Below are 57,671 nucleotides of genomic sequence, written 5' to 3'. Positions count from 1 at the left end.
TCCTAATTTTAGCTTATCGCATCAGATTACAGAGAATTTTAGCCTTTACGGCAATTATAAACGTAGCATTACAAGACCTAATTTTACCAATTTAAACCCGTTTACCTTTTTCTTAAATGAAAACACTGTCGTAACAGGAAACCCTAATTTACAACCCACATTTAAAGATCATTTTGTGGTAGGTACAAATTTCTTAGAACATTTTACCATTGAAGCGTATTACATTAATTATGACGGAGCGATTAATGAATTACCAAGACAGGATAATGCCACAAACATAATTGCATTTAGCCCAGTTAATTTAGATAAAACTGTGGATTTTGGTTTTGATTTTTCTTTTGATATTTATCCTACTGAAAAATGGAACCTCTATTTTGTAACCTCGTTTTATAACATCACTGAAGAGGCAAATTTTGGAGAAGGTTTTGTGGAACTAGATCAATGGGCAAATTATAGTCAGTTGGTCAATAATATTTCGTTCTTAGAAGATAATAGTTTAAACCTTTCTTTATTATTAGTTTTCGGGAGTAGAAATTTACAAGGTTTAACCATTGTAGAAGATCGTCTAGTGTCTGATCTCAGTATATCTAAACGAATATTAAAAGATAAAGGCACGCTATTTTTAACGGTAAGCGATTTATTTAACGAACAAGATTTTACGACAAGCGTTAATTACCTGAATCAAGACAGTCGTCAGTTTACAGATTTAGATAACCGATTTATTACGCTAGGTTTTAGTTATAAGTTTGGTAACACCAAACTAAATGAGAACAAGAGAGATATAGATGCCGAAGAGCGCGAGCGTATTAAAGATCCAGATTGATATTTAATCGACCCATTCTGCAATAAATAGATTAGTATCTCTTCCGCCACCATTATTTCTGTTAGAAGAAAATGCTAAATATTTTCCGTCGTTAGAAAACACAGGAAATGCATCAAAGGTTTCTCCATGAGTTACTCGTGTTAGGTTTTTTCCATCGATATCTATTAAATATAGATTGAAAGGAAAACCACGCTCAGCTTCAAAATTAGAAGAGAATAATATTTTTTCTCCCGAAGGATGAAAAAACGGACTCCAATTGGCATTTCCTAAATCTGTAAGCCGTCTTAGATCACTTCCATCGGCATTACATATATATAATTCCATCTCAGTAGGCTCTACTAACCCTTGATCTAATAAATCTTTATAATCTTTAATTTCTTGTTCTGTCTTTGGGCGAGACGATCTAAAAATAAGCTTTGTACCATCAGGAGAAAAGAACGCTCCGCCATCGTAACCCAATTCGTTGGTGATTTGTTTTACGTCGCTTCCATCAATATTCATAGTATATAATTCTAAATCTCCACTTCTTGTTGAGGTAAACACAATTTTATCTCCTTTTGGTGAAACTGTGGGTTCAGCATCATATCCAATTTCATCAGTAAGTTGTTTAACAATATTACCTTCTAAATCGGCTACAAATATGTCGTAACTATCATAAATCGGCCAAATGTATTTTCCGTTTTTACGTAAAGGAGTATCAGGGCATTCGTCTTGTTTTAAATGCGTAGAAGCGTATATAATATGTTTGTTATCTGGCAAGAAATAAGCGCATGTAGTACGGCCTTTTCCTGTACTAATCATAGGTGGAGTTTTGTCTCTAAAAGTTTGGTCAACATTCATCAAAAACATTTGATCACAACCTACATTCCAAGCTGTATTGTTAGACTGAAATACTAATTGTTTGTCATCAAAACTCCAGTAAGCTTCTGCATTATCTCCACCAAAGGTTACTTGTTTTATAGATTTAAAATGAGTTTCTTCAGGATAGATTAAAGAATCTTTAACAGTGGAAATATTAGAATCGTTTGATTCCGTTTTTGACGCTTCGTTTTTACAAGATAAAAATGAGATACAAAATGTAAAAATTAAAAGTATAGATTGGTGGTTCATAATAAGCAGTTCTTAAAAATGGTATTTAATGCCTAATTTTGTTCAAAAGTAATATATAGCGATGAAAAAATTTGTGTTTTTATTCCTTTTAGTGGGAATCTTATCCTGCAAAAATGACAATAAGCATATAGAAGGAAGGCTTGTATATAAAAATGAGATTAAAAAAGACGTCTCTTTTTTAGCGGATGATAAATTGCAAGGTCGACAAACGGGAACAGAAGGAGAGATTAAAGCATCGAGTTATATTGCAGAACGCTTTAAGGAAATTGAATTAAAACCTAAAGGAACAAATGATTTTATTCAAACATTTTCTTTTAAGCCCAAAACAGATCCACATAAAGAAGTGGAATTTACGACTAATGCAGATAGTACTATTACAGGACATAATGTTATTGGGTATTTAGATAACAGAGCAGAACAGACTATTGTTATTGGTGCTCACTACGATCATTTAGGATTTGGAGGCGAAGGTTCTTTATATAGAGAAAAAGACAAGGCTATTCATAATGGAGCTGATGATAATGCTAGTGGAGTTGCGGTACTTTTAGATATAGCAACTCGGTTATCAATAAAAAAACAGGGAGCAGAAATATGGGACAACAACAACTATCTATTTATAGCTTTTTCTGGTGAAGAGATGGGACTTTTAGGGTCTAATTATTTTTCAAAAAACCCAACAATTGATAGCGAAACAATTAATTATATGATTAACATGGATATGGTTGGTCGTATGAAGTTAGATAGCACCTTAGCTGTATACGGAACAGGAACATCACCTATATTTAAACAAACATTAAAGTCAAATAACGATAAATTTAAATTGATTGAAAATGAAAGTGGAGTAGGCCCAAGCGACCACACCTCATTTTATTTAATTGACATTCCGGTATTGCATTTTTTTACGGGACAGCACGAAGATTACCATAAACCGGGAGATGATTCTGAAAAGCTGAATTATGATGGAATGAATCTTATTTCAGATTATATTATTGATATTATTAATGATTTAAACGATAACGGAAAACTACCATTTAGAAAAACAAAAAACGAAAGTGAAGAAACCCCTAGATTTAAAGTTGGTTTAGGCGTAGTACCCGATTATTTATTTGATGGAAAAGGGATGCGTATCGATGGCACACGCGAAGACACGCCAGCCACAAACGCAGGCCTTCAAAAAGGCGATATTGTTATAAAATTGGGCGATAGCACTGTGACAAATATGATGAGTTATATGCGAGCACTTTCAGTTTTTGATAATGGAGATGAAGCAGCAATTACAATTAAACGCGGAGAAAAAATTATTGAGACAAAAGTTAAGTTCTAATTTTAAAAGTTAGAACCTGTCTTCAATAGAATCTATAATAAACATAGCTTCTTCATAAAATTCATCAAATAAATCGACCTTCATTAAGTAAGAATAATATCTGAGTTTTTTGCCTTTTTTGTAGAAAAAAGCAACTGATTTATGCATCTCGTCTCCATAGTCTAAGAGTAAGTCATAATCTATTTTAAAGATAAATTTTGGATGATCACTTATTCTAGTTATTTTATATTTCTTCTTAGCTTCATGTGGATATAAAGTTTTTGCATGACTCTCCAGAACAGTTTCAATATTTTCTGAATCTAAAGGAATAAAATTTGGCTTTATAGTTTTTGCTTTTATGGATTTTAAATTTAGTAATAGATTGATTTTGTGAATAAGAATTATTGATATTTGTAACAAATATCAAACATATAAATAGCACAGCACCTTTCATATAAAATATATTTGAAAGCAAATTACTCAAAAAATAGTAATAATTTCGCATCAAAAATTAAGACTTGGTTAAAATAGGTAATATAGAACTACCAGACTTTCCGTTGCTTTTAGCGCCAATGGAAGATGTCAGTGATCCTCCGTTTAGAGCATTGTGCAAAGAACAAGGCGCTGATGTCGTATATACTGAGTTTGTATCTAGCGAAGGCTTAATTCGTAATGCTGCAAAAAGTGTTATGAAACTTGACATCTATGAGAAAGAACGACCTGTTGGTATTCAAATTTTTGGCGCCAATATGGAAAGTATGCTACAAACCATAGATATTGTAGAAAAATCAAATCCAGATATTATAGATATTAATTTTGGTTGTCCTGTTAAGAAAGTTGTTTCTAAAGGTGCTGGTGCAGGCATTTTAAAAGACATCTGTCTTATGGAAAAGTTGACTGCCGAGATGGTAAAGCGTACTAATCTTCCAGTAACTGTAAAAACCCGTTTAGGTTGGGATCATAATTCAATTAAAATTGTTGAGGTTGCAGAGCGTTTACAAGATGTAGGCTGCAAATCAATAGCTATACATGGTAGAACAAGAGCGCAAATGTATAAAGGAGATGCTGATTGGAAGCCTATTGCTGAAGTAAAGAACAATCCTAGAATGCATATTCCTGTATTTGGTAATGGAGATGTTAATACACCTGAACGTGCAGTGGAAATGAGAGATCGTTACGGTTTAGACGGAGCAATGATTGGTAGAGCAACGATTGGTAATCCATGGTTTTTTAAGCAAGTAAAGCACTTTTTTGAAACCGGAGAGTATCACCGACCTATTTCTTTAGCAGAACGTGTAGATGCTGCTAGGCGCCATTTACAGATGTCAATTGATTGGAAAGGAGAAAAACTTGGAGTTTTTGAAACTCGAAGACATTACACCAATTATTTTAAGGGCATTCCAAATTTTAAAGAATATAGAATGAAAATGGTCACTAACGACGATTCTAAAGATGTATTTGCTGCTTTTGATGAGGTCTTAGAAAAATTTTCAGACTATCAGTTTACACACTAACTGTTTATTATCAAATTTTTTGTGATACGCTGCGATGCAATTCGAGAAGCAACAATGCCTAAAAAGAATATAGTAGCCAAAACGACAATAATATTGATAAATTGAAATTTCACAGGGTAAGGAAGACTTGGAGTTAACATTACTAAATCAAACCGTGATTGAAGTAGAACAATAACTAAGCCTAAAGTGACACCAATGACTCCGCTTAAAATAGTCATTAAGCTGCCTTGTAAAAAAAATACGCGTTTAATTGTTTTAGCTTCCGCCCCTAAACTAAACAATGTATTTAGTGATTGCTTTTTGTCTAGAATCATCATAATAATTGCTCCAATGACATTAAATAAAGCAATTATTATTACTAAAGTAAAGATAAGATAAACCGCAAGGTTTTCGGTATTTAACATTTTATAAAGTTCGTCATTCAACTGCGCTCTATTTTTAATCGTAAATCTATTTTTAAAAATTGAATTTATCTGTTCTCTAACGCTAATTTCATTAGCATTAGAATTTAATTTAAGCTCAAGAGCACTTATTTGATTTTCAGAATAATTCAACAAATCTTTAGCTAAATAAATATCCGAAAAAATATATTCTTTATTAAGCGCTTCATTAATATTAAATATACCAACATTGGTAACACTAACAGAATTATAGGCTCCACTAGCAGAACTTAATTGACCTTTTCCGGGCTTTGCAACATAAAGTGTTAAGGGTTTTAAAACATCAAAAACTCCGAAAGACAGGTTGTTAGAAATACCATCTCCAGCAACAACTTGATGGCTTTCTGGCATAATCCAAGAACCAGATGTAACCATAGAATCGAGGTGTGTTACTTTTAAAAAATTAAGATCAACACCCTTAAGTGTTGCTAAAAGGTTCTTATTTTCAGATCTAATCGCAACGCGTTCTTCAATGATTTGCGAATAAACTTCTATACCATCAATAGCCTTAAGCGAAAGCATATCGTCTTCAGAAAACATAAAAGACTTTCCTTCTAACGGCAATAGTTTTAAATCAGGATCAGCAAACGAAGAAAACTGAAGACTAAAATCCTTTAAACCAGCAAAACCAGATAATACAATAAAAAGTGCAGAAGCTGCAACAATTACTCCACCCGAAGCAATTATAGACATAATATTTATAGCATTATTGCTGCTTTTTGCAAATAGGTAACGTTTAGCGATGTATAAAGAAACATTCATAAGTACCGTTAAGCGATAAAAATAAGGATTATGTTATTACTAAATTAAACCCTTAAGTAAGAATTAAGATTTTTTACGTTTCCCTAGTAGATCTTCATCTTTAATAGGATTATCTTCTCCTTTTAAAGAACGTTCAATATTATCTATATATTCTAGAGAATCATCGATGTAAAAATCCAAATGAGGCATTCGCCTTAGTTGATGACGCGTACGTTGTGCTAATTCATGTCTAATTAACGGTGTGTTAGACCGAATACCTTCTAATAAAGATTTTGCTTCTTTATTCGGAAAAATACTGAGGTACACTTTAGCGATAGATAGATCTACCGTAACACTAACCTTAGATACAGAAATAATAACACCTTTTAAACCGCCAGATGAGGCAGCGCGTTGTAAAACATCAACCAAATCTTGTTGAAGAATACCCGCTATTTTTTTCTGTCTATTACTTTCCATTTTGCAAAAGTAGAAGTTATTTAAGTATTATAGTATTTTTGCACTATAAAATTGATAATATATAATCAATAGATACTGTTTTAAGGTTAAAAGATGAAAAAGATTGAACATATAGGCATTGCTGTAAAAGATATAGATGATTCAAACCAGTTATTTGCCTCATTATTTGGAGAACAACATTATAAAATTGAAGACGTAGAAAGCGAAGGAGTTAAAACATCTTTTTTTAAATGCGGACCTAATAAAATTGAGTTATTACAGGCCACAAATGAAAATAGTCCTATAGCTAAATTTATAGCGAAAAAAGGAGAAGGCATCCACCATATTGCTTTTGCTGTAGATGATATAGAAAAAGAGATAAAACGATTAACAAAGGAAGGCTTTAAAATGATCCATGAATCTCCTAAAAAAGGAGCCGACAATAAATTAATTGCTTTTTTACACCCTAAATCTACAAACGGCGTTCTTATTGAATTGTGCCAAGACATTGCAGAGTAAATTGCTGTAAATTTCTTGTAGAGTATTAAAATATGTGTTAATATTGCACCCTTATTGGTCCCATAGCTCAGTTGGTTAGAGCACCTGACTCATAATCAGGTGGTCCTTGGTTCGAGCCCAAGTGGGACCACAATACAAAAACTGTTTCATTAATTTGAAGCAGTTTTTGTTTTTATAAAGAAATATATTGGGCGAAGAGTTTATCCTGAGTGTAGTCGAAGGAAGCTCAAGTGGGACTAAAATCTTTGGTATCGGGTTGCTTGTAAAATGGGAAAGCTTTTCTCAAATTTATCTTAATGCTTTTATTTAATGCTATCAATTATTTTTTTAAATGCAACATTATCTGAAGGGTGCGGTGCGTTATTTAATACTATTTGATTTTGTTTATTTAGAATTATATATCTTGGAATCCAATGGATTTTTAGATCTCTTCCTAGTGGCGATTTACTACCATTCATAACAAGATATTGATTACGGACATTAAGATAGCTTTCAAGTTCTTTTGATTTTTCTAACCATTTCTTTTCATCTTCATCTATTGATAGGTAAATCCACTCTACGTTATTTTCAACGGATAGCTTATCTCTAAAATCCTTTGTCTTTTGTATTTCGCTAATACAAGGAGGGCACCAACTCGCCCAAAAATTTACAACTCTTATCCTTTTATTGGAGCGGTTAAAAATTTCGCCTAATGTTAAAGTATCCCCATATTTACTGAGTAATTTGGTATTTAATGCTGATTCAGGAAGTTTTAATTCGAAGGAATTTAAATCTAATAGAATATCTTCCATTTCCTTTGTATACTCTGAATCTGGATATTGTTTACCATATTGGTGAATTTCATTTTTTAAAAAAGAAACGCTTTGTTTACTGTGCCCAAGGCCTCTATCATGATAAACAGTAATAAGAGAAGCGATTGCGTACTCCTGGATTTTTTCATCAAAATTATATTCTATAATAGCTTTTTCTGCCAAAAATTTTTCTTTGGAATAACTTGGATGGTCTGAAGTCTCAAAGTAATTTCTTATGAGTACTGTTAAAGCAGATTTGAAAGAAAGTCTATTTAAGTGGCTCTCATCTTTAAAATCATCTATTGTAACATCTCCTATGTAGTCTTTAAGATCAAACAACCGTTCTTTACTGCCATACTCTTTTTGAATAATTGTAAAAAATTCGTCTGGGCCACTCAAGTAAACTGAGTCCCCTCTTTTTTCTGTATTTGGGGTTAGTAATTGATACATGTGCGAATATTTCAAACTAGACTCTACAAAATCAATAAATGATTTAGATGTGATATTATGCCTCTTTACGTATTTATTAAAAAAGTCTACTTGTTTTCTGTAAATAGAGTCCACTCTAGATTTATATTCCATGATACTACCCTTATAAGGATTATGTATGTATCTTGGAGTAGAATCTCGTAAACTTGAATAAAAATTATGCTCATCTGCTTTTTCTCCCTTAATACGTAATCGCTTATTTTTAATCTCAAAAATTATTGTATCATTTGGTTTTCCAATAAATTCAGCACGATAATTGGAATCTTTGGACCAAGAAGTTAAGAGTAATTGTTGGGGTTCTATAATAGAATCGATCTCCATGACAATAGAGTCACCTATCACTTTTTTATCTGTTATGCTGTTTGTATGATTAAGTGAAGCCGAAGACCAATTCATTACATTGATATGATTAAAAGCTTCTAAATCATCTGCTTTACCAATAAATAATACTTTTCCTTTTTTTACATTATCTATGTCTTTAATCTTTTGGTAATTGCTATTGCTTTTACTATTACAGCTAAAGACTACTATAACTATTACGATATTAAATATTATTTTTCTCATTTAAATCATTAGAATTCCCCGATGCTTGCATCGAGTGTGAGATAAAGATATGTAATTTTATGATTATGAGTGCTTATATTCATAAGAGTCATAATAAGAGTTTTTCGTAGTCAATTTTTCACGGACAAAACCTCGATTAGGTGTTTTTATAAAGAAATATATTGGGCGAGGAGTTTATCCTGAGCGTAGTCGAGAGAAGCTAAGAAAGATCGATTTTAAACTAATAATAATAGCAATAGATTGTGGTGTTTTTTGTTTAATAAAATTGTTGAAAAGATTATATCTAAAACCTTACATAACAGATTTTTATTTTACTTTTAATGTTTAAAATAACTCAAATAAATTAACAATAACTTATAAATGTAAGAATACGGCCTCAAAAAGTCTTTAAAAAGCTCAAAAAAGAACTTTTATCGAACTTTTTAGTATTTTAAAGATGTTTTTGAACAAATATATTTTGTCAACACACTTTTTTTTATAATTTTGCGTTAACCCTGTATATTTATAATGAACATAGCCTCAATATTATTATTTACTACAAGCTTAATGCAAGGAGGTCCTTGCGGAGTTGGGAGACCTAATCCACCTTGCTGCGATAATACACCTCCGTGTGGTGGTGGTCCTCCACCACCTCCAGGCTTACCGATAGATACTTTTGTTTATGTGCTTTTCTTTATAGCACTAGTGTATGGCGCATATATGATTAATAAAATGAGTAAGAGAAGTTTAGCGATGTAAATCGTTTAAGCGTTTAATATATTTACCAATCACATCAAACTCTAAATTTACCACAGACCCTTTTTGAAAGGATTTAAATGTAGTGTGTTCATAGGTATAAGGAATAATAGCAACTGAGAATGCATTTGGCTTTGAATCTACAACAGTTAAACTTACACCATTTATAGTTATAGAGCCTTTTTCAATGGTTATATTGTTTAAAGATGAGTCATATTCAAAAGAAAATGTCCAACTTCCATTTTGTTCGTTTACAGACGTACAAATAGCAGTTTGATCTACATGTCCCTGAACAATATGACCATCTAAACGGCCACCAAGTTTCATAGCACGCTCAAGGTTAACAGTATCTCCTTGAATTAAGTTTGCTAAGTTGGTTTTATCTAGAGTTTCTTTAATTGCAGTAACTACATATTCATTTCCAGAAATTGAAACAACAGTTAAACACACTCCATTATGAGCCACACTTTGGTCAATTTTTAACTCTGATGTAATATTACTTTTTATAGTCAGATGAAGATTTTCTTTATCACTTTCTAATTGAGTTATTTGGCCTAAATCTTCAATTATTCCTGTAAACATAGTTCTGTTTTAATTGGTTAAATTTGCAATACAAATTTACACACAAAAAAGTGTTTTAATGAAAAAAGACGAAAATATAAGAGTAGGTATATCAATAGGAGATCTTAATGGTATTGGTCCGGAAATAATACTTAAAACATTTGAAGATCCAAGAACTTTAGAACTTTGTACTCCTGTTATTTTTGCATCTTCTCGTGTTGTTAATTTTTTTAAAAAGCATTTTAAAAGTAAAATAAACGCTTACGAAGTAAATAACACTAAAGATATTGTTTCTGGAAAATTGAATGTAGTTAATGTTTGGAAAGAAAATGTTACGATAGAATTTGGCAAAGAGGATCCAAAAATTGGTGAGTTTGCTATACGGTCATTAGAAGCTTCAGTAAAAGCTCTAAAAAATAATTTTGTAGATATTTTAGTGACTGCACCAATTAATAAACACAATATTCAGTCAGAGCAGTTTAATTTTCCGGGGCATACCAACTATTTAGCAGAACAATTAAATGGAGATAGCCTTATGTTTATGGTTACTGATAATTTAAAAGTAGGTCTATTAACAGACCATGTTCCGGTTAAAGATGTGCCTAATCATATAACCGAAGAATTAATTCGCCAAAAAATAGATACAGTATCAAAATCTTTAAAACAAGATTTTGCTGTTAGCAGACCAAAAATAGCAGTATTAGCAATTAATCCACATGCAGGAGATAATGGTGTTATAGGTAATGAAGATGACATTTTATTAAAGCCCACGCTCAAAGCTATTAAAGACAAAGGCACTTTAGTTTATGGACCTTATTCAGCAGATAGTTTTTTTGGGTCGCATAACTACAAAAATTTTGACGCTGTTATCGCTTCTTATCACGATCAAGGATTAATTCCTTTTAAAACCATAACTTTTGGCGAAGGAGTAAATTACACTGCAGGATTAAGCAAAGTAAGAACATCACCAGATCATGGAACAGCCTATGAAATAGCAGGAAAAGGTGAAGCTAATGAGAGTTCATTTAAAAAAGCAGTATATACAGGTATTGAAATATTTAGAAGGCGAGAAGAGTATCAAACATACTCCAAAAACCCGTTAAAAAAAGCGACTAAATAGATATCAACATTTTTTGTTTATATCTTCCTTTAGATAAAGAAAAAGTATTATATTTGCACGCTCAAAATGTGTGTGATAATGAAAACAATGAAAGCGTATACAATTCCATTTGTAGGGCTAAAAGTAGGAAAACATCATTTTGATTATCAAATTGATAATGCGTTCTTTTTAGATTTTGAATATGACGAATTTAATGCTGTAGATGTAAAGACTCAGCTTCTTTTCGAAAAGAAAACAACATTATTGGAGTTGTCTTTTGAAGCAGAAGGTACAGTTAATGTCAATTGCGACGTGACAAATGAGCCTTTTAATTTGTACATTAAAGATACCTTTAAATTGGTGGTTAAGTTTGGCGATGACTATAACAATGACAATGAAGAGATATTAATTGTACCACATGGTGAATACCAAATCAATGTAGCGCAATATATATATGAACTCATTATACTTGCCTTGCCTGCTAAAAAAACACATCCAGGTATAGAAGATGGCACATTAAAATCAGAAATACTAGATAAACTAAAAGAACTAAGTCCAGAAATGGATGAAAATATAGAAAAGACATCAGAGGATATTGATCCTCGTTGGAATACATTAAAAAAACTATTAACGGATAAATAACATTTAAAATGGCACATCCAAAACGTAAAATATCAAAAACAAGAAGAGACAAGAGAAGAACGCACTACAAAGCAACAGTTCCTCAAATAGCAACTTGCCCTACAACTGGTGAGCCACATTTATACCATAGAGCACACTGGCACGAAGGTAAGCTGTATTACAGAGGCCAAGTGTTAATTGATAATTCTACAGAAGAAGAAAATTTAGCATAAGTATTATGCAAGCATATAATAAAACGCTCAGAAATGAGCGTTTTTTTTGTTTTAATGCTTTAAATCGGACAAAAACTACTTAATTTGTATAATTATTTGCCAAAAAACATCGAAAACTAACAAGAATTGTATGTTTTCACGGTTTTTTCAATATTTTTGACTAATCTAAAAGCTAATAATGAGTAAAATCACAGCGGCTATTACAGCTGTAGGCGGGTATGTTCCCGACTTCGTTTTATCAAATAAGGTGCTAGAGACTATGGTCGACACCAATGATGAATGGATAACTACAAGAACAGGAATTAAAGAACGTAGAATTCTTAAAGAAGAAGGTAAAGGAACATCTTTTTTAGCTATTAAAGCAGCTGAAAACCTTATTTCAAAACGCAAAATAGACCCTAAAGATATAGAACTTGTTATTGTAGCAACAGCTTCTCCAGATATGAAAGCAGCCTCTACTGCAGCCTATACAGCAACTCAAATCGGAGCAACTAACGCATTTTCATACGATCTAGAAGCGGCATGTTCTAGTTTCTTATTTGGTATGTCTACTGCAGCAGCTTATATAGAATCTGGACGTTATAAGAACGTTTTACTAATAGGAGCAGATAAAAATTCTTCATTTATAAATTATAAAGACAGAGCGACTTGTATCATTTTTGGTGATGGAGCTGGCGCAGTTTTATTTGAACCTAACGAAGAAGGTTTGGGACTTCAAGATGAATTATTGAGAAGCAATGGCGAAGGAAGAGCTTTTTTACAAGCAACTTATGGCGGATCATCTTACCCAATAACTCAAGAAGCTTTTGATGAAAATAAGCATTGTGTTTTTCAAGATGGAAAAACCGTATTTAAAAACGCAGTATTTAATATGGCAGATGTCGCTGAGCGTATTTTAAAGCGTAATAATTTGACCAATGATGATGTCAATTGGTTAGCAGCTCATCAGGCAAATAAAAGAATTATTGATGCTACGGCGAATAGAATAAATTTACCAGAAGAAAAAGTACTGATGAACATAGAGAAGTATGGAAATACAACATCAGCAACTTTGCCTTTATTATTATATGATTATGAATCACAACTTAAAAAAGGCGACACCATTATATTTGCTGCCTTTGGAGGTGGATTCACATGGGGCTCTATTTATTTTAAATGGGCTTATAATTCCTAAGATTAAAACTAACTAAATTTAATAAACTGAATAACTATGGATTTAAAGGAAATTCAAAACTTAATAAAATTTGTGGCCAAGTCTGGTGCAAGTGAGGTTAAGTTAGAAATGGATGATGTTAAAATTACCATTAAAACAGGTTCTGAAAATGAAACAACTATTGTGCAACAAATGCCAGTAGCTTCTGCACCTATGATTCAACAACAAGCTCCTGCTCTTGCAGCTCCTGCACCAGCGGCAGAAACAGCAGCTCCTGCGTCAGCAGCATCTGAGGATTCAAAATACGTAACTATAAAATCACCAATTATTGGAACATTCTATCGCAAACCATCTCCAGATAAACCAATGTTTGTAGAAGTAGGTACAGATATTAAAGAAGGTGATGTGCTTTGTGTAATCGAAGCAATGAAATTATTCAATGAAATTGAATCTGAAATTTCTGGTAAAATCGTTAAGATTTTGGTAGATGATTCTTCTCCAGTTGAATTTGATCAACCTTTATTTTTGGTTGACCCATCATAATATAAATCCCAATTTTCAATTCCCAAATCCTAAATATAAAATTTTAGAATTTGTTTTTTGAATATTGAAAATTTGAAGAATTTATGTTTAAAAAAATATTAATTGCCAATAGAGGTGAAATAGCACTTCGTGTTATTAGAACCTGTAAAGAAATGGGGATTAAAACCGTTGCTGTATATTCTACAGCCGATGCGGATAGTCTTCATGTTAAATTTGCTGATGAAGCGGTTTGTATTGGGCCAGCTCCTAGTTCAGAATCGTATTTAAAAATATCTAATATCATTGCAGCAGCAGAAATTACTAATGCCGATGCAATACATCCAGGGTATGGTTTCTTATCTGAAAACGCCAAATTTTCTAAAATTTGCGAAGAGCACGATATTAAATTTATCGGAGCTTCTCCTGAGATGATTGATAAAATGGGAGATAAAGCCAATGCTAAAGCAACGATGAAAGCGGCAGGCGTACCTTGTGTCCCAGGAAGTGATGGTATTATAGAAAGTTATGAGGAGTGCGAAAAACTTGCAGAAGAAGCAGGTTATCCTGTAATGCTTAAGGCTTCTGCTGGTGGTGGCGGAAAAGGGATGCGAGGAGTTTTTAAGAAAGAAGATCTTAAAGACGCATGGGATTCTGCACGTCAAGAATCTAAAGCTGCATTTGGAAATGACGATATGTACATGGAAAAACTGATCGAAGAACCAAGACATATTGAAATTCAAGTTGTAGGAGACTCAAAGGGTAAAGCTTGTCACCTTTCAGAAAGAGATTGCTCGGTTCAACGTCGTCACCAAAAATTAACGGAAGAAGTACCTTCTCCGTTTATGACAGATGAACTTAGAGAAAAAATGGGTGAAGCTGCCGTTAAAGCTGCTGAATATATTAAGTATGAAGGTGCGGGTACGGTAGAGTTTTTGGTAGACAAACACAGAAACTTCTACTTTATGGAAATGAATACACGTATTCAAGTAGAGCACCCAATTACAGAACAAGTTATAGATTTCGATTTAATAAGAGAACAAATCATGGTGGCTGCGGGAGTGCCAATTTCTGGAAAAAATTATACTCCAAACTTACACTCTATAGAATGTAGAATCAATGCTGAAGATCCATTTAATGATTTTAGACCTTCGCCAGGAAAAATCACAACATTACATGCACCTGGAGGTCATGGTGTACGTTTAGATACGCATGTTTATGCGGGCTATAGTATTCCTCCTAATTACGATTCTATGATTGCTAAGCTGATCACTACGGCGCAAACAAGAGAAGAAGCGATACATAAAATGAAACGTGCTTTAGATGAGTTTGTTATTGAAGGTATTAAAACTACAATTCCGTTCCACAGACAATTAATGGAGCATCCAGATTATATTGCTGGTAACTACACAACAAAGTTTATGGAAGACTTTCAAATAGCACCAGAAACAGAAGATTAAATAAAAAGCTCCTAAATTTAGGAGCTTTTTTTATACAATGAATTTATCATACTGGGAAATAAAATCGTGGCTAACCGATATAGATTATACTATTGTTGGTAGTGGTATTGTAGGCCTTAATTGCGCGTTGCAATTAAAAACGCGTTTCCCTAAAGCAAAAATTATAATATTAGAAAAAGGGATTTTACCGCAAGGCGCAAGTACTAAAAATGCAGGTTTTGCATGTTTTGGAAGTTTAAGTGAAATTTTAGACGATTTAAAAGCACATTCTGAATTAGAAGTCTTAAGCCTAATAAAACAGCGGATACAAGGATTAAATACGCTGAGACAAATTTTAGGAGACGATAAAATTGCTTACAAACCTTTTGGAGGTTACGAGTTATTTACTAAATCAGATTCCGAATTATATAGTAATTGTTTAAGTGAAAGAAGTCGTATAAATACCTTGTTAAAACCATTGTTTCAAGAAGAGGTTTTTAGAGTAAAGAATAATAGTTTTAATTTTAAAAACATACAGCAGCACTACATTTTTAATCCTTTTGAAGGGCAAATCGACACAGGTAAAATGATGGAAATGTTACTAAGAAAAGTACAAGAAAATGGCATAAAAATTTTAAATTCTACAGCACTTGACACATTTTCTGAAGCCAATAATGCAGTAAAATTAAAAACCAATCATTTCCAATTTTCAACTTCAAAACTATTAATTGCTAATAATGGTTTTGCTTCTACGTTATTAAAAGAGAATGTAAAACCAGCAAGAGCACAAGTGTTGATTACTAAACCAATAGATAATTTACACGTAAAAGGCACATTTCATTTAGAGGAAGGCTATTATTATTTTAGGAATATTGATGATAGAATATTATTAGGAGGAGGAAGAAATTTAGATTTTGATGGTGAAGAAACTTCTGAATTTGGAGCAATAAAACAGATTCAAGATAAATTAATAGAGTTATTAAAAGAAACTATTCTCCCTGAAACACCTTTTAAAATTGAGCATCAATGGTCTGGTATTATGGGAGTAGGTCAACAAAAAACCCCCATTATAAAACAGTTGAGTAACAATGTATTTTGTGGAGTGCGTTTAGGAGGAATGGGAGTAGCTATTGGTAGTTTAGTTGGTAAGGCATTAGCAGATTTGGTAGAATGAAAACGAAACAAATTCTGTATAAAAAATGCGAGGCGTTTTTGAATCGTAGATTTAGTGTGATTCAAAAAACCATTGATGACATTCAAGGAGCATTACAATCGGAAACTAAAAGTAGTGCGGGAGATAAACATGAAACAGGTAGAGCGATGCTACAGTTAGAACGCGAAAAAGCAAGACAGCAATTAGCAGAACTTCAAAAACTGCAGGAAACCCTTCATAAAATAGATGTAGAAATGGAACATCAAAACGTTGCGTTAGGAAGTATAGTTTTTACCACTAAATTAAATTATTTCATTGCAATTAGCGCAGGCGAAATAGAAGTAGAAAACCGTAAGTTTTATGCCATATCAGCGTCTACGCCAATAGCAAAGTTACTAATGTCTAGACAAATAGGAGATGCTATTAAATTTAGAGATATCGAGTTTTTAATTAAAGCAATTAAATAAATATTTAGCATATGAAACGTATTTACCTAGTGCTACTTTTCTTTAGTATAGCACTATCTTCTTTTTCGCAAAATACCTCAAGTATAGATTTTACAATTCGTAATTTAGGACTTAATGTAGAAGGCCATTTTAGTAAATTTTCAATCATTTCAAACTTTAATACTCAAAATGAATTAATTCATCTATCTGGTGAGATTATGGTGAGTTCTATTGATACGGGTATTGAGAGTAGAGACGAACATTTGTTAAAACCCGATTACTTTAACACTAAAAAACACGCAATAATTTCTTTAAAAAGTACTGAAATTATAAAACAAGATTCCGGTAATTATCTTGTAAAAGCCAGTTTAACTATAAAAGGAAAGACCGCGAAAATTAGCATTCCTGTTAAAGCGCAAAAGATAGACAACACCTATAAAGTGACTTCTAACTTTGAGATTAATCGTTTAGACTTTAATGTTGGCGGCAGTAGTTTTGTGATGAGTAAAACGGTAAAGATTAATGTCATTCATTATCAAAACCTTTAGATGGCAAGAGGAGATTTAGATGTTGTTATAATTGGAGGAGGCTTAGCAGGATTAACAAGTGCCATTCATTTATCTAAATCTAATTTTAAAGTTGTATTAGTTGAAAAAAACACTTACCCAAAACACAAAGTTTGCGGCGAGTATGTGTCTAACGAAGTATTACCGTATTTAAATTTCCTAGATTTTAATCCATTTAATTATGGAGCAAAGCGCATTTCAAAATTTGAACTCACAACACATAACAATAAAAGTATTAAAGCCAGTTTACCATTAGGAGGTTTTGGAATGAGCCGTTATGAGATGGATTTTCAGCTTTATCAACTAGCCGTTAAAAATGGAGTTACGGTTGTTAAAGATACTGTTGTAGATGTTGATTTTAAAGCAAACCACTTTAACGTCACCACAAAATCTAACCAAAGCTTTACTTCAAAAATTGTATTAGGAGCTTTTGGTAAACGATCTAACTTAGACGTTAAATTAAACCGTTCTTTCATTGCAAAAAAATCACCATATTTAGGCGTAAAAATTCATGTGTCTGGAGATTTCCCAGAAGATAAAGTGGCGCTTCATAATTTTAAAGGAGGCTATTGTGGAGTTTCAAAAGTAGAAAACAACCATATCAACTTATGTTATATTGCCGATTTTAAAGCATTTAAAACCTATAAGAATATTGATGCTTTTCAAGAAGAAGTTATGTTTAAAAATTTAGCTTTAAAACAACTGTTTCATAATTCAAAACTAGAGTTTGAACAACCATTAACCATAAGTCAAATTTCGTTTGAGACTAAAACGCCAGTAGAAAACCATATTATTATGTGTGGTGATACTGCAGGTATGATTCATCCTTTATGTGGTAACGGAATGGGTATGGCAATACGCAGTGCGCAATTAGCCTCATTAGCTATTATTGATTACCTTGAAGGAAAAATAACAACGAGAACAGATCTAGAAAATCAATATACTAAAGTTTGGAAAACCACATTTACTAAACGACTTAAAGCAGGTCATATTATAGCATATCTATTTCGACAAAATTGGTTGGCTCCAATACTTTTAAATCTATTGCAGATGTTTCCGTTTTTATTGTCGAGAATTATAAAAATGACACATGGTAAACCTATGAAAGTTTAATGAGTTTGTTTATAGATACAACATACAGAAGCAATGACACCGAAATTATGGACGATTTTTCCATGAAAGGCGATTTGTTGCGAGACACATTAGATAAGCTAGGGAAAATTAATAAGTGGTTAGGAGGCAATCAAATTACTATAAACGGAATTAAAGACTTGCTAAAAACACAATCTAAAAATATAACGTATACCATTATAGATTTAGGTTGTGGACATGGAGACATGCTAAGAATAGCAGCTGATTTTGGAAGGAAAAACGGATACAAACTAAAGCTCATTGGTATTGATGCCAATCAAGATACTATAGATTATGCTAATGAATTATCTGTAGATTACTCAGAAATATCCTATGTAAATGAAGATATTTTTTCAGAAACTTTTCTAAACCGAAAGTATGATATTGTGCTGTCTACATTGTTTTTACATCATTTTACGAATGATGAAATAATAACATTATTGACAAACTTATGTAGATCAGCGAAATTAGGTGTCGTTATTAACGACTTACAACGAAGTGAATTGGCTTATGGCTTGTTTAAATTTTTAGGCTTGTTCATTTCAAATCATATGATCCGACAAGATGGACTAACATCAATTCTTCGTGCATTTAAGCGTAAAGATTTAGAACTTCTATCAAAAAAATTAAAAGTAAAATCACAAATCCGTTGGAAATGGGCATTCCGTTATCAGTGGATAATTAGTACAGATAATATTAATTAAAAAATTCTCGTTTTACGAGAAACGATATGGCAGTAAAAATAACATCAGTTGCAAAACAACTTCCTAAATATACAAGACACACAAAAGACATTTTACCATATGTAGAGCTATGGTTAGAAGGTCAAGAAGATCGTTTTAAACGAAAAGTTTTAAAGATTTTTGAAAATGCTGCAGTAGACAAACGTTATTCCATAATGGATGCAGAAGATGTATTTTTAAAAACATCTTTTGAAGAAAAAAATGATATATATATTACTGAATCTATAAAATTAGCAGAAGCTAGTTTAACAAAAGCCTTAAATAAAGCAAATCTTAAATCAACAGACATCGATTACATTATTACGGTAAGTTGTACAGGGATTATGATTCCATCTTTAGACGCCTATTTAATAAATAGTTTGAAGATGAAACAAGATATAGTACGTCTACCTGTTACTGAAATGGGCTGTGCGGCAGGAGTGTCAGGAATTATTTATGCTAAAAATTTTTTAAAAGCAAACCCTAATAAACGTGCTGCGGTTATTGCAGTAGAGTCTCCAACAGCAACATTTCAGCTAGATGATTATTCTATGGTAAATATTGTAAGTGCCGCAATTTTTGGAGATGGTTGTGCTAGTGTTATTTTGTCGTCTTATGAAGATGAAGTTGGTCCAGAAATTAAAGACGAAGCTATGTATCATTTTTATGATGCCGATCATATGATGGGCTTTAAATTAAGAAATACTGGGTTGCAAATGGTGTTAGACCAAACCGTACCACAAACCATTGCTGATCATTTTCCAAAGATTATTCATCCGTTTTTAGAACAAAATAATTTAACGATTGAAGAGATTGATCATTTAGTATTTCACCCAGGAGGTAAAAAAATAGTACAAACTGTTGAAGATTTATTTGGCGCTTTAGGTAAAAATATTGACGATACAAAAGAAGTTTTAAAACTTTATGGCAACATGAGTAGTGCTACAGTACTTTATGTTTTAGAACGTTTTATGGATAAAAATTTACCGAGAGGAGATAAAGGGATAATGCTTAGTTTTGGACCAGGATTTTCAGCACAACGCATTTTATTAGAATGGTGACAAAATTTTAATTTATGTCTTGCTGTCCCGATAGCTATCGGGATTATTTCAGCATCTCATAATATAAAAACTCAATAACTACAAAATAAAGAAAAAAGAATAGAGAAATTAGATAACTACGTATTAGTGAAAATTTGTGAAATTAGTGTGTGGAAAAACATAAAATGGTAAAAGAATTTCAAAATAAAAACTACTGGGCTTTAATATTAGGCGGTAGTAGTGGATTAGGTTTAGCAACTGCAAAAAAACTAGCCAAACATGGCATGAATATTTGTATTGTTCATCGAAATTCTAGAACGCAAGAAACTGCTATAAATGCTGAATTTGAAACCATAAAACGAGAAGGAGTTCAGTTTAAATCCTTTAATGTTGATGCTTTTAATTCTGAAAAACAAAATACTATTGTTGAAGAACTCAAAACTATTTTTGGCACATCAGGAAAATTAAGAACACTTGTGCATAGTGTTGCCAAAGGAAATTTAAAACCAATGGTTTCAAAAGATGATATACCAACATTAAAGCACGATGATTTTGCTTTAACCTTAAATGCAATGGCCATAAGTTTATACGATTGGACCAAAGCTTTATTTGAAGCTGACGTATTTGCTGAAGATTCAAGAATTATAAGTTTTACAAGTGAAGGCAATACTAAAGCATGGCAAAATTATGCGGCTGTATCTGCGGCAAAAGTAACCTTAGAAGCCATTACAAGAAACATTGCTTTAGAGTTTGCACTTTATGGCATAAAAGCCAATTGTATTCAAGCAGGTGTAACGGATACATCTTCTTTACGGATGATTCCTGGAAGTGACAAAATAATAGAACATACATTAAAACGCAACCCTAATAAGCGTTTAACACAGCCTGAAGATGTAGCAAATGCTGTATATTTATTAAGTAAAGATGAAGCTGCTTGGATTACAGGAACAATTATTCCTGTTGATGGTGGTGAACACTTGTCTTAGACAAATTCCTGCGAAGGCAGGAACCTCTGAATCGTAAATCAATGAGCATAATCGTTTTGAGAAGAAAATAAAATTATAAAAACAGAATATTTTAAGAATTAATAATAAGATTCCTGCCTTCACAGGAATGACAGATGAAAACAGATCAAATCATATTGCTTTTACCTTATCAAAAACCATTTTTATTTGTAGATGGTATTGATGCGATATCTGAAAAAGGTATATCAGGACATTATACATTTAAAGAAGATGAATCGTTTTATCAAGGACATTTTAAAGGAAACCCAATTACACCAGGAGTCATTCTAACAGAATGTATGGCTCAAATTGGCTTGGTGTGTTTGGGCATTTATCTATTAAAGAATGAATTAAAAGAAGAATCAAAACCTCAAATAGCGCTAACTTCATACCAAATGGATTTTTATTTACCTGTTTTGCCTAATGAAAAAGTGACGGTGATTTCTGAGAAGGAGGTTTTTCGTTTTAATAAGTTAAAATGCAAAGTTAAAATGCACAATGAAAAAGGAGAATTAGTTGCTAGAGGATTGATCTCAGGAATGATGAAAAGTACGAATACCTAATGAAATGGATAAAACTTTCGACAATCATAGATTACATTGTTAATTTAAGTGTCTTTAAAAACAGTAGATATTTTATTAATAAACACAATTAAAACCTATTTGTCACGCTGAGCTTGTCGAAGCGGAATCTAATTAAAATGAAAAATTATTACGTTTATATATTACTATGTTCTGATAATACATTTTATACAGGAATGACAAATGACTTAGAGCGGAGATTAACACAACATAAGTCAGGACACAAAAAAGATAGTTATACTGCCTCAAGACTTCCGGTAGAATTAAAATGGCATCTACTGTGTACTAATCCATCTGAAGCAATAAAGATTGAAAAACAAATAAAAGGATGGTCACATAGGAAAAAAGAAGCACTGATAAATGAAAATTGGCAAGATTTGATAACATTCTCTAAGAATTATAAGGAATATGATAATAGAATTAAGCCAAATTAGTCTTCGACAGGTTCAGACTGACAAAAGAACTATCAATTGTGTTTAGAGTAAACTTTAAAATTCTATTTTAAGTAATGACGTCAATTAAAAATTTATATGTCACACTGAACTTATCGAAGTGTTTAATTAATAAAATAAGATTCCCATTTTCATGGGGAATACTATGAAAAAAAGAGTAGTCATAACAGGTTTAGGAGTTGTAGCACCGAACGGAGTTGGAGTTGTTGATTTTACTAAAGCTTTAAAAACAGGAAAATCAGGAATTCGGTTTCATCAAGAGCTTAAGGATCTTAATTTTTCATGTCAAATAGGAGGAATTCCACCAGTTTCTGAAGAATTAAAATCGAAATATTTTACAGATTTACAATTAAGAGGTTTTAATAGTTCTGGTATTTTATATGGTTGTATTGCTGGTATTGATGCTTGGAAAGATGCTGGTTTTGATATGATACCTGATAGCGAACTCGATTATAATACAGGTCTCATTTTTGGAACAGGAACATCTGGAGTAGAAAAATTTCGCGAAGCCATTTATAAACTCGATGACAATAAAGTTAAACGATTGGGAAGCACAGTTGTGGTTCAGACTATGGCGAGTGGTGTTTCTGCGTATTTAGGTGGCATGTTAGGTTTAGGAAATCAAGTCACAACAAATTCTTCAGCATGTACTACAGGAACCGAAGCACTTCTTATGGGTTTTGACCGAATCCAAGCAGGAAAAGCCAAGCGTATGCTTATTGGCAGTTGTAGTGATCATGGTCCATATCTTTGGGGAGGTTTTGACGCTATGCGCGTAATGACGTATAAACATAATGATACGCCAGAAGACGGCTCACGACCAATGAGTAAAACGGCATCTGGTTTTGTGCCAGGTAGTGGAGCAGGAGCTTTGATATTAGAATCGTTAGAAAGTGCGAAAGAACGAGGAGCCACTATTTATGCTGAGGTCTTAGGAGGCGAAATCAATTCAGGTGGTCAGCGTCAAGGAGGAACTTTGACGGCTCCAAATGCAGAAGCAGTAAAACGTTGTATTGTAAAAGCCATAGAAAATTCAGGGATGACGCCCAATGATATCGATATTATAAATGGACATCTTACAGCCACATCAAAGGATGGATTAGAAATTAAAAATTGGTCGGAAGCATTAGAGCGTCGAGGCGGAGAGTTTCCGTATATAAATTCTACTAAATCTATGATTGGGCATTGCTTGGCTGCTGCAGGCGCTATTGAATGTGTGGCGAGTATTATTCAATTAAAAGACCAATTCATTGCGCCAAATATAAACTGTGAAGACCTTAATCCAGAGATTGAAGCTATGATAGCTTCAGAAAAAATTCCGACAAAAGCTATAGAAAAACATTTTGATAATATTGCTAAAGCTAGTTTTGGTTTTGGTGATGTTAACGCTTGTGTAATTTTCAAAAAATACAAGGATTAAATAGTGTCTTCTAAAAGTTTAGATGATCTATTTTTCTATTGAAATAGTTTAATATTTCAGTTTCTGAATAAATACAATTAGTAACTATATGTCGCACTGATCATGTCGAAGTGTTTTTAGTAACTTTACATTAAAATTAACCTTATGACAAACGAAGAATTAATCGTAAAATTAAAAGCAATTGTTGCTCCGTATATTCAAGATGAAGCAGCTTTTAAAACGCTTAATGAAGATACGGATTTTGTGAAAGATTTAAAGGTGAATTCAGCCAATTTAGTAGATATCATTTTAGATATTGAGGACGAATTTGATATCAGATTAGAGAATGAAGATATGGAGCAAATGCTTGATGTAAAATCGGCGATGGCTATAGTAACTTCCAAACTAAATGCCTAATGGTTGGTAATGATATTGTCGATATTGTTGAAGCCAAAAAACAATCTAACTGGCAACGTCCAGGGTTTTTAGATAAAATTTTTACTGCTAAAGAACAGCAATACATTTCAAAAGCAACAAACCCTTTTATTATGGTTTGGCGTTTGTGGAGTATGAAAGAAGCTGCTTATAAGTTATACACACAATTATATCCCAGCCGTTTTTATAACCCGAAGGCATTTAAATGTTCGGTTAATACTTTAAATGGAAAGGTAAAATACAAAGACTTTGAGTGTTATGTTAATACCAAAATTACATTGCTATACATTCTTTCCGAAGCGCATTTAGATAAAACAGATATGATTTCCGAAGCTGTAATTTTTAATAAAAATGATTATAAAACCTTAAGTAAAATAACTAAGGAAATATTATTAAATAAGATTTCAGATCGGTATACAATTCCAAAATCACAACTACGTATCTCAAAATCAGAATTTGGAATACCTTCAGTTTATGTTAACTTAGAAGAATTAAATATAGACATATCTATAAGTCATCATGGCAATTATGGAGCTTATGCGGTTTCAGATCCTGCAAGGTTTCAAAAACCTTGTAGGTATACAATAGCATAGAAACAATACCTACAAGGTTAAAAAAGACCTTGCCGGATATAATACCATTTGAAATTACTATAATAGAAATGCTTAATTATAATTAATAAAAAAATTCTTTGCCTTGCGACTCCACTAAAGCTTTGGCGACACGCGGACGCAGGAATGATATGATGAACAAACTTCAAAATACAATAACGTTTATTATTAAATTCAGAATTGCGATTATAGCAATTCTAGCTATTTTAATGGGACTTTCGGGCTACCAAACCTTAAACAAATTAAATGTAGACAATTCGTTATCGATATGGTTTTTAGAGGATAACCCTAACTATAGAGCGTATATCAATTATCAAGAAGAGTTTGGATCTGATGAGATTTTTGTTACCATGTTTCCGGTTGAAAATGCATTAGAAGAAACACAAATTAACCGCCTTAAGGATTTACACGCATCTATAGATTCGCTTTGGTATGTAAAAACATCATTCAGTTTAGCAAAAGCTAAATATCCTATTTACGCCAATGATAAAATTAATTTTGATGAGCTCTATACTTCAAAACGAAGTGAAAGAGGATTAAAAAACCTGTTTTCAAAATTGCCAAATATTACAGAGCAGTTGGTGACTGAAGATTATAAAAACTTATTTTTCTACATTCAGTTAAAACCAACTCCAACCATTGAAATAAAACGAGAAGTGATTGCTTCAGAAATTAGAACAGTCATTGAAAACTATTATGAAGATTATTATATAACTGGCGCACCAGTTTTAAACGAAGCGTATAGTAAAGGTATTTATAAAGAGAGTACTGTGTTTGGTGTGTTAACAGTACTTATTATTACCATAATGTTATTGTTTTTATTGCCTAGTAAACGGTATTTAATAGTATCGTTGTTGTCCGTAGCAGTTCCAATTGTATTGCTTTTAGGAATAATTACAAGTCTAGGTTTTGCTTTGAATATGATATCTATGCTTATACCAACGATACTTATGGTATATAGCGTGAGTGATGCGGTGCATATTATTAATATCTACCATAAAGAAGGCATTACGAATTCAGAATTGTCTAAAATAGAATTACTAACCTCGGCGATAAAAAAGAGTTTTACACCTTGTTTTTACACTACGCTTACTACGTTTGTTGGTTATTTTGCACTGTATATTTCACCATTACCAGCGTTTAAAAACATGGGAGTTTTTACTTGTATTGGATTGGTATTGAGTTTTCTTTTGGTTTATGTAGTTACTATTATAGGCTTTAGTTTTATGACGATGAACTTTAAAGTGTCTAAGCCTATTTTAAATTTAAAAGCCTATAGTCAATCTAAAACTATAGATTGGTTAAATGCATTTACATCTCGTTATAAAAACAGCATTATTGTAGTTTCTACATTAATCTTAGTGTATGGGTTATATTCTGTGTTTAACGTAAAAATTGACACCAACTCTTTAGACTTATTGGCTGAAGGAAAAGCAAAAGACGATTTACGATGGGTTGAAAGCAAGTTGAATAGTAGCTCTCGATTACAACTTAATATTACATCTAAACATAGCAATATGCTAGAGCGAGATGTATTGAAACAGTTAGAGCAATTTCAAAATAAATTGAATACGAATCAATTAATGACCTCACCTGTATCGGTAGTTAATGTAAAATCGTTTTTAGAACAACGTTCTCCAATTTTATTTCAATCTAATGTCTCTAAAGAAAAAATCACTACTACTATTTCTGAGATTAGTGATAATGGAGATGAGTTCTTTAAACTGTTTTCTGACGATTTTAAAACCGCAGGCATTACGTTAGGAGTAAAAGAGCTAAAAACATCTGAGCTAGAAGAGGTCTTATCTGCTATTGAAACGGATTTTAAAAGCAGTTTTAATACGGAAGATTATGAGCTTAAAATCAATGGGTTTTCAGTAGTGTTTTCACAGTTAAATAACTTCATTTTAGAGACACAGTTTAAATCCTTTTTTGCAGCATTTTTTGTGGCATTTTTATGCCTTTGGGTATTTATTAAAAACTTTAAAACTACAGTGTTGGTTTTAATCCCTAATATTATGCCCTTAGCTATTTTGGCGATATTTATGAGTTTATTAGACATTCCGTTAGATGTTTCTACAGCGATGATTACTCCTATTATGCTAGGGATTGCTATGGACGATACGATTCATTTAGTATATAAATACAGAAAGAGTAAAACTGTTGTGGGTTCACCAGAAACCCGAATGGATAATGCCATGCGTTATACAGGTAGCGCATTATTTTCTACAACCATAGCTTTAGTTGGTGGTTTTTTAATTATAAGCACAAGTGCTGTACCATCCGTTAGAGATTTTGGATTGCTTTGTGCTGTAACCGTAGCGATTGCTTTAATAACAGACATCTTTTATTTGCCAGCGTTGTTAAAGCGGTTTGATTCTTAATTCGCAGGGGTATAAGTTATAGTGTAATTTACTGTTTCGTTAGTATCTCCTTCAAATATTTCGACTGCCGAAATTGGATAGCCTTCATCATTATATGTATATGAAAAGCTATATAATTCAACAACTTCTCCCTCTTCAGTAAATTCTTGAGTTAAAATATTATTATTGCCAAAGAAAAAAGGTGAGCTAGGAATGTTTTCAGAATAAATAGTATTGATTGTTGTTATTAAGTTAGCTCCACTATGAACATTATTCATATTATCATAAGTAATAGTTTCTGATGTGATTATCTCTTCTCCATCAAATTCTTCGATTCTTGTAATATTACCGTCAGATAAAGTAATTCTGGAGTCTAACTCATTGGTTTGTGCATCAAATACTTCAATGACATTATTATCAGAATTATAAACAAGATTACTGGTATTATTACTAATATCAGGGATATTTATATTAACTGTAGCGACCCTTCCTTGATCATCGTAGGTATAAGTTTCGATAATGTCGTCAGTATTATCTACACCATTACCAGATAAAGTACCAACAAGTTGATTGTTTTCATAAGTGTAATCTAAAAAGAAACCATTATTTGCTTGTTCTCGTATTACACGATTTTCAGAATCGTAAGTATAATCTATGATAAGAGCAGTTTGTAAGCCTTGAATATCAGCAACTATTTGTGATACTAAAAATGCTTGCTCATCTGGGTTATCAGTATCGTCACTGTCGTCATTATCTGTGTCATCATCATCAGCAACATCTTCGTTAGTAATAAACTCTCCCTCTAGAGGCTCATCATCACAGGTTACAAATAATATACATACAAATAGAATTTTAAATAAAGTTGATGGTTTAAGCATTGGGTTTGGTTTAAATTATTTAATATGAAGTTAGATAAATTTATTGAAAGACAATGTTTTTTGGTAAATAATTTTTGAGGTCTATATTATAAAGAAACATCATATAGATCCTTATAAAGCTCTGATTTGTAAGGTAATCGTATTTTTTTTGACAAACGTTGAAAACAAATAATTATGAAAACGACATTAAACAACTTAAAAAGATTTGTTGGCCTTTGTAAAAAAACTGTTTTATCAACGATAAGCCCAAAAACAGATTGTTCTAGAAAGCACAATAACGATTATTATTGTGATTCTGAAATGCCATTTATTCCTTTTAAGAAATAAAGTAGGTTAAGATTATAAGGTTATCGCTTACTTCTTTTGTCCTGCTGTCTGCGAATTTTCCATGGAGCGTTTTTCTGCCAATCTCCCGCCATAATACAACCATAAGGCATCACTTCATCAATAACAGTTCCTAAACCAAATTCGTCCATTTGAGCTCTCACAGCTTTTGCATTTTTATAAGCAGATGGTAATTCTGTAATATCAATTTTTTTTGAGAAAAATCGTGCATCAATACCTCGTGTTTCTTCTTTAAAGATTTGCATAGTCGTACCAGTTTTACTTTTTCTATGCTGAGTTCTACTTACATTTCTACCAGCTCCATGTGGTGCAAAACCTAAATTGGTTTTAGTTGTAGCACCTTCAACAATTAAAACAGGTTCGCTCATGTTTAATGGAATTAATCTTGGGCCTGTAATATCTGGCATAAACTTAGCATCTAATGGAGTTGCTCCTTTAGCATGGTAAAATAAATCACCATCTTTAAAGACAAAGTTATGTTCGTTCCAGTATCGGTTTTCAATGTCAATTTCTAAAGTTTCAGCAACAGAATTATGCAATACTTCGTGATTGGTTTTTGTCCAGTTTCTTATCACTTGCAAAGCATTCCAATACGATTGCCCTTCTTCAGTTTCAAAAGGAATCCAAGCATTTTGTTTTTTTGTGTCTGGTGATAATTCTTTTCTAAAGCGTTCAGCGATTTTCATTCCTTTTGTGTACAAACGTGCACCAGGACCTCGTGATCCATGATGTGTTACCATCATTGTGTTACCTGTTTTTTTAGAGGTTCCAACAAATAAGAAATGATTACCATCTCCTTGAGTTCCTAAATGTGATCGTGCAATTTGAATCATATTACCATCATTTAAAAAGTAGTTGGCTTCAAAAGCCTCTAACAATTCTTTTGGAAATCTAAATTGAGAATCTCTATCACGTCCACCAGGACCAAAATGTGTATTGGCATGTGCGGCATCTAAAATGGCTTTAGGTTCAACTTTACCAAAATCAGTTAACATCACCGAACAGCAAATATCTGCACTATGCATTCCTGGATGAATAGCGTTTTTAGCAACCGCAACACCACCAACAGGAATCGTTCCGTCAGGACCAGCTGGGCATGCATCTGGCATAATAGCACCATCTACCAATGTCGGTGTTTTCATTAAGGTTTGCATAGAGTTAATGACTTTAGCTACATTGTCTTTTTCCTCTTCATTCTCTGCCTTGATGTTTATAGAAAACGCTAATGGTTTATCGTGTAAAGCAATTGGATTAGGTAACTTAAATTGCTTTAAGTAACTCGTTAAAGCCTCACCTTCTAATGCATTGTCATTGATATAAGTAATAGCTTCTTTCATCCATTTACCTTGCTTAAAACCCAATTCTAATAAATGGTTTCCTGTGATTTTTGTTTTCATAGTTTCTAACTTCTTAATTACACTACAAATATTGTAGAGTATTACGCAATGTTTTTGCGTAGTAATTTTTTTGTAAAAAAACCTGCAAGTATTTTTTCAACTTACAGGTTAGTTCTACTTATTCACCGAGAAAATATCCTTTAATTGTTCAATCACATTTCCGTTTCCAGCAACTGTAATCTCACCAATCTTATCAGCGATTTTCTCAACATATTCCATCTCTTTTAATTTAAACAACATGCTGTTGTCTTCCATTAATTTTGCGGTATTTAACAAGCTACGTGTAGATGCTGTTTCTTCTCGTCTTGTCACCACATTAGCTTGCGCTTTTTTATGAGCAATTAATACTTGGTTCATGATACCTTTCATATCACCTGGTAAAATAACGTCTCTAATACCTGTATGTAATATGTTTACACCCAATTTGCTAGTTTGTGTTTTTACATCTTGTAAAACAGCATTTGCAATTGTTTCCTTTTGCTCTAACAATTCGTCCAAAGTATAAGCACCAACAAATGCTCTTAATGCCAATTGTAAGATAATATACAATTGCTTCTCGTAATCTTTGTTGCGCATTAAAGCAATTTCAATATCAGTAACTTTATATTGCGCGTAAAAGTTAATACGAACGGTTGCTTTGTCTTTGGTTAACAATTCTTGACCAGCAATTTCTAATTGTAATTGACGTAAATCGGCTTTTGCGATTTTAATGGTTTGGTCATTTCTCCAGAAATGATACGTACCATGCTCTAAAGTTTTTTCAAACTTATCGTTTACAATCATAATCGCTTTTTCGTAAGCAGTTACCTCAAATACTCTGATGTATTGGCGCAATTCAGGCTTGTTGTAGATTGCTTTTTCAATGCTCTCTGTAATTTCGATTTTGCTTAAATCTACAGTTACAAATCTATAGTTGATCAAGCTATTCCAGTACGTATAACGACCAGCAGTTAACACCTGCTTAAAGTTGTTGTTTTCATATACCAAAACAATCTCGTTATCTTTTACATCGATAACTGTTAACATAGCTGCCAAAGCCTGATCTTTAAGTAAGATCTCTAATGCTTTTGGCGCGTTAAATGCTTGAGATAAGCTGTATTTAATAACACGTTCTCTAAAGTTTATCCAATGCTTTCCTTCAGTAATTACACGTGTATAATTTCCGTTTTTAAACACTAAACCTACCATTCCTGCATGAATTCTTACTCTGTTCATGATTTCTAAATTTTAGTTCTGATGTTTTCTTTTTATATCAGAACGGTTAAACATTTATAATAGAATTCTCTTTAAGAGAATGACTATTCTTAATTAAAACAAAGTGAAAGAAAAACCATCTTTCAAACTACGGAAATACAACCGATTTAAAGTGTTTTTAAGAATCGTTTTGCAGATGATTAATCAATTTTAGTTTGAAAGATTTTCAAATTAAAAATCAAATAATGAATCTTTAAAAGAATACTTAAAGTTTCTTAAAATACATGTGCATGTCAAGGTGTTTTCTAGACTGCTCAAACAACATGTTGCTTTTACCAGTTTTAATCCACTTTGTTTTTTGCCGTTTTAAGTGAGACGCACTTGGTAACCTATTTATAAAAGTTGGTTTTCTTTTCTTAAATATGGATTTAAAGTCCATTTCAAAACTGTAACTGAAATACAGCGCGTTTACCAGTTTCGCCACAAGACCGTTTGATCTTGGTAGGATTCGAACCTACATTTGAATCTATTGTTCTAACCAGACTGAACTATTCTGCTTTTGCAGAAGTGGGATTCGAACCCACGACCGATAGACGGTGGTTATTATTTGGCCAATAACCGAAGCCTTCAAGTCAAGTTGAATATAAAAACCTTATACGAAACCGTAAGGATTTATACAATAGCGCTATACCGAAACACTTAACAAGACTTGCTTGATGTGGAAGCAGTAGGACTCGAACCTACATGTTCTGCCAGAAACGAGATTTTAGCTCAACGATTTCTATTTTATTAAATAGGATTCGCTGAATGCGTAAAAACGCATTTCAGTCTGGTGAGCCAACCAATTGCTCAATGCTTCCAGTTTTAATATTTTAAAGAACTTTTATTAAGCTCTGCCAGCTTCCTGTATCTGGCAGAGCACTACTTATTGAAGCCTGATTCCAAATGACTTCTTATTAATTACTCTGCAAATATTTTATGCTATTGCGCAATGTTTTTGCGCAGTAAAAATTATTTTTTCTTTTTCTTTCCTTTTTTCTTTTTACTCTTGGTTTTCACTTTCTTTTTTGGCTTTACTTTATTTTTAATTCTTTTAATTTCACTTTCAATAAAGCTTATAAAATTGTTATTGTAACCAAGTTTTTTTGCTTGCTTTAAAGCCTTTAATGCATCTTTATATTTTTGAAGGCATTCATAAACATAACCTTGGTATAAGTGTATTTCACTTATGTAGATGCCTTTAACTGTAAAGGCAAAGTCGATTAATTTTTGTGCCTCTTCATAATCATGATTCCAGATTAATACTAAAATATATCTAGAGTACACTTTTTGAAAATCCATTTTATTAGCTAAAGCTTCAGCATAATAGGCTTTTGCTTTTTCGTAGTCTCCAAATTGCTCTGCCTGTAAACGTCCCATGAGGTATAATGCATAGGCATTGTTTGGTTCGTAAGACAAAGCATAATTTAGGTTCTCTACGGTTTCTTCTAAATCGTATGGATAAGCATTTATAGCTTTAAGCACGTAATTGTTTAACAAATTCGTGTCCATTGTTTTTTATGTTTTAATAATTTGCATTGAAATGAGATACTTTTACAAGCTCATCATGATAATGCGATTTGTTTTGTAATAACTGTTTGGAAATTGTTTTAGCAGGCTTGCTAATGACTGAAAACAAAAAATCCGAAGCAGTTTTAGATTGCTTCGGATTTTTCATTTATAATTTTGAAAAAGTTTATCTAACGATAATCACGAAGCATCACAAAAGGCTCTATGCCTTTCGGATCGTTTTGATATGTTATAAATAAACTCATAATTTTTAATTTTAATTCAACTTGTGTTTTGGTTGAAATGCGCTGCAAAGATTTAGATTATTTTTTGACTTTTCAAAATTTATTTTTTAAATCATGAAAAATATCTACGCATAATACGAAGTATTATATTTTTTTGAAAAATGCAAATAATTTAGAAATGACTTAATATTTGAGTTCTTTTTTATGTCTACGCAAAATTATTGCGTAGTTATTTTATATTTTAGTTTAAAATAGAGATTTTTAAAAATGGCGGTAAATAAAAATGCATTGATTAGATATAAAACTATTGATAAATGTTTGCAAAATAATTTTAGACAATGGACACTAAACGATCTAATTGAAGCCTGTTCTGATGCGCTTTATGAGTATGAAGGAAAAGATGTTGATGTAAGTAAACGAACCATACAATTGGATATACAAATGATGCGAAGTGATAAGTTGGGTTATAATGCACCAATTGTTGTTTACGATCGTAAATTTTATAAGTACGAAGACGAAGACTATAGTATAACAAATAGCCCGATATCTAATCAAGATTTAACGAAACTTTCTGAAGCAGTATCTTTTTTAAAACAATTTCAAGGCTTTTCTCATTTTTCGGATTTAGGAAGTATGGTTCAAAAACTTGAAGATCATGTTTATACTCAAAAGACTCAAGAAAAATCACTTATAGATTTCGAAAAAAATGAAAACTTAAAAGGCCTAGAGTTTTTGGATGAACTCTATCAATTTATATTAAAAAAATGCGCTATTGACATCACGTATAAATCGTTTAAAGCTCGCCAAGAAAGTACGTTTACTTATCATCCCTATTTACTAAAAGAATATAGAAACAGGTGGTTTGTCATTGGTAAGCGAAGAAAGAGTGAAGGGATTATGAATTTAGCGCTCGATAGAATTATTGCCATTAAAAAGAGCGATTCAGCTTATGTTTATGATACTAGTTTTAATACAGAAACTTATTATAAAAATGCTATCGGAGTTTCTGTAAGCCCTACTTTAGAAACAGAAAATGTATTACTTTATATTAATCATAAACACGCTCCTTATATGCTGACGAAACCATTTCACAGCTCTCAAAAAGAAGTAAGTAGAGATCATTATGGAGTTACTATTTCATTAGAAGTACAATTAAACTTTGAATTAGAAAAAGAAATATTAGGACTAGGTGAAGCTGTTAAAGTTATAGCTCCTGAACGTTTAAAACGAAGTATAAAAGAACGTTTGTATGATGCGGTTGATGCTTATGAAACAGAAATTAATGATAAAAATTTACGAACTATTGCTAAACGATTAGAATATAAAGGTTTTGGAGTTTTAAACCACGTATATTCTAAAAGAGATATTAGAAAATTGAAATCTAAGTTTAACACTTATTTTAAAACGCACAACGAACAAACTTTTGGTATGCGAGAGGTGCTAAAAAAGATGCCAGAATTAAAAGAAGTTCTCTTCAATAAGAATTTTAGGAAGTTGATAAAGTCAATAGATAATAATGCATTTTTAACCAAAGCTATTTTCTTTGATAAATCACCAAAAGATAATTGGTATGTAACATGGCATCAAGACGTACCTATTAATGTTTTAGAGAAAGTTGAGACAAAAGATTTTTCGTCATGGACCAATAAAAAAGGGGTAATTAGTGTTTGTCCTCCAGAAGCTATTTCTAAAAACATATTCTCTATGAGAATTCATTTGGATGATACTACAGTGAAGAATGGCGCATTAAAAGTTATTCCTGGGTCTCACAATAAACGTTTAAGTGATGATGAAATCCAATTGATTAGCACTAACTCAATTCCATTTATAAGTGAAGTTTCATCAGGCGGAGTACAGTTATTAAAACCCTTATTGTTACATGCATCTTCAGAAACTAAAATACAAAAACATCGTCGTGTATTGCATTTAGAGTTTTCATCCATTGAATTACCAAACGGATTAGAATATAGTGAGAAAGAGGATTTATTTTAAGCACTTATAAGCCTCTGATTTGTAAGGTAATCGTATTTTTTTTGACAAACGTTGAAAACAAATAATTATGAAAACAAATAATTATGAAAACAAATAATTATGAAAACAACATTAAACAACTTAAAAAGATTTGTTGGCCTTTGTAAAAAAACTGTTTTATCAACGATAAGTCCAAAAACAGATTGTTCTAGAAAGCACAATAACGATTATTATTGTGATTCTGAAATGCCATTTATTCCTAATAAGAATAAATAAGTTATATAGAAATTTCTAAAAAAACGAAAGTTTTAGAGTCAAGTGCTTTATTGTGCTGAAAAAAAATAGTTTGCTTATTAAGCAATGCTTCAATAAGCCAATCATTACCATTAAAATAAGCCTGTTTTACAATTGCTTTTAAATGGGATTGTTTTACGATTTTGAGTTGATGCGCATAAACAATTCCATAAGGTTCAATACTATTAAACTCTCCAAAAAAAGAAGCGACTAAAGGTGTTTTGGGATTGTTATAAAGATTTATAGGAGTGTCTTGAGCAATAATTTTTTTATTTTCTAATACTAACATTTTATCTGCAAACCCTAAAACATCACCTTTATTATGGGTAGCAACCACACAAGCAATTTGTTTTTCTTTCAAATAGTTAAAAACACTACGCCTTAACGATTGTTTTTTAAAATTATCAATATGGCTAAAGGGCTCGTCTAACAATAAAATTTCAGGCTGTTTAGCCAAGGCTCTAGCTAGCGCAACACGTTGTTTTTGTCCACCACTAAGAGTTTTTACTTTTGTTTTAGCAAAAGCTTCTAGTTCTACCACTTTAATTAACTCATCTGTGCGTTGTTGCTTTTCTTTAGGGAAGAACCGAGAAAGGTGTTTACCAATATTGTCTTCAACTGTTGTAAAAGGCATTAAATCAAATTCTTGAGTAACATATTTTATAAAATCATAACCAACAACCAAGTTATATTTAGGACCAAGAATTTGTTGACCTTTCCAAAATATTTCTCCCTGAGTTAAATCATATTCGCCATAAATGAGTTTAAGCAATGTACTTTTCCCAGAACCACTTTCTCCAATAATGGCTGTATTTTCACCAGAATTAACCTTGAAATCGATAGTTTCTAAAACCTTAGTTTTAGTATATCCAAATGATATGTTTTTTACATGAAGCACCAGACAAAAGTAAGAATAAAAAACCCACTTATATTTTAAGTGGGTTAGGTAATATATTTAACAGTATAAACTTACACTAAGTTATTTTTAATTAAATACTCTGCAATTTGTACTGTATTTGTAGCTGCTCCTTTTCTAAGATTATCACTTACTACCCATAAATTTAACGTATTAGGTTGTGAGCCATCTCTGCGGATACGACCTACATAAACCTCATCTTTTCCGTTAGCATACATTGGCATTGGATAGGTATTGACCTCTAAATTGTCTTGTACAGTAACACCATCTGTATGGTCTAAAATTTGTCTAACTTCAGCAAGATCAAAATCGTTTTCAAACTCTACATTAACAGCTTCACTATGACCGCCAGCAGTTGGTATGCGTACTGCGGTAGCTGTAACTGCAATGGTTCTATCGTCTAATATTTTTTGAGTCTCTCTAACGAGTTTCATTTCTTCTTTGGTGTAACCATTCTCTTCAAAAATATCGCAATGTGGTATGGCGTTTTTATGAATTGGATGCGGATAAGCCATTTCTCCTTTTATACCAGCAATTTCATTTTCTAATTGCTCAACAGCTTTTATTCCTGTACCAGAAACGGATTGGTATGTAGATACAACAACACGCTTCATTTTATATTTTCTATGAAGTGGTGCTAATGCCATTACCATTTGTATAGTAGAACAGTTAGGGTTTGCTATAATTTTATCTGTTTTAGTTAATGTATGCGCATTAATTTCTGGCACCACTAATTTTTTTTCTAAATCCATTCTCCATGCCGAAGAATTATCAATTACAGTAACACCTGCTTCAGCAAATTTAGGTGCCCATTCTAAAGATGTGCTTCCGCCAGCTGAAAATAAGGCAATGTCTGGTTGCTGTTTAATGGCTTCAGGAATACTTATAACTTTTATCTGTTTATTTTTAAAGGTGAGTTCTTTACCTACAGAACGCTGTGAAGCGACAACTAATAATTCATCTAAGGGGAAATTGCGTTCCTCTAAAACTTTAAGCATTACACTACCAACTAAACCTGTAGCACCAACAATGGCTATTTTCATTTTTCATTTTTTTAATGGTGCGCAAATTAAATGAAAAAAGACCTTATTAATAGTATAAATAAGGTCTTTTAACAAGAAATAACAATATGTTATATAATTAACTTTTATTTTTTTAATGAATCTCTGATCTCTGTTAATAAATCAATTTCAGATGGTCCTGCAGGAGCTGGCTCTTCAGCAGGAGCTTTAGTTTTATTATAAGCCTTTACTATTAAAAACATAATAAATCCTACTATGATTAAATTAACAATAGTGTTAATCCACGCTCCATAAGCAATTACCGCTCCGCCTGCTTCTTTAGCCGCAGCAAGTGTTGCATATTCATTTCCATCCATTGCATAATGCATGTCTTCAAAGTTCATACCACCAGCAAAATAGCCTACAAATGGCATAGCGATGTTATTAACAAAACCATTGATAACAGAGCCTAAAGCACCAGCCATAATTACAGCAACAGCGAAATCAATCACATTGCCTGTCATAATAAAATTCTTAAATTCTTTTAACATGATAAAATGTATTTAGTTAGTATTGTCTAGCAATTTAGTTAAAATTTTAACATTTACAACACTTATATTAAATAAAATTTTAGAATCACTCTATAAATGAGCGCTTTACGCGTTGAGAGATTGAAGTAATAATTTCGTAAGAAATGGTATTTAAAGATGTAGCAAGATCAGTTGCTTTATTGTTTCCATCGAAAATAATCACTTCATCACCTTCTTTGCAATTAATAGTTGTGATATTTACCATAATCATATCCATACAAACATTGCCAATTATTGATGCTTTTTGACCATTAATAATTACATAACCTTTTTCGTTGCCTAAATGACGTCCAATGCCATCGGCATGGCCTATAGGAATTGTTGCCGTTTTCTCATAAGTCTTAGCAACATAAGCTCTATTGTAACCTACAGTCTCATTAGGCTCTATTTTATGAATTTGAGAAATAATAGATTTAAGACTTGCAATAGGCTTCAAATATTTATCCTCATTAGCGGAATTACCAAAACCATAAAGGCCAATACCACAACGTACCATATCTAAATGAGCTTCAGGATAATTAATAACGCCTGATGTATTGCATAAATGTAACAAGGGTTTATAATCTAATTTTGAAAGAAATTCAGTAGCAATGACTTTAAAACTTTTAATCTGATTTACCGTAAAATCGGCTTCATTAGCATCTTCACTTGCTGCTAAATGCGAAAAAATAGAAGTGATTACTATAGAAGACGTCGCTTTTAATTTATTGATGATATAATCGACATCGCTTTCCCAGAATCCTAATCGGTTTAAGCCTGTATTAAATTTTATATGAACCGGATAGTTGGTCTGCGCTTCTTCATTAGCAACAGTTATAAATGCATTTAAAACGTTTGTATTATATAAACTCGGTTCTAAACAATGTTTAATAATTGTTTTAAAATTTACAATCTGCGGGTGCAATACTAAAATAGGTTTGGTAATACCAGCTTCTCGTAGCGCAACACCTTCACTAGTATATGCTACTGCAAAATAATCGACATTAAGCCATTGCAAATGTTTTGCAATTTTTTCAGCATCATTACCATAAGCAAATGCTTTAACTACAGCTAAAAATTTAGTTTTGGATTGTAATTTAGACTTTAGGTAATTGTAATTATGCGTTAACGCAGATCGATCTATTTCAAGAATAGTTTCTTGGGCTTTAGGCATCAGAATTTTTGTCTTTAGCGTTTATTTCTTCAGCATCATTAACCTTCATGTGACGCAATTTTTCTCTAAGCATACTTTTATAATATGCAGCTCTACTTAACGGTTCATATTCTTCAACTTCACCTAAAAGCACGAGATCATCATTTTTAGATTTTCTAAAACTGTATTGCGCTAAATTTCCTGTTTTTGTACACACAGCATGCACTTTAGTTACATACTCTGCTGTAGCCATAAGGTTTGGCATAGGCCCAAAAGGATTGCCTTTAAAATCCATATCTAAACCTGCAACGATAACACGAATCCCTTTATTGGCCAAATCGTTGCAAACACGTACAATTTCGTCATCAAAAAACTGAGCTTCGTCAATACCAACGACATCACAACCATCAGCTAAAATAGGAATATTTGCTGCTGCTGGCACTGGTGTAGAACGTATATGGTTAGCGTCATGAGAGACTACCATGTCTTCATCGTAACGTACATCTACAGCAGGTTTAAAGATTTCTACTTTTTGACGTGCAAATTGAGCACGTTTAAGTCTTCTAATCAATTCTTCTGTTTTACCAGAAAACATAGATCCACAGATAACTTCGATCCAACCAAATTGTTCTTTATGATTTACAGTATTTTCGAGAAACATTTTGTAATTTTAGCACTAAAATGCAATCATTTTTCGTTTGTATAAAGGTGGCGCAAATTTATTAAAAATCAAAAGGTATTATAATGAAAAAGAAATTAGAATCAGAATTAGTTAGTATAGCACATAGGATTCTAAAATTAAAAGGAAGAGAAGATGTGGATCGTATGCATGAAGAGGTTGCAAAACTTTACGAAAAGCTTACAGTATTAAAATTTGCTCAAGAAAATTTTGAAGATGATATGCCAACAATTGGTAATGATTCTTCATTTTTCGATATGTTAGATACGGCTTTCAACAATAAAATAAGTGATACTGTTGAGGTAGAAGATCAGGTTTATATCAATGTCGATGAACGAGAAGATGATGGCATTATGGAACCTCTAATGGAGAAGATAAAAGACATGGTTGCACAGATGCCACATGAGACGCAAGCGGTTGATGATTTAATTGAAACCACCGTAGCTGTTGAGCAACCTAAAACGGTAGAGTTTGAAAATATTTCTCAAGACTTTGCTGAGATTCCTGAGTTTGAACCTATTGAAGAAGCGCAAAAACGTGAAGTAGAACAAGAGAAAAAATCACTTAACGATAAATTAAAAAGCGGAGGTCTACAAATAGGATTGAATGATAAATTAGCGTTTATTAAGCATTTGTTTGAAGGAAAAAACGAAGATTACGACCGTGTTATTTCTCAAATTAATACATCAACTTCTCTAGCTGAAGCGAACCAATTTATTACCGATTTAGTAAAACCAGATTATAATTATTGGGAAGGCAAAGACGAGTACGAAACACGTTTTATAGAGCTTATTGAGGCTAAATTCAGTTAATAGATTCCCACATTAGTGGAAAATAAATATGGGCAAATTGTATTTAGTTCCGACTCCTATTGGCAATCTAAAAGACATGACTTTTAGAGCTGTTGATGTTTTAAAAGATGTAGATCTTATTCTTGCTGAAGATACCAGAACTTCAGGAAAATTATTAAAACATTTTGAGATTACCACACAAATGCAAAGTCATCATATGCACAATGAGCATAAGATGACCAATGCCATTGTAGAAAAATTGAAATCTGGGCTATCTATTGCTGTTATCAGTGATGCCGGAACACCAGCCATTTCAGATCCAGGATTTTTATTGACTAGAGCTTGTGTAGAGCATGGTATTGAAGTAGAATGCTTACCAGGAGCTACAGCATTTGTGCCTGCATTGGTTAATAGCGGTTTGCCAAACGATAAGTTTGTGTTTGAAGGGTTTTTACCCGTAAAAAAAGGGCGTCAAACCCGTTTAAAGCTTTTAGCGGAAGAAACACGAACCTTAATTTTTTATGAAAGCCCACATAAACTAATAAAAACATTAAGTCATTTCTGTGAGTATTTTGGTGAAAACAGACCTGTTTCTGTTTCTAGGGAATTAACCAAATTGTACGAAGAAACCATTCGCGGTACTGCAAAAGAAGTTTTAGAGTATTATGCCAATAAACCACCAAAAGGAGAACTGGTAATTATTGTTGGAGGTAAAAAATAGAATGCTATACAGAACGAACTGAAGAATCTAATAACAAAAATGAATATAGAAGTATTTATAAATAAGCTAAAAAACAATTCAACAGAAGTTGCCTTTTCAGAAACCATGATGGTTATAGAAACGTACTATAATTTTACACCAACGACTTTTAAAAATGGGGTGTTAGAAAATAGCAAGGATGAAAATTTAGGATCTTGTAAATTATTAGCATTTGCAAAACTCCAAAATTTAAGTAAAGAAGAAACATTAGCATGTTTTGGGCAATTTTATTTTGAAGATGTGTTAAAAGACCCAAATGGCGAAGGTCATCAAAATATTCGTAATTTTATGAAAACAGGATTTGAAGGCTTATTTTTTGAAGGCACTCCGCTAAAGAAAAAATAAATTTATGTCATTGCTAGGAATCCCGATAACTATCGGGATACGAAGCAATCTTATATCCTATATTAGGTTGATAAAATGAAAGACCTGCTAAAGCATATTAATCAATGTGACATTTGCAAAGCACATTTACCATTGGGTCCACGACCTGTAGTAACAGCACATCCAGAATCTAAAATTGTAATTATTGGCCAAGCACCAGGAACAAAAGTACATGCCTCTGGTGTACCCTGGGATGACCAAAGTGGAAAGAAGTTACGACAGTGGCTTAATGTAACTGACGAGGATTTTTACGACACTAAAAAATTTGCCATTATCCCTATGGGGTTTTGTTATCCAGGAAAAGGAAAAACAGGAGATTTACCACCTCGACCAGAATGCGCACCACAATGGCACAAGCAACTGTTAAGTAAAATGCCAAATGTAAAAATGGTGTTGTTGATTGGCGCTTATGCCCAGAAATATTATTTAAAAGGGAAAGCCAAAAAAACCTTGACAGAAACCGTTGGTGAGTATAAAAGTTATTTACCCATGTATTTTCCTATTCCACATCCATCACCAACTAACCGATTTTGGCGTGCTAAAAACCCTTGGTTTGAAGAATTGATTGTACCTGAGTTACAGAAAAAAGTAAACATAGTTTTAACAAATTCCTTATAAGGAATGACTTATTTTAAAAACACTTTGGACTTAGAAGTGCCTTATCATCGATAATTGTAATGATACAATTAGTAGCTACTATTGTTTTAAAATGAATTAAATATTTTCTAAAATATACCCAGTTCTAAGTATTGTATGATGCTGTTTTAACAAATAAATTAGCAAGGTCTATCAACCACCTAGCAGAAAAAAATTCATTTTAAAATCAAGAAATATGAAAAGATTACTACTATTATTAATGTTATTGATGATTTATAATTATTCTTTTTCTCAAGAATATCAATCATCGCTTAATAAATCTAACATTACATTAACTTCTGGCGCCATTCCTGATGATGTAATCATAAAAGTATCTCAGAATGAGAATGGTTTTACTAATATTGTCATTGAATCTTTTGGTAACAGTAATAAAATAGTTAAATTCTCATTAAAGCCCTTTAATTATAGCCTTTTTGAAGCAAAATTGAAGAATAGTTTCTTAACTCTTTTGCAAAAGAAGATGATACCTAGCAATTATAATTATACTATTAATCAGAGGGATAAAATAAAAGGCTTATTCAATGAGATAGCTTCTTATCTATTTACAGTAAATGAACGCCCACAAGTTGCAACTATAAATTTAAAAAGTGAAGAAATAGATGTTTATGCTAGCATCAAGCATTCTAATGGTGAAAATAATAAAGGATTTTTAGGTATAGGCAAAAAAAGTGTCAAAAATTTTGACACCGTTATTGGTGAGCTTGAAAATCCAGTTGTAGAGATATCTTTCTATTCGGGATTTATCGAAAAAATAGAGGTAAGAGGTAAACTGGATGGTATTGATATAACATTTGTAAATAAATATTCTATTGGTGTTTCTTCAATAAGTAATCTAAGAGGTTTTAGATTAATGAAACTGTACAGCCTTTATGATTACTCGATAAAAGCCAACCCTACTCAGACTCATGATACTCAAGTATTTCCTAATGGGGAAAACTTCATTGTAAAAAGAGAGGATAAATCATCTAAAGTAGACCCTAATTACATCCCTATATCAACTGAAAAAGTAAAACCTTTTATGTTTGTAAATGACATTATAGATTATCAAAGAATTATAGATGTTAATGCAAATGATATTAGTCCTTCTAAGCAGAAAATATTATTGGATTTGAATCAAAAATCATCAAATTTATATAAAGAAGAATCTACTAAAATTCTTGAAGCTGTTGTATATTCAGACTTAATAGGCGCATTAGAAGAAGATAACCCTAATGGGATTATTCAAACCGAAATTTCAAAGCGATTTAATATCAATACAGCGAGAGGTGATTTTCTTGGAGGTGGAGGAGGTTTTTTTGAATATTTAGATGGTAAGGTCTTATTATCTAAAATAGAAGAAAACAATAAATTTTTACTCCCTGAAAATGGGGGTTTTGATAATTTGAGTCTCTATCAATATAGGAATTTTTCTGTAGGGGGAAATCTCAATTTATTAGCTTTTGAAAACCAAAACTTAAAACTTAATGGTTTTATTGATTCAGGTATTGAGTTCGCCAGAAGCGGATATAGATTTACAGAAGATGAAGAAGGAAAAAACACAAATTCATTTGAATGGGCTTCACAATTGAGACTCCATTTCTTTCCAGAAAAAAGGTATGGAATCTTTGTTTCTGACAAACTATCATTCAATGAAATTTTAACTGACGATATAGAATTCAGAAGTGTTTTGAATGAAAAAAGCAATTGGATAAACACTATAGAATTTATGGCCTATCTCGATATTTCTACATCATCAAAAGTATTTGTAAGATATAGTATCTCTAATGACTTAATGGATATAGATAATAATTTTTCGCGGTTCCAATTAGGAACTGCTTTTTATTTCCTTCAAAAAAACAGAAAAGACAAATAATTAGATTTATAAAAGACAAAAACTGGGATACTAATACCCCCGTTTTCTTAAATTCCTTATATAGGTTGATTTATTTTAAAAGTGCTTTGGACGTAGAAGAGCTTATTTTATTAGATACGATGAAAATTTTCACAAAAAACCTCACCATTTCTGGTAAGGTTAATCTAATTTATCTAAAAGCCTCAAAGAGGCTGCCTATGGTCTAAAAGTGAAGCGATCTAGTATTTTGACCCATCATGTTTTCCAACATTATAACCGTGTTTTCCTAAGTATTGATTTCCACTTTCAACAGCACCATCTTCAATATCGGTTCCCATACTATCATTCCAACGATTTAGGTAACCAAATAAAGAAATCACACCAAGCATTTCCACAATTTCTCCTTCGTTCCAGTGCTCATATAATCGTTTTTTAAGATCTGCATCAACCGAATTTGGCACCAAAGTAGCTGCTAAACTAAAATCTAAAGCTACACGCTCTGCTTCAGAGAATGCAGAATGCGTTTTGTATTCCCAAATATTGTCTAACTGTTCTTGCTCAGCACCATAACGTTCTGCAGCTCTAATAGCATGTGCCTGACAATAACGACATCCTGTGGCATTACTACTTACCCAAGCAATCATACGTTTTAAAGCAGAAGTGACACGACCTTCATTAGCCATAACGGCTTTGTTTAAATTAATAAAAGCTTTAGATATAGCAGGTCGACGTTGCATGGTTAATACAGAATTAGGACAAAACCCAAGTGTTTCATTAAAGAATTCAGCCAATTCTTTAGTTTCTAAATCATGATCTGCAGATAATGGTGTTACTAATGCCATTTTAATATTTTTTTAAGGTTATAAATAGTATTTTTGAGGCAACAAGATAGTGCCAAATGCGCAAATTGCCTAAAATACTTAATGACGATTTTAGTAAATTTAACTTTATGCAGGTTCTATATTTTTTAATTTAAAACAAATACACTTATGGCAGATAAAGTGACTGTAGATTGGAAAGGAAATATGTTATTTGAATCTGACAATCCTAGAGAAGGCAATCACACAGTATTAATGGACGCAGGAAAAGCTAGCGGTGGTAATGACGAAGGTCTTGGCCCTAAAGCAATGATGTTATCATCTTTAGCAGGTTGTTCTGGGTTAGATGTGGTATCTGTGCTAAAGAAAATGAAAGCCTCACCAGAAGATTTTAAAATGGAAGTGTTCGGAGAATTAACAGACGAACACCCAAAATATTACCATAAAGTAGACGTGAAGTATCACTTCTACGGTTCAGATTTAAATGCATCTAAGATTAATAAAGCTGTAGATTTATCTATTGAAAAATACTGCGGAGTGATGGAAATGTTTAGGCGCTTTGCAGAGGTTACAACAAGTGTACATTTGCATAATAACGAGTAAAATAGTTTAGATAAAAATTTTATAGTTTTACAATCAGTTATATAACTATATTATAGAATGAAGTTAACGCACATAATTAAATACCTGATTATTTTCGGGGTTTTATTTTTAACTGTTGAGAATTGTTCTTCTGAAGATAGAACATCAAATGAGCAATCTCTAGAAGATGATTTTGATGATAATGATGAGGATACAGAACCAGATAATAGTGAGGTTTTAAATTCTCGTTTTGTATTTAATGAAAATTTGGTTATTGAGCACAGTTGGAATACAGGCGGTTGTGATAGTCCACCTTGCGATACTGACGAAGATGCATTAGTTAATGTTTTTGAAAACACCTTGCCTAATGACCCTTATTTTTATATGGAAGATGATTTGGTTGAATTAAACCTTGAATGCCAACAAGAAAAAGGTAGACGTGCAGAGTTTAAGCAAATTTCAGAAGGCCCATTAACATCATATTCAAAAATGGAATTTGAAGCTGTATATTATGATGTCCCAGATGATGGTTTTACAATTGCGCAAGTTCATAATAGAGGAGGCAATTCTAACAAGCCATTTTTTAGACTAGAACTTCATGATAATAAACTAGAAACAGTAATCCGTAAAGACCCAGAAGTAAGTTCTAATCAAACGACATTTAACAAAGTGGATTATCCATTTTTAAATGGTGTTGATTATAATCAATTTCCGTTAAAAGTTATTTTAGAAAAAAGTGGAGGTTATGCGCATATTACAGTAATGCAAAACAACACTATAATTCTAGATCAATCTTTTCAACCAGATGCTACAACCGATTGGGTAAATGATACTAGTATTTCTAATGGTTATTACTTAAAAGCAGGTGCATATAATGCTGCAAACACACATACAGAACATCTTATTTTAGGATATACTACATTTAAATTTGAAACAGAAGATTTAAATTAAGCCTTAATTATTAAGATAGCTGCCATAAATACTTGATAGCAATATTCTTGGTGAAAATTCTATAGAGGAATTATTTTTTAATTTTGAATCTGATAAAAAAAGAGTTTCTAATCCATGAGTACTAAACAGCCAACCAAGAGTACAACAAAAACAATATGGCATAGATTTATAGGTAATTCTGAAAGACGTTGGTTTCAGAAAGTAATTATATTAATCATTTTCTCTTTAGTTGTAAATCATATAGCAACTAGTGATAATTTTATAGATAGCAAATCCTATAGATTCCCGATAGAAGGTTTTCTGTTTACTATTGTTTTTTCGATTCTAATTGGAATTATAGCAGATCTTAATTTTAAATTTTATAAGAAAAAGTATTTCTATAGAAAAATAGAAACTGCTACTATCGTAAAGTTTATGGCTTCTACTTTAGGATATATTACAATAATATATATTCCTGTAAATATTATTGTAGAATTAGTTTCTAATGGACAAATAAAGTTCTATTATATATTAATTGGTTTACTAATTACTTTATTATTATGTTTTATTTTCATAGGTTTATGGTATGCACTAGACATATATGATTTATATAAATTATCCATAAAAGATGCTGAAATCACTATAGAGAGTGGTGCAAAAATAACAAAGCTTACCTATGAGAACATTGCATGTTTTTATAGCGAAAACAAAATTGTGTATACGGTTCAGAATGATGGCAAAACAATTAACACCGATTTTACATTGAATGAGCTAGAAGAAAAAATTAATGACCAATTATTTTTTAGAGCCAATCGAAAAATTATCGTTCACAAAGATGCTGTAGATCAAATTGAAAAGATAGAAAATGGGAAGCTAAATATTCTGTTAAAATCGTCCTTTAAAAACGATGCCATTGGTGTCATCAATATCAGTCGTTACAAACGAAAAGCATTTTTAGATTGGTTTCAATAAAAGATGCTGACTATTCAGTTATAAATTTACGACCACTCAGTAAAAACATAAGCATTTAAAAGGGTTTTCAGAGATTTAGTTCATTACTTCGTTTAGAATTTACAATCTAAAAAAATGAACAAAATCACTTTGAGACAAGTATTAATTCCATTAATTACCATAGCAATCATCTTATTTTTATGGTTTGGTCCCATCCGTATCAGCTACATAGAGAATATCCTAATTTCTATACTCATCATTATAGCCAATTATATAGAATATAAAGGAAAACCATTTGCAGCACTTGGTTTTCAACGTGAAAAATTCACATTCAAAAATATATTTTTATTTGCGCCATTACTTGCATTAGGACTCTTTGCATTTTATGTTTTTCTATTGGTCCCTGGAATTACAATGCTCACAGATGCGCCTATAGATTACTCCGCTTTTGATGAATTAAAAGGCAATCTTCCTGCCTGTTTAATTGCCTTAGTAGTCGTTTGGGCTACGGCTGGATTTGGAGAAGAAATTATCTTCCGTGGGTATTTTATGCGCCAATTTGTAAAATTCTTTGGAGAAAGCAAAGTCAGCATAGTACTTAATATTGTCTTACTTGCGTGTTTTTTTGGATTCATGCACAGTTATCAAGGTATTACCGGTCAACTTGTTACTGGTATTGTAGGTGCACTTTTAGCATTGATATTTTACTTACGTAAATACGATTTGTGGTTTGTTATAGCTGTGCATGGTTTTTTTGACACTATAGCATTAATTTGTGTTTATTTTGGTTTGACGTAATAAACCTAAATTTACTAATAAAAAAGGATGTTTCTTACTTTAGGCAGAATCGTATATTCTTTATAGCCATTAATTGTCTATTTAAGAAAATATTCGTTATCATTATATTTGTTTGGATTTATTATTCTTTAAAATTAATTAGACATCTTATTTAATACATGCGTTGGACGCTAAAACCAAAACCTGAAATTTCAAAAGTTGAAGCTCTAAAAAAAACGCTTCAGGTAGATGATGTAGTGGCGACGCTATTATTACAACGTGACATAGATACATACGAATCCGCAAAAATATTTTTTAGACCGAGTTTTAATGAATTGCACGATCCATTTTTAATGAAAGATATGGATAAAGCGGTAGCGCGTATTGAAACTGCAATAGCTAATAGTGAAAACATATTAGTTTATGGGGATTACGATGTCGATGGTACTACATCAGTAGCTTTAATGGCGTCGTATTTAAAAACAAAAACAGAAGCTGTAGCCACCTACATTCCCGATCGATATGACGAAGGTTATGGTGTGTCTTACCAAGGTATTGATTTTGCTCACGACAATGATTTCTCTTTAATTATAGCTTTAGACTGTGGTATAAAGGCTATAGAAAAGATTGCTTATGCTCAAGAAAAGGGAATCGATTTTATTATCTGCGACCATCATAGACCTGGAGATAAAATACCAAGCGCAATTGCTGTTTTAGATCCTAAACGGAATGATTGCAAGTACCCATTTAAAGAACTATGTGGTTGCGGAGTTGGTTTTAAACTGATCTCAGCTTTAGCATCAAAAGATGGACAAACCCCAGAAGATTTAGTAGAGTACCTAGATTTGGTGGCCACTGCAATTGGCGCTGATATAGTACCTATTGTTGGTGAGAACAGAGCATTAGCTTATTTTGGATTACAAGTGATTAATACCAATCCAAGACCAGGTATGAAAGCTATTATTGCTGAGGTAAAAAAAGAAGAACTTACCATTACCGATGTTGTTTTTATAATAGCGCCAAGGATTAATGCTGCCGGAAGAATGAAGCATGGTAACCACGCTGTAACGTTACTTACAGAAACCGATTTCAATTTAGCGGCTACATACGCTGTGGATATAGATCAGTATAATACAGATCGGAGAGAAACAGATAAACGGATAACGAAAGAAGCGTTGTTACATATAGAGAAAGATAATGAACAAGACCAATATACAACAGTTGTTTATCAAGAAGATTGGCATAAAGGGGTTATAGGTATTGTGGCGTCACGTTTAATAGAAACTTATTATCGGCCAACTTTAGTGTTTACAAAAAGTGGTGATAAATTAGCAGCTTCAGCAAGGTCGGTTTCAGGTTTTGATGTCTATAATGCTTTAGAAGCTTGCTCAGAATACATAGAACAATTTGGAGGACATAAATATGCTGCAGGATTAACCTTGTTACCAGAAAATTATGAAACCTTTAAAGCTAAGTTTGAAACTGTAGTTAAAGAAACTATTGACCCAAAATTGTTAACTCCAGAACTTAAAATTGATATGGAGATCAACCTAAATCAAGTCAATAATAAATTAATGCGAATTATCAAACAATTTGCACCTTTTGGACCAAGAAATATGTCTCCAGTATTTATGACACAGAATGTTAAAGACACTGGTTATGGAAAATGTGTTGGAGAAGATAAATCGCATTTGCGTTTAACGACGACGCAATCAAATTCAGATAAAATTGTAGGTATTGGCTTTGGTTTAGGCGATAAACTAGACCTAATAACAAATAGAAAATCTTTTAGTGCCGCTTATGCTATTGAAGAAAATCATTGGAACGGAAATACCAGTTTGCAATTAAAACTAAAGGACATTAAAGACTAAAACGATTAGTGTTTCGTTAAGAGACTATGCATAAATTTACGTTACTTATTTTTTTAACTATTATCGGGGCGCAAATAATATATTCTCAAAATTTAGTCAGTAATCCAAGTTTTGAAGACTATAATAAGTGCCCATGGATAATAGGGAAATTCTCAGGCAATGTCAATTATTGGTCAACACCAAATTTAGGAACTACAGATTTTTTCAGTACATGTAGTAAAAGTGTTGGTATAAACAATTATAATGGCTATCAGAGTCCTAAAGACGGACATACTTATGCGGGGTTTTATTTGTTTTCTCCAGATGATTATAGAGAGTATATTCAAGGGCGTTTTACAAAACAGCTAGAAGCCGGGAAAAGATATAGAATAAAATTCCACATCAGTTTGGCAGATAAATCGACCCACACATTAAAAACTATAAGTGTTTTATTTACAGAAAACCTGTTAGGTTTTGTAAAACTGAAATCAGAAAATAATAATTCAATTTTAACTAGTAAAAGCAGTAATTATAATGTATATCGACATATCAGTAAAAAATATATAAAGCCAAATAAATATACTAAAGGAGAATTTCAACTTAATGATATAGCATCTAAATCCTTTTATGACGACAAGGTAAATTGGATAGAGATTTCAACTGAATTTACAGCCAATGGTTTTGAAAATTACTTTACAATAGGAAACTTTAAACCAAATAACAAGACAACAAAGCGAGAGCTTTTAAGGACAACAAAAGTTAAACATCAGTTCTCTTATTACTACATAGATAACATTAGTGTTGAACTTCTAAAGAAAGAAGAAGTTAAAGAACCAGAAGCTATTGAAGAAAGACCTACACCAGAAGTCATTAAAACAAATACAGTTTATATTTTTAAAAATGTACTCTTTAATTTTGATAAAGCTGAATTATTAGATATTTCCGTTAAAGAGTTAAATCAATTATATCAGTACTTAAATAATAATTTAGATTTATCTATTGAAATTTATGGACATACAGATAATATTGGCACTCAAAAAAGGAATGAAGAATTATCTCATCAACGCGCTAAAGCTGTAGCAGATTATTTAATTTTACAAGGTCTAGATAAAGCAAGAATAAAATCCTTTGGATTTGGAAGCTCCAAATCAATTTCAGGTAATGAAACAGAACAAGGACGACAACAAAATAGACGTGTTGAGTTTAAAATAATAGACGACTAACATTGGCAAAAAACGATCCATACGCGGCATTACGCATTAAAGAATTTAACATCTTTTTATTAGTGCGTTTTGCATTGGTTTTTGGTTGGTCTATGCAGTTTGTTGTTATTGAGTGGCAAGTTTATGCCTTAACAAAAGATCCACTTTCGCTCGGAATTATAGGCCTTTGTGAGTTTTTACCTGCTTTTTTTCTTGCGCCTTTTGCAGGGCATATTGTTGATAAAAAAGAAAAACGAAACTTATTTACCCTTTGCATTGCGCTTTTTTCTTTAATAAGTTTTGGATTGTTTTGGCTAACTACTAGCAAAGTTGAATCCTCTTGGGAGACGACTACTATTTTATATGGAATTTATGGGTTAGTATTTTTTGGAGGAGTATTAAGGGCTTTTTTCGGTCCAACAATCTTTTCACTTATAGCACTACTTGTTCCTAAGAGAATATATCCTAATGCCGCAACATGGAGCAGCAGTACTTGGAAAGGTGCTAATGTTTTTGGAGCTCTATGTGGCGGATTTTTAATTGCTTGGATTGGTGTAAATTCTACATTGGGCATCATCTTTTTACTGATAATGATAGCATTATTATTGGTTTTTCAGATAGGCAAAAAACCAGTTTTAAACAAAAATTCTAATGAATCGGTAAAAGAAAGTCTTAAAGCTGGGCTTCGTTTTGTGTTTAATGACAAAGTTATTTTAGGGGCATTAACCTTAGATATGATTGCGGTTTTGTTTGGTGGTGCAGTAGCAATATTTGCTGTATTTGCAAAAGATATTTTAGATGCAGGACCAAAAGGTTTTGGAATACTAAATGCAGCATTATCTTCTGGTAGTATAATTACTATGTTAGCCACAACCTATATACCCATTACAAAAAATACAGGAAAGAAACTGCTGATTTCAGTTTTTGGATTTGGGATTTGTATGATCATTTTTGGAGCTTCAAAATTGATGTGGCTTAGTGTTTTAGCCTTGTTTTTCTCAGGTGTTTTTGATGGCATTTCTATGGTTGTACGTCAAACGATACTTCAACTCAAAACTCCAGATCATATGAGAGGTCGTGTTGGCGCAGTGAATTCTATGTTTGTTGGATCATCTAACGAACTTGGAGCTCTTGAGAGTGGTATTGCGGCTCGTATTTTTGGAGCTCCTTTAGCAGTAATGCTTGGTGGTACAGCAACTCTTATTATTGTTGCTATAATAGGTGTTAAAAATAAACCACTTCGAGAACTCGATTTGCAACAAGATATCGAAGCTCACGAAAAAGAAGAAATCAATTCTTAGTATTACATTACTTACTAAACTTACCTTTAATAACATTGCTAGTTGCATTGCCATGTAATTGATGGACATTATAGAAATTGTGAAAGTTATGTTAATGTTTATCGACAAAACCATAAGTAAACCAAATCTACTACAGAATGAGATTAACAAAAATTATAGGTCTCATAGGCTTATTAGGCTTTGTCAGTTTGATATTTGCAGGGGAATATCTTTTGTATTATTCAAATAGTATTTTAGAACACCCGAATAATTATAGTTTTTTTAAGTTCAAGTCTCTTAATAATTTAACGACTATTCTCTTTTTAAGTACAATAGGGTTGCCTTTATACTTTGCTAGTTATATTTATATATATAGAGTACTTAAATCCGAAAATAAAACGCTAGCAAGAATTATATTAATAACTGGTTTTGTTGCTTTTATAATTGGTGGTTTTTGGATAGGCTCTAGGGAATCAATAGAAAATATTATACATCTAAAGGAGAGTACGAGTGCATCTAATTATCAAAATATTTTAGAGAAGAATACTCATTATATGAATATGTTAAGACAAATACTTTATGTTGTCATAATTATATTATCAGTAGTTTTTGCTATTATTATTTTAAAAGGTAATAAATACTATAAAAAAGCAAATATTAAAGAGGTATTCAATTTTGGTAATAAATACGATTCATTAAAAGAAGAGTTTGAAATAAACATTAGAGAATTAGAAGAAACAACTGAGAAAGTTAAAAAAACATCAGAGCTCAAATCTCAATTTTTGGCTAATATGAGTCACGAAATTCGCTCTCCTCTTAATGGAGTCATTGGCATGCTTAATTTAATAAAATCCCAAGATTTAAGTGCTCAACAAATAGCATATATGGAGATTGCTGAAAATAGTGCAGATCATCTTATCGGGTTGGTCGATATGATATTAGATCACTCAAAATTACAGACAGGGATATTTGTTTTAAATGCAGATCCACTTAACATAAAAAGAGAACTTAATAAATTAGTACGTCTTTTTGAATACAGATCTCTCGATAAGAATATTAAACTTAATTTTTCTTTCGACCCTGCAATCGAAAATAACATATTAGGTGATAATATACGTATTCAGCAAGTATTGATTAATCTTTTAGACAACGCAATTAAATTTACAGATATCAGAAGTGTAACATTAAAGGCAGAACTTATTAGTAAAGAAGATGATATACAAAACGTAAGATTTAAAATAACAGATACAGGTATTGGGATAGATGAAGACAAAGCAAAAAACATATTAAGCGCTTTTGAGCAAATAGATCATACGAACACGCGCAAATATGGAGGCACAGGTATTGGATTAACAATTGCTTATCAGATTATTAAAATAATGAAAGGTAGTTTAGGTATTGTGAACAATCCTAAAAAGGGATGTTGTTTTTACTTTGAAGTTCCATTAAAGATAGATACGAATAAAGTTGGACTAATAGAAAAAGAGCTTAATCATTTAAAGGTGCCAACAGATTATAATCGCAGCAAGGCAATTATTGCTGAAGATAATTTAATAAATCAAAAAGTAATTGTTAATTTTCTTAAACGGTTAAATATAGAGGCAGATGTCGCCACAAATGGATTAGAAGCATTGACTCTTTTTAAAGAGCATGAATACGATCTAATATTTATGGACTTGCATATGCCTGTTATGGATGGTTTTACTTCGGTTTCAGAAATAAAGAAATTACCAAAATATCAAGAAAACCCATTACCTATAATAGCTGTAACAGCAAGTGCATTTCCTGAAGATAGAGCAAAATCACTTGCAAATGGAATGCATGATTTTATAACAAAACCCATTATTTTTAATAAACTACAAGAAACAATATTTAAACATATGAGTGATGATTTGAAAGAGTAAAACTTAGTTTATTTTCTAATCAAAATACTTTTGATTAGAAATCTAAGATAATTTTAGTAATAATATTAGGTTGCTCTTCTTGAATAAAGTGCCTTGCTTTAAGTAAATGAATGTTTCCTTTAGCAATTTTTAAATCATTAATCACCTTCTCTTGCTGAGACATCCATTTTAAAAACGAATCGTTTTCTCCCCAAATCACAGTTACAGGAATATCAATGCTTTTAATAACAGATTGGTAATTATCTAAATTATTGCAAGTCTGCGAAAAGAAATAGTACATGGCCCTAGTTTTATTTTCAAGAAGCGGTCTTCTATAACCTTCTATATCAATTTTGCTTAAAGTATTTTGGGTCATTCCAGATTTAAATAAACCTTTAAGCATCATATTTGTAGTAATACCATTTCTATAACTCCACATTGCAGTACGCGCCATTAAACCAGGTTTAAAACGAATAGGAGGATCGAAGCCTTCTTCATAAATAATGGTGTTTAAGACAATGAGTTTTTCTATACGATGAGGTTGCTTTTTAAAAAGTTCCCAGGTCCAAAGACCACCAGCATCATGCATAACATGCGTCCAGTTTTCAATATTTAAATGATCCATTAGAGCAATAAGTCGATCGGCATGTTGTTCTTCTGAATAAATATCATAACCTTTTGGGGAATCACTAGAACCAAAACCTAACATGTCTGGTGCAATAACACGATAATTTTTAGAGAGATCATCAATCATATGCCGATATAACCAACCCGATGTTGGTACTCCGTGAAGTAGAACAATAACATTTCCTTGTCCTTGATCTAGATATTTTATATTACCATCTTTTGAGGTAAATGTGTTTTGTTTTGATCTAAATTGAGAATAAGTCATTTGCTAACTGTCTTTTACGATGTTTGAATAAGGTTTGCATGATATCAACCCTAAAATTAAGCTTAAGTAATGTAACTTCATGGATATGAATTTACTGAAATTTTTCTAAAATAAATGTACTACCATCAAAAATACCATAAGTGTAGTACTGAATCCAATCTCCTAGATTTATATATTTAGATTGTTTGTTGAGCTGAATCTCTAAAGGCAAGTGCCTGTGGCCAAACACAAAATAATCACGATGTTTTTCCTCTAATTTTTTTCTACTATAAATAGCAAGCCATTCATTCTCTTCTCCTAAAAATGTAGCATCATCATCACCAGAGATTAATTTGTTTTTTACAGAAAAGTATTGTGCAATTCGCATCCCTATATCTGGGTGACCCCATCTAAATAACCCTTTAAAAAAAGGACTTAAAAACACTTTTTTCATGCGTTTATAACCTTTATCTCCAGGCCCTAATCCATCTCCATGTCCGATAAAAAATGTACTTCGGCTTCGCTCAGCAACCATTTCAAAAGTAAATTCTTGTGGTTTATGGTATACAGGAATACCTAATTCTTCTTCAAAATAACCGTTCATCCATAAATCGTGATTACCAACAAAATAATGAACTGGTATGCCAGAGTCACTGATTTCTGCAAGTTTACCAAGTGTACGCGTAAAGCCTTTTGGGACAACAGTTCTGTATTCAAACCAAAAATCAAATAAATCACCTAACAAAAAAATAGCAGCAGCATCTGTTTTAATTTCGTCTAACCAAGCAACAAACTTTTTTTCTCGAGGACGAGAAGCTTCAGCAGTAGGAGCTCCAAGATGATTGTCTGAAGCAAAGTAAATTTTTTTCCCGTTAGGAATAGATATGTGAGGAATATCATTCATTATCACTAGCGTACCATTCTGCAAATGATGTTGCCGTTTCTTGTAGTTTTAAAGAATGTAATTTAATATTTGAAGGTAAATGTTTCTTTATTTTTTGAGCAAAATCAATAACCATCATTTCACTAGTAGGCTGATAGTCGACCAATAAGACGTTGTGACCTCTTTTCTCTAGTTCTCTAGCTAATTCTACATGAGGTGTATTTTTATTAAATACCGTTGCATGATCAAAAACATCTACAATTTCTTGCTTTACAATGGTTTTAAGATCGCCAAAATCGATAACCATACCAAACTTAACATTGGTTGTATCTGTAATTGGATTACCAATAACAGTAACATCTAACCGATAGCTATGTCCATGAACATTTTTGCATTTGCCGTCATAACCATAGAGTGCATGACCCGTTTCAAAAGAAAACTGTTTAGTGATACGAATATTACTCATTAACGTCTTTTATTTCGGTTTACAAAATAAACAATAATAAGCACTAGACCTAGTATGAGAAATAAACCGTTACCGCTAAAAAAACTAAGAATGTCCATTCTATATATTTTTATTTCATCAAATTTAAGCGTTTTGCGCCAGTGGTTTGTATGTTTTTCTAAATTTTATAATTAAAGGGATTCCGCGAGCAATTATCCATAGCGTAAAAGCAATAAAAATACCGATGAGCTTATAGCCTAAATAATCAAATAAAAGTAATGCCGGAATGAAGATTATAAAGGTAGAAAACAACAAAATATTTCTTAAATCAGCCATTCTACCAAGGCCTTTAAACACTCCGTCAAATATAAATGCTAGAGCACAAAGCGGTTGCATAGCCAATACTAACCAAAAGGCATTGTAGAACGTGTTTAGAACATCAATATCGTTGGTAAATATACGCCCAATAGGATAATAAAAAAGAGCACCTATACTACCTAATAATAAACCAACGATTATACCATATTTTATAAGTTTGTTGCTGAGACTTACAAGTGTTTTATATTGTTTAGCACCTAAAAGTTTGCCTCCTAAAATATTTCCAGCACTTGCATAACCATCAATTAAAAAAGCTCCTAAAAACCATAAATTTATAGCAATAGTATATGCAGCTATATAGGTTGTGCCATATTTTGCAGCATAACTTGTAGCGAAATAAAGCGTGGTATTTAAAGCAAGGGTTCTAATAAAAAGATTTAAAATCATTATTGTAAAACGCTTAATTTCCTTATTAAATGGAAAACGTACCCAAAGCGGAATATCTGTTTTCTTTAACAAATAATAAGCTGAACATAAAGCCATTAAAAGTTGGGCTATGACACTTGCGTAGGCAGCCCCTTTAATTTGAAATGCAGGAATATACCCTTCAATTCCATAAACTAAAATGACATCAAAAATAATATTAGCAATAGCTCCAATAATAGCAATAATCATTGGATAATAGGTGTTTTGTAAACCTCTAAATGTACCAAATACAGCAATAGAAAATAAGGTAAAAGGAAATCCAAAAACACGAATATGATAATAATCGACACTATAATCTAAAATAAGATTTGATGCATTATAGAGCTTGAATATTTGTATTGCAAATGGATACGTAATTAGAATAATTAAAATACTCAATGATGTAATTAAAAATATAGCTTGTGCAGGTAGATTTTTAACAGCATCTAATTTGTCAGCTCCTAAATATTGAGATATTATTGAAGAGATAGCACTGCGCGTTTGTCCTAAAACCCAAATCAACATAGATAAAAAAGTAGAGACAATACCAACAGCCGCTAATGATTCTGTAGCATTATTTTCTATGTTGCCAACAATAGCTACGTCTGTTAACGACAATATAGGTTCTGATACACCAGCTATTAATGCCGGTATAGCAAGTTTATTTATATTTTTTAAGGATATAGAATTACTCATAGTATTAACTCATAGCAATAAAACGGATGCATACTCTGCTTTGGGTAATGAATACACTCTAATTTTTGATAACCTCGTTTTTCATAAAATTTTT

General features: G+C 32.0%; 62 protein-coding genes and 2 tRNA genes (2 of these 64 cut by a window edge). 41 read left to right on the top strand and 23 right to left on the bottom strand.

All coding sequences use genetic code 11. The features are described from left to right. Positions 1-823 carry the 3' portion of a TonB-dependent receptor domain-containing protein gene (locus K8Z87_RS02365; RefSeq protein WP_227475868.1) on the top strand. The gene continues 1,583 nt to the left of window position 1, outside the view, so only the last 823 of its 2,406 coding nucleotides appear in the window; its start codon lies beyond the left edge, outside the window; it ends in the stop codon at positions 821-823. Positions 824-826: 3 nt separating this feature from the next. On the opposite strand, the gene K8Z87_RS02360 is transcribed toward K8Z87_RS02365, so the two are convergent. Beyond that, positions 827-1,933, bottom strand: a complete 1,107-nt coding sequence (locus K8Z87_RS02360; RefSeq protein WP_227475867.1) for a TolB family protein — start codon at positions 1,931-1,933, stop codon at positions 827-829. Between the two features lie 61 nt (positions 1,934-1,994). On the opposite strand from K8Z87_RS02360, the gene K8Z87_RS02355 reads away from it, so the two are divergent. Further along, on the top strand, positions 1,995-3,257 hold the full coding sequence (locus tag K8Z87_RS02355) for a M28 family peptidase (protein WP_227475866.1): 1,263 nt from the start codon (positions 1,995-1,997) through the stop codon (positions 3,255-3,257). Positions 3,258-3,266: 9 nt separating this feature from the next. Here the strand turns inward: K8Z87_RS02355 and K8Z87_RS02350 are convergent, their stop codons facing one another. Continuing rightward, positions 3,267-3,656, bottom strand: a complete 390-nt coding sequence (locus K8Z87_RS02350) for a hypothetical protein (RefSeq protein ID WP_227475865.1) — start codon at positions 3,654-3,656, stop codon at positions 3,267-3,269. A gap of 98 nt (positions 3,657-3,754) precedes the next feature. Here K8Z87_RS02350 and dusB point away from each other — a divergent pair, with 98 nt between their 5' ends. Next, on the top strand, positions 3,755-4,750 hold the full coding sequence (gene dusB, locus K8Z87_RS02345; protein ID WP_227475864.1) for a tRNA dihydrouridine synthase DusB: 996 nt from the start codon (positions 3,755-3,757) through the stop codon (positions 4,748-4,750). Here dusB and K8Z87_RS02340 read toward each other — a convergent pair. Together K8Z87_RS02340 and rbfA are read right to left on the bottom strand one after the other, a co-directional pair. Beyond that, positions 4,747-5,952, bottom strand: a complete 1,206-nt coding sequence (locus tag K8Z87_RS02340) for an ABC transporter permease (RefSeq protein ID WP_227475863.1) — start codon at positions 5,950-5,952, stop codon at positions 4,747-4,749. The two genes, dusB and K8Z87_RS02340, sit on opposite strands and share 4 nt — an antisense overlap. 63 nt (positions 5,953-6,015) lie before the next feature. Next, complete coding sequence (gene rbfA, locus K8Z87_RS02335; protein ID WP_227475862.1) at positions 6,016-6,408, bottom strand: 30S ribosome-binding factor RbfA; 393 nt, start codon at positions 6,406-6,408, stop codon at positions 6,016-6,018. Between the two features lie 93 nt (positions 6,409-6,501). On the opposite strand from rbfA, the gene mce reads away from it, so the two are divergent. Beyond that, positions 6,502-6,906, top strand: coding sequence for a methylmalonyl-CoA epimerase (mce, locus tag K8Z87_RS02330; protein WP_227475861.1), 405 nt, complete (start codon positions 6,502-6,504; stop codon positions 6,904-6,906). Between the two features lie 56 nt (positions 6,907-6,962). Next, a tRNA-Ile gene (locus K8Z87_RS02325) sits at positions 6,963-7,036 on the top strand. Positions 7,037-7,208: 172 nt separating this feature from the next. Here the strand turns inward: K8Z87_RS02325 and K8Z87_RS02320 are convergent. After that, positions 7,209-8,750, bottom strand: a complete 1,542-nt coding sequence (locus K8Z87_RS02320; RefSeq protein WP_227475860.1) for a TlpA family protein disulfide reductase — start codon at positions 8,748-8,750, stop codon at positions 7,209-7,211. A gap of 507 nt (positions 8,751-9,257) precedes the next feature. Between K8Z87_RS02320 and K8Z87_RS02315 the strand changes: the two genes are divergently transcribed. Then, positions 9,258-9,488 (top strand): hypothetical protein, encoded by a 231-nt coding sequence (locus K8Z87_RS02315; protein WP_227475859.1) that lies wholly within the window; start codon positions 9,258-9,260, stop codon positions 9,486-9,488. On the opposite strand, the gene K8Z87_RS02310 is transcribed toward K8Z87_RS02315, so the two are convergent. Further along, positions 9,477-10,067, bottom strand: a complete 591-nt coding sequence (locus K8Z87_RS02310; RefSeq protein ID WP_227475858.1) for a riboflavin synthase — start codon at positions 10,065-10,067, stop codon at positions 9,477-9,479. The two genes, K8Z87_RS02315 and K8Z87_RS02310, sit on opposite strands and share 12 nt — an antisense overlap. Positions 10,068-10,125: 58 nt before the next feature. Here K8Z87_RS02310 and pdxA point away from each other — a divergent pair, with 58 nt between their 5' ends. The 19 genes from pdxA to K8Z87_RS02215 all read left to right on the top strand — a co-directional run bounded on the left by pdxA (position 10,126) and on the right by K8Z87_RS02215 (position 27,034). Further along, entirely contained in the window at positions 10,126-11,166 is a 1,041-nt protein-coding gene (gene pdxA / locus K8Z87_RS02305) for a 4-hydroxythreonine-4-phosphate dehydrogenase PdxA (protein ID WP_227475857.1), read from the top strand. A gap of 78 nt (positions 11,167-11,244) precedes the next feature. Further along, complete coding sequence (locus K8Z87_RS02300; protein ID WP_227475856.1) at positions 11,245-11,787, top strand: YceD family protein; 543 nt, start codon at positions 11,245-11,247, stop codon at positions 11,785-11,787. 8 nt (positions 11,788-11,795) lie between these two features. Further along, positions 11,796-11,999, top strand: coding sequence for a 50S ribosomal protein L32 (gene rpmF / locus K8Z87_RS02295; RefSeq protein ID WP_227475855.1), 204 nt, complete (start codon positions 11,796-11,798; stop codon positions 11,997-11,999). 178 nt (positions 12,000-12,177) lie between these two features. Then, positions 12,178-13,173: a beta-ketoacyl-ACP synthase III gene (locus K8Z87_RS02290; protein ID WP_227475854.1), complete on the top strand. Its 996-nt coding sequence runs from the start codon at positions 12,178-12,180 to the stop codon at positions 13,171-13,173. 36 nt (positions 13,174-13,209) lie between these two features. Further along, positions 13,210-13,695, top strand: a complete 486-nt coding sequence (gene accB, locus K8Z87_RS02285; protein ID WP_227475853.1) for an acetyl-CoA carboxylase biotin carboxyl carrier protein — start codon at positions 13,210-13,212, stop codon at positions 13,693-13,695. A gap of 83 nt (positions 13,696-13,778) precedes the next feature. Then, complete coding sequence (accC, locus tag K8Z87_RS02280; protein WP_227475852.1) at positions 13,779-15,131, top strand: acetyl-CoA carboxylase biotin carboxylase subunit; 1,353 nt, start codon at positions 13,779-13,781, stop codon at positions 15,129-15,131. A 37-nt stretch (positions 15,132-15,168) separates the two neighbouring features. Further along, the gene (locus K8Z87_RS02275; RefSeq protein ID WP_227475851.1) at positions 15,169-16,284 is read left to right on the top strand and encodes an NAD(P)/FAD-dependent oxidoreductase; all 1,116 of its coding nucleotides are present in this window, start codon (positions 15,169-15,171) and stop codon (positions 16,282-16,284) included. Next, positions 16,281-16,730: a 3-oxoacyl-ACP synthase gene (locus tag K8Z87_RS02270; RefSeq protein WP_227475850.1), complete on the top strand. Its 450-nt coding sequence runs from the start codon at positions 16,281-16,283 to the stop codon at positions 16,728-16,730. Before K8Z87_RS02275 ends, K8Z87_RS02270 begins: the two co-directional genes overlap by 4 nt. 11 nt (positions 16,731-16,741) lie before the next feature. Then, positions 16,742-17,257 carry a YceI family protein gene (locus tag K8Z87_RS02265; protein ID WP_227475849.1) on the top strand — a complete coding sequence of 172 codons (516 nt, stop codon included), beginning with the start codon at positions 16,742-16,744 and terminating at the stop codon, positions 17,255-17,257. Next, positions 17,258-18,388 (top strand): NAD(P)/FAD-dependent oxidoreductase, encoded by a 1,131-nt coding sequence (locus K8Z87_RS02260; RefSeq protein ID WP_227475848.1) that lies wholly within the window; start codon positions 17,258-17,260, stop codon positions 18,386-18,388. It abuts the gene before it with no gap. Next, positions 18,388-19,110, top strand: coding sequence for a methyltransferase domain-containing protein (locus K8Z87_RS02255; protein ID WP_227475847.1), 723 nt, complete (start codon positions 18,388-18,390; stop codon positions 19,108-19,110). Before K8Z87_RS02260 ends, K8Z87_RS02255 begins: the two co-directional genes overlap by 1 nt. Before the next feature lie 26 nt (positions 19,111-19,136). Next, positions 19,137-20,189: a type III polyketide synthase gene (locus K8Z87_RS02250; RefSeq protein ID WP_227475846.1), complete on the top strand. Its 1,053-nt coding sequence runs from the start codon at positions 19,137-19,139 to the stop codon at positions 20,187-20,189. A gap of 164 nt (positions 20,190-20,353) precedes the next feature. Then, entirely contained in the window at positions 20,354-21,154 is an 801-nt protein-coding gene (locus K8Z87_RS02245) for an enoyl-ACP reductase FabI (RefSeq protein WP_227475977.1), read from the top strand. 134 nt (positions 21,155-21,288) lie between these two features. Then, complete coding sequence (locus K8Z87_RS02240) at positions 21,289-21,735, top strand: 3-hydroxyacyl-ACP dehydratase FabZ family protein (RefSeq protein ID WP_227475845.1); 447 nt, start codon at positions 21,289-21,291, stop codon at positions 21,733-21,735. A gap of 137 nt (positions 21,736-21,872) precedes the next feature. Then, positions 21,873-22,187, top strand: coding sequence for a GIY-YIG nuclease family protein (locus K8Z87_RS02235; protein ID WP_227475844.1), 315 nt, complete (start codon positions 21,873-21,875; stop codon positions 22,185-22,187). A 163-nt stretch (positions 22,188-22,350) separates the two neighbouring features. Continuing rightward, positions 22,351-23,625, top strand: coding sequence for a beta-ketoacyl-[acyl-carrier-protein] synthase family protein (locus K8Z87_RS02230; RefSeq protein WP_227475843.1), 1,275 nt, complete (start codon positions 22,351-22,353; stop codon positions 23,623-23,625). 144 nt (positions 23,626-23,769) lie between these two features. Next, positions 23,770-24,021 (top strand): acyl carrier protein, encoded by a 252-nt coding sequence (locus K8Z87_RS02225; protein ID WP_227475842.1) that lies wholly within the window; start codon positions 23,770-23,772, stop codon positions 24,019-24,021. Beyond that, positions 24,021-24,632, top strand: coding sequence for a 4'-phosphopantetheinyl transferase family protein (locus K8Z87_RS02220; protein WP_227475841.1), 612 nt, complete (start codon positions 24,021-24,023; stop codon positions 24,630-24,632). Before K8Z87_RS02225 ends, K8Z87_RS02220 begins: the two co-directional genes overlap by 1 nt. A gap of 122 nt (positions 24,633-24,754) precedes the next feature. Then, positions 24,755-27,034 carry an efflux RND transporter permease subunit gene (locus K8Z87_RS02215; protein ID WP_227475840.1) on the top strand — a complete coding sequence of 760 codons (2,280 nt, stop codon included), beginning with the start codon at positions 24,755-24,757 and terminating at the stop codon, positions 27,032-27,034. Here K8Z87_RS02215 and K8Z87_RS02210 read toward each other — a convergent pair. Then, positions 27,031-27,891: a hypothetical protein gene (locus K8Z87_RS02210; protein WP_227475839.1), complete on the bottom strand. Its 861-nt coding sequence runs from the start codon at positions 27,889-27,891 to the stop codon at positions 27,031-27,033. The two genes, K8Z87_RS02215 and K8Z87_RS02210, sit on opposite strands and share 4 nt — an antisense overlap. Positions 27,892-28,065: 174 nt before the next feature. Here K8Z87_RS02210 and K8Z87_RS02205 point away from each other — a divergent pair, with 174 nt between their 5' ends. Next, a complete protein-coding gene (locus tag K8Z87_RS02205) occupies positions 28,066-28,218 on the top strand; it encodes a hypothetical protein (RefSeq protein ID WP_227475838.1) in 153 nt (50 codons plus the stop codon). Between the two features lie 20 nt (positions 28,219-28,238). On the opposite strand, the gene K8Z87_RS02200 is transcribed toward K8Z87_RS02205, so the two are convergent. The 5 genes from K8Z87_RS02200 to K8Z87_RS02180 form a co-directional block, all read right to left on the bottom strand. Next, entirely contained in the window at positions 28,239-29,633 is a 1,395-nt protein-coding gene (locus tag K8Z87_RS02200) for an RtcB family protein (protein WP_227475837.1), read from the bottom strand. A gap of 114 nt (positions 29,634-29,747) precedes the next feature. Further along, entirely contained in the window at positions 29,748-30,848 is a 1,101-nt protein-coding gene (locus K8Z87_RS02195) for a slipin family protein (RefSeq protein WP_227475836.1), read from the bottom strand. A gap of 698 nt (positions 30,849-31,546) precedes the next feature. After that, positions 31,547-31,687: transfer RNA gene (locus tag K8Z87_RS02190), tRNA-OTHER, on the bottom strand. Positions 31,688-31,838: 151 nt separating this feature from the next. Beyond that, on the bottom strand, positions 31,839-32,378 hold the full coding sequence (locus K8Z87_RS02185) for a tetratricopeptide repeat protein (protein ID WP_227475835.1): 540 nt from the start codon (positions 32,376-32,378) through the stop codon (positions 31,839-31,841). 13 nt (positions 32,379-32,391) lie between these two features. After that, entirely contained in the window at positions 32,392-32,544 is a 153-nt protein-coding gene (locus K8Z87_RS02180; protein ID WP_227475834.1) for a hypothetical protein, read from the bottom strand. A 343-nt stretch (positions 32,545-32,887) separates the two neighbouring features. On the opposite strand from K8Z87_RS02180, the gene K8Z87_RS13970 reads away from it, so the two are divergent. Further along, positions 32,888-34,612 (top strand): WYL domain-containing protein, encoded by a 1,725-nt coding sequence (locus tag K8Z87_RS13970; protein WP_317207415.1) that lies wholly within the window; start codon positions 32,888-32,890, stop codon positions 34,610-34,612. Positions 34,613-34,711: 99 nt separating this feature from the next. Continuing rightward, positions 34,712-34,867 carry a hypothetical protein gene (locus tag K8Z87_RS02165; RefSeq protein ID WP_227475833.1) on the top strand — a complete coding sequence of 52 codons (156 nt, stop codon included), beginning with the start codon at positions 34,712-34,714 and terminating at the stop codon, positions 34,865-34,867. A 1-nt stretch (position 34,868) separates the two neighbouring features. On the opposite strand, the gene K8Z87_RS02160 is transcribed toward K8Z87_RS02165, so the two are convergent. The 5 genes from K8Z87_RS02160 to K8Z87_RS02140 all read right to left on the bottom strand — a co-directional run bounded on the left by K8Z87_RS02160 (position 34,869) and on the right by K8Z87_RS02140 (position 39,185). Beyond that, a complete protein-coding gene (locus K8Z87_RS02160; protein ID WP_227475832.1) occupies positions 34,869-35,783 on the bottom strand; it encodes an ABC transporter ATP-binding protein in 915 nt (304 codons plus the stop codon). 71 nt (positions 35,784-35,854) lie between these two features. Then, complete coding sequence (locus K8Z87_RS02155) at positions 35,855-36,844, bottom strand: aspartate-semialdehyde dehydrogenase (protein WP_227475831.1); 990 nt, start codon at positions 36,842-36,844, stop codon at positions 35,855-35,857. A gap of 104 nt (positions 36,845-36,948) precedes the next feature. After that, positions 36,949-37,353, bottom strand: coding sequence for a large conductance mechanosensitive channel protein MscL (gene mscL, locus K8Z87_RS02150; RefSeq protein ID WP_227475830.1), 405 nt, complete (start codon positions 37,351-37,353; stop codon positions 36,949-36,951). Between the two features lie 85 nt (positions 37,354-37,438). Continuing rightward, positions 37,439-38,545: an alanine racemase gene (alr, locus tag K8Z87_RS02145; RefSeq protein WP_227475829.1), complete on the bottom strand. Its 1,107-nt coding sequence runs from the start codon at positions 38,543-38,545 to the stop codon at positions 37,439-37,441. Next, a complete protein-coding gene (locus K8Z87_RS02140) occupies positions 38,538-39,185 on the bottom strand; it encodes a thymidine kinase (protein WP_227475828.1) in 648 nt (215 codons plus the stop codon). Before K8Z87_RS02140 ends, alr begins: the two co-directional genes overlap by 8 nt. Before the next feature lie 83 nt (positions 39,186-39,268). Between K8Z87_RS02140 and K8Z87_RS02135 the strand changes: the two genes are divergently transcribed. The 5 genes from K8Z87_RS02135 (at position 39,269) to K8Z87_RS02115 (ending at position 43,647) form a co-directional block, all read left to right on the top strand. Then, positions 39,269-40,015 (top strand): hypothetical protein, encoded by a 747-nt coding sequence (locus K8Z87_RS02135; RefSeq protein WP_227475827.1) that lies wholly within the window; start codon positions 39,269-39,271, stop codon positions 40,013-40,015. 28 nt (positions 40,016-40,043) lie between these two features. Beyond that, on the top strand, positions 40,044-40,715 hold the full coding sequence (rsmI, locus tag K8Z87_RS02130) for a 16S rRNA (cytidine(1402)-2'-O)-methyltransferase (RefSeq protein WP_227475826.1): 672 nt from the start codon (positions 40,044-40,046) through the stop codon (positions 40,713-40,715). A 39-nt stretch (positions 40,716-40,754) separates the two neighbouring features. Next, positions 40,755-41,099, top strand: a complete 345-nt coding sequence (locus tag K8Z87_RS02125) for a HopJ type III effector protein (RefSeq protein WP_227475825.1) — start codon at positions 40,755-40,757, stop codon at positions 41,097-41,099. A 75-nt stretch (positions 41,100-41,174) separates the two neighbouring features. Beyond that, the gene (locus K8Z87_RS02120) at positions 41,175-41,756 is read left to right on the top strand and encodes a uracil-DNA glycosylase family protein (RefSeq protein WP_227475824.1); all 582 of its coding nucleotides are present in this window, start codon (positions 41,175-41,177) and stop codon (positions 41,754-41,756) included. Positions 41,757-41,970: 214 nt separating this feature from the next. Next, on the top strand, positions 41,971-43,647 hold the full coding sequence (locus K8Z87_RS02115) for a hypothetical protein (protein WP_227475823.1): 1,677 nt from the start codon (positions 41,971-41,973) through the stop codon (positions 43,645-43,647). A gap of 218 nt (positions 43,648-43,865) precedes the next feature. On the opposite strand, the gene K8Z87_RS02110 is transcribed toward K8Z87_RS02115, so the two are convergent. Beyond that, positions 43,866-44,468 (bottom strand): carboxymuconolactone decarboxylase family protein, encoded by a 603-nt coding sequence (locus tag K8Z87_RS02110; RefSeq protein ID WP_227475822.1) that lies wholly within the window; start codon positions 44,466-44,468, stop codon positions 43,866-43,868. Positions 44,469-44,615: 147 nt separating this feature from the next. Here K8Z87_RS02110 and K8Z87_RS02105 point away from each other — a divergent pair, with 147 nt between their 5' ends. The 8 genes from K8Z87_RS02105 (at position 44,616) to K8Z87_RS02070 (ending at position 53,920) form a co-directional block, all read left to right on the top strand. After that, entirely contained in the window at positions 44,616-45,047 is a 432-nt protein-coding gene (locus K8Z87_RS02105; protein WP_227475821.1) for an OsmC family protein, read from the top strand. A gap of 57 nt (positions 45,048-45,104) precedes the next feature. Then, positions 45,105-45,977, top strand: coding sequence for a polysaccharide lyase family 7 protein (locus K8Z87_RS02100; RefSeq protein WP_227475820.1), 873 nt, complete (start codon positions 45,105-45,107; stop codon positions 45,975-45,977). A gap of 114 nt (positions 45,978-46,091) precedes the next feature. Further along, positions 46,092-46,928: a LytR/AlgR family response regulator transcription factor gene (locus K8Z87_RS02095; RefSeq protein WP_227475819.1), complete on the top strand. Its 837-nt coding sequence runs from the start codon at positions 46,092-46,094 to the stop codon at positions 46,926-46,928. Positions 46,929-47,042: 114 nt separating this feature from the next. Beyond that, positions 47,043-47,705: a CPBP family intramembrane glutamic endopeptidase gene (locus K8Z87_RS02090; protein ID WP_227475818.1), complete on the top strand. Its 663-nt coding sequence runs from the start codon at positions 47,043-47,045 to the stop codon at positions 47,703-47,705. A 158-nt stretch (positions 47,706-47,863) separates the two neighbouring features. After that, positions 47,864-49,555, top strand: a complete 1,692-nt coding sequence (gene recJ, locus K8Z87_RS02085; RefSeq protein ID WP_227475817.1) for a single-stranded-DNA-specific exonuclease RecJ — start codon at positions 47,864-47,866, stop codon at positions 49,553-49,555. Between the two features lie 26 nt (positions 49,556-49,581). Continuing rightward, positions 49,582-50,757: an OmpA family protein gene (locus K8Z87_RS02080; protein ID WP_227475816.1), complete on the top strand. Its 1,176-nt coding sequence runs from the start codon at positions 49,582-49,584 to the stop codon at positions 50,755-50,757. A 2-nt stretch (positions 50,758-50,759) separates the two neighbouring features. Continuing rightward, positions 50,760-52,037 carry an MFS transporter gene (locus K8Z87_RS02075; RefSeq protein ID WP_227475815.1) on the top strand — a complete coding sequence of 426 codons (1,278 nt, stop codon included), beginning with the start codon at positions 50,760-50,762 and terminating at the stop codon, positions 52,035-52,037. Between the two features lie 137 nt (positions 52,038-52,174). Then, complete coding sequence (locus K8Z87_RS02070) at positions 52,175-53,920, top strand: DUF6796 family protein (RefSeq protein ID WP_227475814.1); 1,746 nt, start codon at positions 52,175-52,177, stop codon at positions 53,918-53,920. Between the two features lie 34 nt (positions 53,921-53,954). Here the strand turns inward: K8Z87_RS02070 and K8Z87_RS02065 are convergent, their stop codons facing one another. The 5 genes from K8Z87_RS02065 to K8Z87_RS02045 all read right to left on the bottom strand — a co-directional run. Beyond that, positions 53,955-54,791: an alpha/beta fold hydrolase gene (locus tag K8Z87_RS02065; RefSeq protein WP_227475813.1), complete on the bottom strand. Its 837-nt coding sequence runs from the start codon at positions 54,789-54,791 to the stop codon at positions 53,955-53,957. Positions 54,792-54,882: 91 nt separating this feature from the next. Beyond that, positions 54,883-55,656, bottom strand: coding sequence for a UDP-2,3-diacylglucosamine diphosphatase (locus K8Z87_RS02060; protein ID WP_227475975.1), 774 nt, complete (start codon positions 55,654-55,656; stop codon positions 54,883-54,885). A gap of 10 nt (positions 55,657-55,666) precedes the next feature. Beyond that, positions 55,667-56,119: a 6-pyruvoyl trahydropterin synthase family protein gene (locus K8Z87_RS02055; RefSeq protein WP_227475812.1), complete on the bottom strand. Its 453-nt coding sequence runs from the start codon at positions 56,117-56,119 to the stop codon at positions 55,667-55,669. A gap of 123 nt (positions 56,120-56,242) precedes the next feature. Beyond that, the gene (locus tag K8Z87_RS02050; protein WP_227475811.1) at positions 56,243-57,577 is read right to left on the bottom strand and encodes an MATE family efflux transporter; all 1,335 of its coding nucleotides are present in this window, start codon (positions 57,575-57,577) and stop codon (positions 56,243-56,245) included. Then, positions 57,574-57,671, bottom strand: the final stretch of a protein-coding gene (locus K8Z87_RS02045) for a GNAT family N-acetyltransferase (RefSeq protein WP_227475810.1). The gene runs 403 nt beyond the window's last position; 98 of the gene's 501 nt are visible here — the last part of the coding sequence; its start codon lies off the right edge, out of view — the gene reads right to left on this strand; its stop codon occupies positions 57,574-57,576. Before K8Z87_RS02045 ends, K8Z87_RS02050 begins: the two co-directional genes overlap by 4 nt.

It is taken from the genome of Winogradskyella immobilis, from assembly GCF_021887715.1.
Taxonomy (GTDB): Bacteria; Bacteroidota; Bacteroidia; order Flavobacteriales; family Flavobacteriaceae; genus Winogradskyella; species Winogradskyella immobilis.
Note: the sequence above shows the minus strand (reverse complement) of the source record. Positions and strands in the feature narration are given on the sequence as shown.

Bases quoted from the DNA above. Each gene is read 5' to 3' on its own strand.
- K8Z87_RS02080 (WP_227475816.1), top strand. From the start codon at position 49,582: ATGCATAAATTTACGTTACTTATTTTTTTAACTATTATCGGGGCGCAA.
- K8Z87_RS02235 (WP_227475844.1), top strand. From the start codon at position 21,873: ATGAAAAATTATTACGTTTATATATTACTATGTTCTGATAATACATTT.
- K8Z87_RS02105 (WP_227475821.1), top strand. From the start codon at position 44,616: ATGGCAGATAAAGTGACTGTAGATTGGAAAGGAAATATGTTATTTGAA.
- K8Z87_RS02270 (WP_227475850.1), top strand. From the start codon at position 16,281: ATGAAAACGAAACAAATTCTGTATAAAAAATGCGAGGCGTTTTTGAAT.
- K8Z87_RS02095 (WP_227475819.1), top strand. From the start codon at position 46,092: ATGAGTACTAAACAGCCAACCAAGAGTACAACAAAAACAATATGGCAT.
- pdxA (WP_227475857.1), top strand. From the start codon at position 10,126: ATGAAAAAAGACGAAAATATAAGAGTAGGTATATCAATAGGAGATCTT.
- mscL (WP_227475830.1), bottom strand. From the start codon at position 37,353: ATGTTAAAAGAATTTAAGAATTTTATTATGACAGGCAATGTGATTGAT.
- K8Z87_RS02065 (WP_227475813.1), bottom strand. From the start codon at position 54,791: ATGACTTATTCTCAATTTAGATCAAAACAAAACACATTTACCTCAAAA.
- K8Z87_RS02355 (WP_227475866.1), top strand. From the start codon at position 1,995: ATGAAAAAATTTGTGTTTTTATTCCTTTTAGTGGGAATCTTATCCTGC.
- K8Z87_RS02070 (WP_227475814.1), top strand. From the start codon at position 52,175: ATGAGATTAACAAAAATTATAGGTCTCATAGGCTTATTAGGCTTTGTC.
- K8Z87_RS02360 (WP_227475867.1), bottom strand. From the start codon at position 1,933: ATGAACCACCAATCTATACTTTTAATTTTTACATTTTGTATCTCATTT.
- K8Z87_RS02225 (WP_227475842.1), top strand. From the start codon at position 23,770: ATGACAAACGAAGAATTAATCGTAAAATTAAAAGCAATTGTTGCTCCG.
- K8Z87_RS02260 (WP_227475848.1), top strand. From the start codon at position 17,258: ATGGCAAGAGGAGATTTAGATGTTGTTATAATTGGAGGAGGCTTAGCA.
- K8Z87_RS02055 (WP_227475812.1), bottom strand. From the start codon at position 56,119: ATGAGTAATATTCGTATCACTAAACAGTTTTCTTTTGAAACGGGTCAT.
- K8Z87_RS02315 (WP_227475859.1), top strand. From the start codon at position 9,258: ATGAACATAGCCTCAATATTATTATTTACTACAAGCTTAATGCAAGGA.
- K8Z87_RS02245 (WP_227475977.1), top strand. From the start codon at position 20,354: ATGGTAAAAGAATTTCAAAATAAAAACTACTGGGCTTTAATATTAGGC.
- K8Z87_RS02310 (WP_227475858.1), bottom strand. From the start codon at position 10,067: ATGTTTACAGGAATAATTGAAGATTTAGGCCAAATAACTCAATTAGAA.
- mce (WP_227475861.1), top strand. From the start codon at position 6,502: ATGAAAAAGATTGAACATATAGGCATTGCTGTAAAAGATATAGATGAT.
- K8Z87_RS02205 (WP_227475838.1), top strand. From the start codon at position 28,066: ATGAAAACGACATTAAACAACTTAAAAAGATTTGTTGGCCTTTGTAAA.
- accC (WP_227475852.1), top strand. From the start codon at position 13,779: ATGTTTAAAAAAATATTAATTGCCAATAGAGGTGAAATAGCACTTCGT.
- accB (WP_227475853.1), top strand. From the start codon at position 13,210: ATGGATTTAAAGGAAATTCAAAACTTAATAAAATTTGTGGCCAAGTCT.
- K8Z87_RS02300 (WP_227475856.1), top strand. From the start codon at position 11,245: ATGAAAACAATGAAAGCGTATACAATTCCATTTGTAGGGCTAAAAGTA.
- K8Z87_RS02200 (WP_227475837.1), bottom strand. From the start codon at position 29,633: ATGAAAACAAAAATCACAGGAAACCATTTATTAGAATTGGGTTTTAAG.
- K8Z87_RS02340 (WP_227475863.1), bottom strand. From the start codon at position 5,952: ATGAATGTTTCTTTATACATCGCTAAACGTTACCTATTTGCAAAAAGC.
- K8Z87_RS02255 (WP_227475847.1), top strand. From the start codon at position 18,388: ATGAGTTTGTTTATAGATACAACATACAGAAGCAATGACACCGAAATT.
- K8Z87_RS02275 (WP_227475851.1), top strand. From the start codon at position 15,169: ATGAATTTATCATACTGGGAAATAAAATCGTGGCTAACCGATATAGAT.
- K8Z87_RS02290 (WP_227475854.1), top strand. From the start codon at position 12,178: ATGAGTAAAATCACAGCGGCTATTACAGCTGTAGGCGGGTATGTTCCC.
- rpmF (WP_227475855.1), top strand. From the start codon at position 11,796: ATGGCACATCCAAAACGTAAAATATCAAAAACAAGAAGAGACAAGAGA.
- K8Z87_RS02140 (WP_227475828.1), bottom strand. From the start codon at position 39,185: ATGTTTCTCGAAAATACTGTAAATCATAAAGAACAATTTGGTTGGATC.
- alr (WP_227475829.1), bottom strand. From the start codon at position 38,545: ATGCCTAAAGCCCAAGAAACTATTCTTGAAATAGATCGATCTGCGTTA.
- K8Z87_RS02100 (WP_227475820.1), top strand. From the start codon at position 45,105: ATGAAGTTAACGCACATAATTAAATACCTGATTATTTTCGGGGTTTTA.
- K8Z87_RS02115 (WP_227475823.1), top strand. From the start codon at position 41,971: ATGAAAAGATTACTACTATTATTAATGTTATTGATGATTTATAATTAT.
- K8Z87_RS02120 (WP_227475824.1), top strand. From the start codon at position 41,175: ATGAAAGACCTGCTAAAGCATATTAATCAATGTGACATTTGCAAAGCA.
- K8Z87_RS02165 (WP_227475833.1), top strand. From the start codon at position 34,712: ATGAAAACAACATTAAACAACTTAAAAAGATTTGTTGGCCTTTGTAAA.
- recJ (WP_227475817.1), top strand. From the start codon at position 47,864: ATGCGTTGGACGCTAAAACCAAAACCTGAAATTTCAAAAGTTGAAGCT.
- K8Z87_RS02185 (WP_227475835.1), bottom strand. From the start codon at position 32,378: ATGGACACGAATTTGTTAAACAATTACGTGCTTAAAGCTATAAATGCT.
- K8Z87_RS02210 (WP_227475839.1), bottom strand. From the start codon at position 27,891: ATGCTTAAACCATCAACTTTATTTAAAATTCTATTTGTATGTATATTA.
- K8Z87_RS02050 (WP_227475811.1), bottom strand. From the start codon at position 57,577: ATGAGTAATTCTATATCCTTAAAAAATATAAATAAACTTGCTATACCG.
- K8Z87_RS02250 (WP_227475846.1), top strand. From the start codon at position 19,137: ATGGCAGTAAAAATAACATCAGTTGCAAAACAACTTCCTAAATATACA.
- K8Z87_RS02155 (WP_227475831.1), bottom strand. From the start codon at position 36,844: ATGAAAATAGCCATTGTTGGTGCTACAGGTTTAGTTGGTAGTGTAATG.
- K8Z87_RS02220 (WP_227475841.1), top strand. From the start codon at position 24,021: ATGGTTGGTAATGATATTGTCGATATTGTTGAAGCCAAAAAACAATCT.
- K8Z87_RS02265 (WP_227475849.1), top strand. From the start codon at position 16,742: ATGAAACGTATTTACCTAGTGCTACTTTTCTTTAGTATAGCACTATCT.
- rbfA (WP_227475862.1), bottom strand. From the start codon at position 6,408: ATGGAAAGTAATAGACAGAAAAAAATAGCGGGTATTCTTCAACAAGAT.
- K8Z87_RS02230 (WP_227475843.1), top strand. From the start codon at position 22,351: ATGAAAAAAAGAGTAGTCATAACAGGTTTAGGAGTTGTAGCACCGAAC.
- K8Z87_RS02195 (WP_227475836.1), bottom strand. From the start codon at position 30,848: ATGAACAGAGTAAGAATTCATGCAGGAATGGTAGGTTTAGTGTTTAAA.
- K8Z87_RS13970 (WP_317207415.1), top strand. From the start codon at position 32,888: ATGGCGGTAAATAAAAATGCATTGATTAGATATAAAACTATTGATAAA.
- K8Z87_RS02135 (WP_227475827.1), top strand. From the start codon at position 39,269: ATGAAAAAGAAATTAGAATCAGAATTAGTTAGTATAGCACATAGGATT.
- K8Z87_RS02180 (WP_227475834.1), bottom strand. From the start codon at position 32,544: ATGAAAAATCCGAAGCAATCTAAAACTGCTTCGGATTTTTTGTTTTCA.
- K8Z87_RS02320 (WP_227475860.1), bottom strand. From the start codon at position 8,750: ATGAGAAAAATAATATTTAATATCGTAATAGTTATAGTAGTCTTTAGC.
- rsmI (WP_227475826.1), top strand. From the start codon at position 40,044: ATGGGCAAATTGTATTTAGTTCCGACTCCTATTGGCAATCTAAAAGAC.
- K8Z87_RS02090 (WP_227475818.1), top strand. From the start codon at position 47,043: ATGAACAAAATCACTTTGAGACAAGTATTAATTCCATTAATTACCATA.
- K8Z87_RS02240 (WP_227475845.1), top strand. From the start codon at position 21,289: ATGAAAACAGATCAAATCATATTGCTTTTACCTTATCAAAAACCATTT.
- K8Z87_RS02125 (WP_227475825.1), top strand. From the start codon at position 40,755: ATGAATATAGAAGTATTTATAAATAAGCTAAAAAACAATTCAACAGAA.
- K8Z87_RS02110 (WP_227475822.1), bottom strand. From the start codon at position 44,468: ATGGCATTAGTAACACCATTATCTGCAGATCATGATTTAGAAACTAAA.